Here is a 54,861-nt window from a genome sequence, read left to right as displayed (position 1 = left end):
CAAACGGCTGTCTGGTTCTCTCGTCTACCGGCATCGTTGCCACAACTTCGCCTTTTTCAATTGAAATGATTTCAATTCCTAATGCTTCTAATAGTGTTCCCTTTTCATTGTGATCCATTGGCTTCCTCTCCCCCTACTCTTTGTCTCTTTCATCTTGCCCAGTAAAATAAGAAAAATCAAGAACAAAACAAAAAACCCCGGCGCATAGTTCGCGCTCAGGGTCACAATATAATTGAAAGTCTACTACCGGTAGTAAGGATTATATGGTCCCGGTCCATAGCCTCCAGGCGGATATCCCGGTTGAAAACCAGGTTGATAAAATGGAGGCGGATATGGAGGATAATAAAGTGGGCGAGGGCGTACAAGTGCACCGCCAAGGGCCCCGCCAAGCAAGCCTCCTAAAAATGGAGCCACAAAAAATGGTGCTCCAATAAAACGGCTGCCCCCATAACCTGAACGATTATAGTTGTAAATAGGATAATTCGGCATTCTTCTCCCTCCTTCTTCTTCCTTATATAAATATGTGCAAAAAGAAAGAAGAGGCTGGGCAAACGCTTGAATTGAGGAATCTGCCTATCCTATAGGACCAGTGCTGCGATCCAGCCAAAAATAATGAGTGGTATATTATAATGAATAAAAGTTGGGACACATGTATCCCAGATATGGTTATGCTGACCATCAGCATTCAATCCTGCCGTTGGGCCAAGCGTGCTATCCGAAGCAGGTGAACCCGCGTCGCCCAGTGCACCCGCTGTCCCGATTAATACAATCGTAGCAAGCGGGCTAAATCCAAGCTGCACCGCTAAAGGTACGAATATTACCGCGATAATAGGAATCGTTGCAAAAGACGATCCAATTCCCATTGTCACCACAAGTCCGATCAACAGCATTAAAATCGCTGCGAGCGAACGGCTGTCTCCAATAATATCGGAAGCACCATTTACGAGAGTTTCAACATCACCTGTCTCTGTTAAAATGGCAGCAAATCCATTTGAGGCAATCATGACAAAACCAATAAAGGCCATCATTTTCATGCCATCGGTCATCAAACGATCCTGATCCTTCATCTTTACGGTTCCGAAAATAAACAAAACCGCCAGCCCCACAACTGCTGCAAACACCATCGATTCAATAATGGTCTGTACAGCCAGTGCAGCTACAATCGCAAGAACCGTTACTGTCAGGTCCTTTGTGCTGATTGCTGTTTCACCCACATGGTCAGTTGAGCTAATAACCTTTTCTTCATATTGCCTCGGTTTTCGGTAAGTCACAAAAACGGCAATCACTAATCCGATCACCATTCCTAGGGTCGGAATAAGCATCGCTTGGGGGATGGTTGAAGCATCAATTGCAAGTCCGCTTAGTTCCATATTTTCTGCAATCGTGTTATGAAAAATTTGTCCAAATCCGTACGGCAGCAAAATATAAGGAGCCGTTAAGCCGAAAGTAATCACCGTTGCAATGAGTCTTCGATCCAATTCAAGTTCATTCATCACCAATAAAAGCGGCGGAATTAAAAGAGGGATAAAGGCAATATGGACTGGAACTGCATTTTGAGATAAACAAGATATAAATAAAATGGCAAGGACAATCAGGACCTTCGGAAGCGCCTGTCTTCTCGAATCTTCTTTCCTGCTGACTGCTTTTACAATTTTATCAACCATGAGCTTTGGCAGTCCCGTATACGAAATCGCCACTGCAAAGCCGCCCAGCAAAGCATAACTTAAAGCAATATTTGCACCGGCACCCGCACCTTCAGAAAATACCTTGACAAGCTCGTCAATCGTAAGACCCCCGATCAAACCACCTGCTGCGCCTCCAATAACCAGCGCAATCACGACATTAATTCTGAGCAGACTCAAAACAAGCATAATTAAAACAGCAATAATAACAGCATTCAAAACAATCAGCCTCTCGATCTATAAATTAACTCTTTAGTATACTAAACAAGTAACGTGTTAAACCCTCCCATACATTATCAAACCCCTTCCCCTGTGTCAACGAAAGGGCAAAAAGTCGGAATGTTTCTTCACATTACCGCACAAAAGGGGCCAGGCCCCTTTTGTGCGGTAATGTGAAAAAGGCTCCACATCGGGAGCCTTTTTCATTCAAAATTTTATTTATGCTTAAGAGAAAATTGCTCGATTAGAAGAGCCAGTGTACGCGTCATGGCTCCCGTTGCGCCGGCTGGTCCAAGGTGATGAGCAGATTTTGTCGTTGCCGTACCTGCAATATCAAGGTGAACCCACGGTGTACTCTCTGCAAATTCTCCAATAAATGCCCCGGCAAAAAGAGCGTGGCCGTCTCTGCCCGGCGAGTTATTAAGATCTGCTACAGGTGATTTGCGAACACGATTTTTATCGCCTTCCGTATACGGCAGCTGCCAGATAAATTCGCCTGCTTCAGCTGATGCTTCAAGCACCTGCTCAAACAATTCTTCATTGTTCGTAAGTGCGCCCGTCTTATCCAGTCCGAGTGCTACGATGACACCGCCTGTCAGTGTAGCAACGTCTACAATATAGTTTGCGCCGTGCTGCTTTGCGTAGGTTACTCCATCTGCAAGAGCAAGACGTCCTTCAGCGTCTGTATTTAAAATTTCAATGGTTTTACCGCTTAAAGAAGTAATAACGTCATCAGGTTTAAAGGCCTTTGAACTGACCATATTGTCTGTAGCCGGAATCACTGCAACGACATTTTGCTCTGGCTGAAGACGTCCAATGACTTCCATTGCGCCAAGAACAGCTGCTGCTCCTCCCATATCTGCCTTCATCCCGACAATGCCATCTTTCGGCTTAATGGAATAGCCTCCCGTATCAAATGTAATGCCTTTTCCGACAAGGCCCAAAACATCTGTCCATTCGTCTCTTCCTTTATGCTTCAGCACGATCATTCTAGGCGGTTCGGCAGATCCCTGGTTTACTGCAAGCAAAGCGCCCATACCCATTGATTCCATTTCTTCTTTGCCAAGAATCTCACTTTCAAAGCCATACTTCTCAGCTAATTCAACTGCATAGTCTGCCATTTTGGAAGCCGTCAGCATATTCGCAGGCATATTAACCAATGTGCGGGCTGAGTTCGTTCCTTCCGCCAGTACAAACCCTACTTCCAGGGCTGCCGTCATTTCCTGTTCGTCTGTCTCAGTCCAGACAGAGAGAGTTTCCAGCGTTACATCCGGCAAGTTCGGTTTTTTCCGGTACCCTTCAAATTCATAGCTGGACAATGTAATGCCCTCTGTTAAAGCCTGTCCTGCATCAGATGGTTCGATTACTTCAGACAGAAAGCTGTCAATGGCAACAGATACGCTTGAGACCCTGCTGTTTTTCAACACTTTTCCCAGCGCACCGAAGCTCTCACGCAAATCGTCAATCGTCAGCTCTTTCTGCTTTCCAAGCCCTACAAAAATAATGCGTTTTGCACTGCTTTTTCCGAGCGTCGGCAATTTTGTAATCGTTTTGGCTTTTGTTGAAAGATCTCCTTCCTTAACCAGCGCGGTTAATTCTCCATTTAGCTCCTGGTTCAGCTCTTCAAGAATACCTTCAAATTGTGACGATTTGTTCCATAACCCTACCACTAAATAATCGTGTGAAGACTGAAGCGGGTTTTCATTATGTACGGACCATTTCATTTCAAAACACCTCCACTTTTTATTATACCTAAAAATGCATACGATTTCGATTTACGGATGGCGCATGCACGAACCTCCATTTAAAATATGTTATAATAGCCCAAACAGATTGAGTATTTGCAGTAGAGAGGGTGCAGTCATTTCATGGAACTATTTACGAATTTTCCGCTTTGGGCATCACTGTTTGCCATATTATTTGCTCAGGTTGTAAAAGTACCGATTCAATTCATTGCCACTAGAAAAGTGGACTGGTCCCTCGTAACCTCAACTGGCGGCATGCCCAGCTCTCACTCAGCTGCAGTAACCGCTCTCGCAACAGCTATAGCACTTGAATCCGGACTTTCATCTCCGGTATTTGCATTGGCAACGGTTTTTGCGATCATCACTATGTTTGATGCTACAGGTGTGCGTTTTCAGGCAGGCGAACAGGCCGCAGTCATTAACCAGCTTCTGAAAGACTTTAACAAATTTGTTTCCGAGGCAAAAGGGTGGACGGAAAAGGATGAAGAAGAAAAAAGAAAAGAGCTTAAAGAGCTTTTAGGTCACAAGCCGGTGGAAGTTTTTTTTGGAGGATTAACCGGGATCCTTCTTACATTGCTGATCCACTATTTATTGACTCTATAACGTTTATGAAATGGCAGGTGAATCAGATATGAGAATTGCATCACTATGTCCCAGCAATACTGAACTTTTGCATTATCTTGGGTTAGCATCATCATTGATTGGTGTGGATGACTTTTCTGACTGGCCCGATAGTATCGAACACTTGCCAAGACTTGGACCTGATTTATCAATAGACATAGACCGCTTGGAAGGTTTGGAACCTGATCTAATTGTTGCTTCACTAAGTGTGCCCGGTATGGAAAAAAACATTGAGGAGCTGGAAAAAAGAAAGCTGTCTTATATCGTTTTAAACCCTCAAAGTCTGGAAGAGATCGGGCAGGATCTGCTGACATTGGGAAAAGCCGCTCAGTGCGAAGAAAGGGCGGAAATGGTGCATGCACAATATTTTGCCCTACTGAACGAATTTAGAAATGCATCCGATTCTGTTAAACATAGACCTTCTTTATACTGGGAATGGTGGCCTAAACCGGTCTTTACACCAGGCGCTGTGAATTGGCTGACAGAAGTTAGTGTATTAGCCGGCGGAGTAAATGTGTTTAAAGATATAGAGCTTGCCAGCGTTCAAACCGACTGGCAGGATGTGTTTGATCGAAAGCCTGATCATATTTGTCTGGCATGGGTCGGTGTTAGAAAAGAAAAAATAAAACCGGAGCTCATTCTAAAAAGGCCTCAATGGAAAGAGCTGGAAGCAGTTAAAGAAAACAGGATACATATTCTAGAGGAAGACCTTTACTGCCGGCCTTCTCCCCGTTTAATTGAAGGAATCTGGAAGCTTGGACGCCTGCTTCATCCTCACCAGTATAGATCCATATCACTGCCTGAAATTTTCACTTCTTAATAAAAACGAAGCACAGCCTGCGCTGTGCTTCGTTTTTATTTTGGTTCGTTTAAAGCAAGAAGTTCTTCTTCAGTGAAAGTGCCTTCGCCTTCCTTAATTACATAAACCTTCACTTGCTGTTTGCCCCATTCATTAAATACTTCATCTACAGTATCGTAGTACAAATCAATAATGTTTCCTTTAATTGCGCTGCCCGTATCAGCCACTACTCCGTATCCATAGCCCGGTATAAATAAAATTGAACCGATTGGAAAAATGTCTGGATCTGCAGCAATAGTAGAATACGTGTCTCTTACTACCTCAACACCGGAAAACGTAATTCCATATAGGTCATCGCCCGGATTTTTTCCAGTCGACTCCTCTCCTGCTGTGTAACCTGTAGCGGTAACCGCCTTTGTAGGATAACTTTTAATATGATCAGGCACGGCTGAAGGATCACTTGAAAGTAATCGCGCGGCTATATAATTATGTGTATATTCATTTTCAGCCATCGTTTTAGCTTGAAGCATAAGATCCCGGTCCTCAAGCAGCAAGGTCGTCAGAACGTCTACACTTTGCATCTTTTCATCAGGATGCTCGATAGTATACGACTCTGTCATCTCAGCTTTCGTACTGGAAGGAACAAAGAGGACAATCATAGCTACAGCAAAAATAGCTGCCAAGTGCGAGGCAAAATGATTAGATTTCGTCAATCTGCTATCACTCCTTTCAAACTAGTATTTACCCAAATAGATGGTTAGTAATCCTCTTTTCATGAAGATTGTCCCATATGTATTAGATTTATAGGTAAATAATAGAGGAGAAGTGTAAAATATTGTTGATTTTAAGCAAATAAAAAACTCCGCCATTTGGGGGAGCTTTAAAACATTCGATAACCGTTAGCACGAAGCCACCGCATTACCAATCCTGCGATAATGGCACCTGCCATACCTGCAGACAATATTAATATATCGGCTAAGGCTAAGGAAGAAAATCGGCTTCCCAATGCTGTAAATGATTCACCAGGAGCACGGAAATATTGAATAAAGCGAACTTCATCTACAATTAAAATGGTAATAACCGGATACATTACAGCCATGATCCAGGTCATGCGAAGCAGCATATTTAATAAAAAACCGATGCCAAAAAAAAGCACCAGAAACAGAAGCATCGAAATTAATAATTGCGCGATTCCAAATGTCCCCAAACGACACACCTCCACATTCACTTCAACAGTCTACCTTATTTAACGGGCAGGTGCAATAAATCCTGTGGATAATTCATTCAGTTGTCACAAAACGCCAGCAGCCCGCCTGTGGAAGTAAATGGGGTTAAATGAGTAGATTTTCAACATTGTATAGTTTAAACTTTTGCAAATAAAAACCCGGAACCTAATTAGGTCCGGGGATAGGTGTATAGTTGAGAATGACGCTCTATTTTTTTCCATTCCCTCCACACGACGGGCATGTTTCCGATCCGCCTAATCTTAACTGGAAGTAGCCTTGTCCTGAACAATATTCACATGATTTATTTGAATTTCGTTTTATTTTATTCATAAGGAGCATCCCCTCTCTGATGTGGTTGAGAGTAACTATAGCACGCCCCTTAAGAAAGTGAAAAGCGCCAAAAAAGGCAAAAATAGTTCATGTAAGCGAATACATATGGGGGTTATCTCTGTTTTCCTTTAATTATCAGAAAATTTAGAACTGTGAGGATATTTCAATAATTGTTCACATTTAGTGATCCCCTCATCCTAAAAAGAGGTTGTATGAGGTATAGTTGAACTGGTCTCCTGGATTTACCTGGGGGCTTCTTTTTAAGCCCTGGGAGCGCAGATGCTGAATCATCGCAGGAATCATTTTAGAGACTTGAGGGTCTCTCTCAAGCTGATCCGGCGATATCCATTGAACTTCAGTGATTTCCTCTTCCTGAGCTTGAAGCTGGTGGATCTTCTTGCTGCAAAAAAGAGAAAAGATGATCATATTATCACTGATTTCTGCCCCGATTACTCCACTTCTTAATCCTATCACTTCCCCCACTTCTGCAGTCACACCAGTTTCTTCTAAAACTTCCCGTTGAACTGCCTGATCAACGGTTTCTCCAGCCTCTACAAATCCTGCAGGCAGCGACCAGACTCCTTTCAGGCCGCCGTACTTCTTTTTAACAACCAGCCATTCACCCTGTTCATTCATAACCAGCCCTGCAACAGCCAGCCAGACATTTTCCCTTTTTTTCTTCATATAATTATAATCTCCACCCATCTAAGTTATAGATTGATTCATCCGGTCCAGCTTATGAAATGCATCATACCTTAAACGCGCCGGCACCACACACTTTCTATTTTCTATAATAAAAAAGAGCTGCGAAAGCAGCTCTCACTATTATAAAATATTTAATTTTCCTTTTTTAAATACAAGTCCTGGTCCGCCAAGAATTAGGAGGGCACGGTTGTCGATCACTTTTTTCATAATCGCTGCACGTTTGCCGGTAATCTTTCTGCCAAAGACTTCGCCAATTGCTTCGTTACCGCCTAAAGAACAAACTGTTCCTTTTAGGTCAGGAGCGAATGGCTCAAGCTCTTCTCCTTTAAGCAGGGCAGTGATGTTATGAGCGATATGTGCTCCCTGCTGCATAGCAATTTGAGCTGTAGGAGGGAATGGACGGTCATTTTCAGGGTTGATCATCAGTGCACAGTCCCCAACGATAAACACATTATTGTGGCCAGGCGCACGAAGGTCAGGATCTACTTTAATACGTGCTCTCATATTTTCAAATCCGGCCTTTTCAATGATTGGATTTCCTCTTACGCCGGCAGCCCATACGACTGTATTCGATTTAATTTCTTCAAACTGGTCTTCATCTTTTTTGATTTTTACGCCTTCAGGAGTTGCTTCCACCACAGGTGTTCCAATCGAAAACTCAATGCCTTTGCTTTCAAGATGAGAAACAGCATAATCAACAAGCTCTTTATCAAATCCAGGCAATACCATTGGTGCTGCTTCTACACATAAAATTCGAACGGCTTGCGGATCAATATCGTATTCAGCACATAGTTCAGGAACACGTTCACCAAGCTCGCCAAGGAACTCAATTCCTGTAAATCCGGCACCGCCGACGACAATTGTTAAACGCGATGGATCCTTCACTTCTTCCATGCTGTAAGTCGCAAATTGATATTCAATATGCTCGCGAATTTGACGTGCTGCTTTAATATTGGCAATCGAAAATGCATGCTCTTTTAAACCTGGAATGCCAAACGTTTCGCCTTCAAATCCTAATCCTACTACTAAATAATCATAGGCAATTTCAGATTTGTCGGTAATGACTTTTTGTGCAGCAGTATCAATGTTTTCAACGCTTGCTTTAATAAAGTTTACTTTACCCTTATCCAATACACCGCCAATATCATATCTTACTTTATCGTGGTGCATCGTTCCTGCTGATGCTTCGTGCAGCCAGGTTGTTTCATAATGGTAATCATTTTTATTAATTAAAATAATATCTGCATTGTCTGCACTGACCATTTTTTGAAGCTTAGTAATAACGGATAATCCTCCGTATCCTGCACCCAGGACAACTACTGTAGGTCTCTTCACTCGGATCACTTCACCTTTACATTGTATTGCGATGATGGTTAAGGCGCCATCGCGAAGCCCATATTTAAATAGTTTGTGATAACATTCACGAAAGAAAATAGCAAACGTCTCTCGTGTTCCTATGATCTGCATAGTATCTTACCCAATCATAGCCCTTTTTTGTCAAGTTTTCAAGGTTTATGATGGAAATCAGAATACTTAGATAGTCTTGCTTCCACAATCGTATTGATTTGTTTAAAGTTCAGCAGTAAAGTGGGCTTTAAAAAAAGAGTATGATAAAATACGTAAGGTGTAATAGTTTATTATAGGCAAGAAATCGCCTTGTAAAAGGGCTGGTTTCATTTATATGGAGGGATTAAGAATGAAAGAAGATACAAAGATCTACGACATTACCGTGATTGGCGGAGGTCCAGTCGGACTTTTCACCGCTTTTTATGGCGGAATGCGCCAGGCCAGCGTGAAAATAATCGAAAGCCTGCCTCAGTTGGGCGGACAGCTGTCCACTTTATATCCGGATAAATATATTTACGATGTTGCAGGGTTTCCAAAAGTACGTGCACAAGAGCTCGTCGATAATCTTGAAGAGCAAATGTCCCGCTTCGAAACAACCGTCTGCTTAAATCAGGAAGTCGTAAATGTAGAAAAGTTGGAAGATGGTACATTTACTTTAACAACAAACGATGAAATTCATCATACCCGTACAATTATCATTACAGCAGGAAATGGTGCATTCCAGCCAAGAAAACTCGATCTGGATGGATTAACGGAGTTTGAAGGCAAGAACCTTCATTATTTTGTTCCGAATCTGGAAGAATTCACAGGTCGCAACGTAGTGCTTTGCGGCGGCGGCGATTCAGCAGTAGATTGGGCTCTTATGCTTGAACCGATTGCAGCCTCTGTCACGCTTGTCCACAGAAGAGACAAATTCCGTGCACACGAACACAGCGTTGAACAGCTGATGAATTCCAGCGTGAATATTATGACTCCATACACCCCTGTGGGCTTTGAAACGCTTGAAAATCAAATTAAATCTCTCACGCTGCAAAAAGGGCGCGAAGAAGAAACCATTACAGTAGATCTGGATGATCTTTTAGTGAATTACGGTTTTATTTCTTCACTAGGTCCTATCAAAAACTGGAGCCTTGAAATTGAGAAGAATTCCATTGTGGTTAACTCACGGATGGAAACAAATGTACCGGGGATTTACGCAGCCGGTGATATTTGCACCTACGACGGCAAAGTAAAATTGATTGCCTCCGGCTTTGGAGAGGCGCCTACGGCCGTAAATAACGCAAAAGCATCCATTGATCCAAAAGCCCGCGTGCAGCCAATGCACAGTACATCGATGTTTGAATAATCCTGCGTTTAGGTCATCACCTGACGGGTAAATATAAACTAAATATAGTTAATTTGAAAGGTGATGTCCTATGCACGTATTAGTAATCGGAGCAAACGGAACTACGGGTTCGATGGTAGTGGAAAAGCTTGCGAAGAGTGAGCAGCATTTAGTAAAAGCCATGATCCGCAAAACAGAACAGGCGCCTAAAATGGAAGAGCTAGGTGCGAGACCAATTATCGCTGATCTTGAAAGTGAATTTGACTATGCTCTTGAAGACGTCAACGCCGTGATTTTTGCTGCAGGTTCTGGTCCTGATACTGGAGCCGATAAAACCACCGCAGTCGATGAAGAAGGAGCCAAAAAAGCGGTCGATTATGCAAAAGAAAAAGGCATCGAACGCTTCATTATGCTAAGCTCTGTGGGAGCCGATGACCCATCTGTTGCATCAGAAAACGAAACATTTCATCACTACCTTCAGGCCAAGCACAACGCAGATGAGCACTTAAAGCAGAGCGGGCTGGATTATACCATCATCCGCCCTGTTGGACTCGAAGACGAACCTGCTAAAGGAAAAATAACAGCAAGCAAAAGTCTTGCTAACAAAAAAGGCACAATCACACGCGAAGATGTCGCCACTGTCCTGGTAGAATCTCTTTTGATAAACGGATTAAAAAATATGTCAATCGAAATTGAAAACAGTGATGAAAGTGATATTGTTCCTGCACTAGAAAAATTGTAATTTCCTAAATAAAAACCAGAGCTGAATTATTTTCAGCTCTGGTTTTTTATATTCTTCTTAAAGGCATGCTCAAGCACCCGCCTTCCGCTTAGGAAAGCGTCAAACGACCGCCTGAAACGATGCCAACCAAAAAAAGCCTGGGACACTTTAGTCCCAGACTCCATATTCACAATTATTTTCTATTATACTTTTTATTAAACCGTTCCACTCTTCCGCCTTTATCCGCAAACTTCTGCTTGCCTGTATAAAAAGGATGCGTATCTGAACTTACCTCCACCTTTAAAAGTGGATACGTATTTCCGTCCTTCCACTCGATTGTCTCTTGTGAACTCTTTGTAGAACCGGTTAAAAATGAAAATCCACTGTTTGTATCTAGAAACACGACTTTTTTATAATCAGGATGCTGATTTTTCTTCATAGCTAATTCCTCCTTTATTTTAATCGTAATGATTACGATTTGTTTATTTTCTTATTAAAACATACTTCATTTTTTTTCGCAACCCGGGAACAATTCATGATCAGTTTTTACCTGTTGGTGCCTATGAGGACAACTCGTCAGGACCCTCGATGTTTATAAGGAAATCCTGACAGGTTTGTGAATCAATTTTGCATGTTTATTTTTCTCTTATAAAGAAAAACCATACCAGAGCCTACGATCAACGTGAGAATGATAATGCCGATTATAAAAACACTGGCATTGCTATTGATTTCATCCGAAAAATATCGAAACGAAACAGCCTGCAGACCGATAAAAGCAGGAACAAAGATCGTGATCCATGTTTTCGTATAGATGGCGGATGCGATAAACAAGGCAAGGCAAATTGCAATAATGATCGTATTTTGGAACGGGGTTGCAACAAAGAAAGGCTGGGCTGAGTGACTTTTCATCCATAATAACAGCACCACGAATATGCCGGTCACAAAAATATTTGCACCGAAAATCAACATCATGCCCCAAAAAGACTTATATAATGAAGGCAGAACTCTGAAAATTACTAATCCGTAGACAAGAACGCCAATAGCAGCTCCGCCTAAAGCAAACCACAGGATAGTAGGGGATAGAGCAAACGTCCCTTCAATGGCAGGACCAAAGCTGAAGTAAGCTGCAATCAGCAGAATCATCATTGGAATCAGTAAGGCCATCTGTTTTCGATCTGTTTTCATTTCGCTTGAAAGACTTTTCATGTACTTTCTAGGGCTTTTGCCGACTATGTGAACGATATCCTTTCCCTGCTCCTCTGCTCTCATCAAATGAATTTCAAGTTCTTCTGTGATTTCGTCAATCTCCTGATCCTTCTTGCCTTTTGAAATTAAATACATTCGGAGCTCTAAAATAAATTTTTCTGATTGTTTTGACAGCATTCCCACTCACATCTCCCCTTTTTTTAAAACATTGTTTACTGTTTTGCTTAACTGATTCCACCTCTCTTGAAATAGCACAAGCTCTTGCTCCCCTTTCTCAGTTAATGAGTAATATTTCCTCTTTGGACCAGCAGTGGATTTCCTTAGTGTGGCAGCAACAAGCTTTTCTTTTTGCATTCGGAGCAATAATGGATAAATCGTTCCTTCACTGAATGAAGTAAATCCATATGATTCAAGCTTAGCAGCCAGTTCATATCCGTATATTTCTCCTTCTTTTATGATAGCTAAGAGACAGCCATCTAAAATCCCTTTCAGCATTTGTGTCTGATCAGCCATTCATTCAGCTCCCTTTACCTTGTTATACAAGAGTTATCATCATTATATACCTTGTAATGCAAGATATATAAATAGTATAGCTTTTAGTATCTTGTTTTACAAGGTATATATTTTAAAAAAATCCTTCAACAAATTAAATTCGTCAAAGGATTTTCGAATATATCAGCAATTTTCAGGTGTTCCTTTTTTTGTAGCGGTTGTAAACGACGATCCACATCCGCAGGAAGCGATGGCGTTTGGATTTTCAATCGTAAATCCGCCGCCCATTAAAGATTGTTTATAGTCAATTTCAGTTCCTCTTAGAATATCTGCATCTTCTGTTTTCACCAGCACACGAATGCCATGATGCAGCTCTTCTTGATCTTCCGCATCCACTTCATGCTCAAAGCCCATGCCATAGGAAAGACCACTGCAGCCTCCGCCTTTAACCGCTACTCGAAGAAAGGCATTTTCTTCTTCGGCTTCTTTCATCATATCCTTCACCTGAAGCGCTGCAGCTTCGGACATTTTGATTACTTGTTCCATCGTAGCACCTCCGTAAATTCCTTCGTATACGTAGTATAGCTTTTTTATCCATTTGTCTCAACCATTTGGTTTTTTTCTTCCTGCTTGTTTTTTAAAATTTTTTATAAACAACATACCTTTAGACCCATTAAGTGATAAAATAACAAGTATATAGTACTACTTAATGAAGGCGGTGTAAAAATGGAAATATCTCCAATCTATACGAAATCATTCACATGTCCCCTGTGTAATCACCCATTCTCATCTTCTAAAATCCGGTCCCGATTTTTAAAAACAGAAGGGCATCAAAGCGATCTGCGTCCGATTTACCAAAATCCAGAACTGGATCCAAACCTGTACCACGTCCACGTCTGCTTTGACTGCGGCTTCTCCTTTACAGAAGATTTCTCTCCTTATTTCCCTTCAAATGCTAAACAAAGAATTCAGCAAGCCCTCAACAGCAATTGGAAGCCGCAGGACTTTTCGGGTGTCCGGCAGCATAGTCAGGCGATTGGAGCTTATAAGCTTGCCATTTTTTGCGCACTGTTAAAAAAAGAAAAGCAGGTCATACTCGCAGGTCTGTATTTGCGGCTCTCGTGGCTTTATTCAACCATTCAAAGCAATGACCAGCAAAAAAGATTTCAGCGCCTCGCACTCCATTCCTATAAGGAATCCTATTCAATTGGGGATTATACAGGCACGAGAATGTCTAGTGAACGTCTCCTTTACCTGGCTGCTGATCTTTCTCTTCAATTAAATGAAGAGCAGGAAGCGACCACGCTATTCTCTAAATTGATTGAACAGCAGAACTCAGCCACTGAACCAAGAATCGTCAAGCTTGCTAAAGAGCGCTGGCAGGCGTATCGGGCAGAAAAAAACAGTAAAAGTGTTTCTCCTTTTACCTCATGAAAAAAAGAGCCTGGGACACAGGTGTCTCAAGCTCTACGACCGGTTCACTTCGCTTCAGGCGGACGCTTTCCGCAGGGACGGCGCTGAGCCCTCCTCAGGCTTTGCCTTGCGAGGTCTCATCTTGCTGTCATGTCCTGCAGGAGTCGCCACCTTCCGCTCCGCTCACCTACTATTACAAATAAATATATCCTCATTTTTTAAACTTTTTTGATTTTTGTCCCAGCCCCTTTTAACATCAGGACGCATATTTATTAAAACATAGGATTTTCTTCTAAATACACATAAATTTCTTCAACAAGCGCTTTTGGTGTATCCGCTTCAACAACGTCTCCATTTACCAGGGCAAAATGGGATGCTGCACATTTTCCGCAGTAACCGAGACAGCCGTATTCTATAACATCCAGGTTTGGATCCCGTTCTAATTCTTCTAGGGCCTCCTGTGAGCCGCTTGCTAAGTTGCTTATGCAAAATTCTATAATTGGTTTCATTGTCTCACCTCACACTACCTATTCATGCTACCTTTTTTCAATTAAACCGTCAATCATTTGAATTGCAGCCCCGAGGAATACTCTTTACAAAGTTTGTGAAGGAATTCTCTTATTATTATTGTACAATCGACCTTATTCCGCTATACTTTTTTTATAAATACAAACGTTATGTACATGTTAATTAAGCGAATAAGCATCATATTGAAAGTGCTTACGCTGACAAATGCTGAATGCAAAGAGAGGGTTACTATGAAACAGTTAGTTTTGCTTGGCGGCGGATATGGCAATATGAGAGTACTGCTGCGTTTACTGCCTAACCAATTACCCAATGATGTGGAAATCACCTTAATTGATCGTACGCCTTATCACTGTTTAAAAACTGAATATTATGCCTTGGCCTCCGGAACGATTTCCGATCAGGAAGTCCGTGTATCTTTTCCTGAACATGAAAGGCTCAATATAAAATACGGCAATGTAACGAAAATAGATACAAAAAAAAGGCATGTTCTATTAGAAGATGGTTCTTTTGTGAAATACGATGATTTAGTCATCGGGCTAGGATGCGAGGATAAATACCATAACGTACCTGGAGCAGACGAATATACTCACAGTATACAATCGATTTCCAAGGCAAGGGCCACCTATGAAAAGCTGTCGAATCTTCCTTCCGGTTCAGTAGTGGGAGTAGTCGGCGCAGGACTAAGCGGAATCGAACTTGCAAGTGAATTAAGAGAAAGCAGAAGCGATCTCTCTATTAAGCTTTTTGATCGGGGCGAACGCATTCTCCCTGCTTTCCCTGTTCGATTAAGCAATTATGTTCAAAAATGGTTTGATGCCAATAATGTAGAAATTGTCAGCAACTCCAATATAACAAAAGTGGAACCAAATAAGCTTTTTAATCACGAAGAAACCATCCCTGTTGATGTTTGTGTATGGACAGCGGGTATTCAGCCTGTCGAAGTTGTTCGCAGCATTCCGACTGAAAAAGATGCTTCCAACAGAATAGTACTGACTCAATATCATAATCTCCCTGAGGATAAAAATGTTTATGTAGTTGGCGATTGTGCAAGCCTTCCTTTCGCACCAAGCGCACAGCTTGCTGAGGAGCAGGCAGAGCAGATTGTCAAAGTCCTGCTCATGCGATGGAAAGGGGAACAGCTTCCTGCTCAAATGCCAAAAATCAGTTTAAAAGGGTTTATGGGCTCTCTTGGCAAAAAACATGGCTTCGCCTACCTTGGCGACCGCACAATCACCGGAAGAATTGCCCGACTTATGAAATCAGGCGTTCTGTGGATGTATAAATACCATAATGGCTAATGTTATCACGCTCATTTAATTGAGCGTGTTTTTTATTTTTAAAAATGCTCTATAAATAAGAGCCTGGGCCAAAAATGTCTCAGGCTCGCTGACTGGTTCACTTCGCTTAAGGTGGACGTTTTCCGCAGGGACGGGGGATTGAGAATTTTCAGGGTGTAGTCGTTTAAAGTCTTAGCTTGCCTTCATATCCTGCTGGAGCCGCTGCCTTCCGTTCCGCTTACCTCTTACTACTTATAAGTACTGCCTCGTTTTTCAAGAGTTTTGTCCCCACTACCATGAATATTATTGTCTGGACCATTTCTCTGAAAATTGATTGTTGAAAATCGAGATAATAATACTTTAAAAAAATCACACCACTCTCTCCCTCGTGTCGTGCAGAGGAACTGAAGAGAGAATATTTCTGTACGAAAACGTCCGGCGGGTTTTTCTCAGGTAGCAATAAGCGACCATAGAGTACTCATTCAGTTGGAGAATTTTTATTTTTCTATGACTGATCTCATTACGGTCTGAAAGATAAATCATTTCAACAACAAGATTTTGCTCCATTGCCCGTAAAAAATGATGCTTTTTCATATTGTTCCCCCCTTTACTCTATTATAGAACAAACGTTCCCTTTTTATAACTAAAAATATATTCCTTTTTATTTTCCGTATTTTAGTAAAATTTTTTTGTGAAAATAGACAAAAAAAGAACAATCATGATTAAGGATTGTTCTTCTGGTCTCATCATTCTTTTGAAATGTAATGAACAAATTGAGTAAGCAGTTCCGCCTCTCCTGTAACAATAATAACTGGCAGCAGGATTAAAGTGGCGACGACGGCAAGATTGGATAGAATAAAGATTTTGCACGTTTTTTTAAACACATTCATTTGAGTCATCACCTTTTCCTATTGAAAAATAGACGATCTCAACATAATATGCGGCGTATGTTTAAACATTCTTTAAAAAGTTTTACGTGCCAGGATTTTTTATGATCACGCTTCTGCTTTATAGCCGTACTTTTCAAATTCTTCAAAGACAGCTTTCAGCCTTGGATTGCCTTCTCCTACAATATGGTCCTCGATCAGTACCACAGGATAAAATAAATCCTCTTCTTCCATTCGTTCAATAAACGCTGTTTTTTTCTCGTCCTCATGCTTTTGATTTATATCCACATACTCCATTGTGAAGGACTGATTGGGAAATTTACGTCCGAGTGCGGCCTCAAGCCATTCGTATGTTTCTTTCGATGATGGAGCACCGACGCAGCTTGGGCAAATTGTTTCGGCACCATACACCGTTACGGTCACAGGTTTAACTAACATGCAGACACTTCCTTTCAATTTTAAACAAATGAATCAATCTGGATGGATTTTTTTCTTCATCCTTATTATAATAGAAGGTAGGAAAGGAGTCGATTCGAATGACAGAAGTTGAAATGAAAGATTCGGTTCAGGAAGTTCTTGATAAGCTTCGTCCATTCCTTCTTCGCGATGGCGGAGACTGTGAATTGGTAGACGTAGAAGACGGCATTGTGAAACTCAGACTTCTTGGTGCTTGCGGCACTTGCCCAAGTTCGACAATTACTCTTAAAGCAGGGATTGAACGCGCACTGCTTGAAGAAGTTCCAGGCGTCGTTGAGGTAGAGCAGGTATTTTAATTTGAACTGAATATAATGCAAGTGGCACTTATTCCACTTCTTATACACTTAAAGCCCCTCGCGCTGATGCGGGGGGCTTTAAGTCGGCTTGCATAGCATCTTTACCGCTTTATTGCACTTTTGTTAAAGGAGCTTTCCCTGTCAGGACATGGATGATATTTTCTGCACATAGCTCCATCATGATTTTTCTTGTTTCAAAGGAAGAGCTGCCAATATGCGGGACAGCGATTACGTTTTTCATGGATAAAAGAGGATGGGAGGAATCGATCGGTTCCTTTTCAAATACATCCAATCCTGCTCCTGCAATTTCTTTATTCTGAAGTGCTTGTATTAATGCTTTTTCATCTGCAACAGGTCCTCTGCCAGCATTAATAAAATAAGCTGTCTCCTTCATAAGAGCAAATTGCTCTGCGCCCATCATCCCTTTTGTTTCTTCGGTTAGAGGCGCGAGACAAACAACAAAGTCAGACTCCTCTAGCAGCTCATCCAGCGTCCGGTAAACTGCCTGAAGATTTTCTTCTGCTTCATGGTTTCTCGAGCGGTTATGGTACAAAATGGTCATATCAAAGCCTTTGGCTCTTTTTGCCACTGCTTCCCCAATTTTGCCCATGCCAATGATTCCGATTGTCTTATGGTGAATGTCGCTGCCTGCCAGTAAATAAGGCGACCAGGACTGCCAGCTGCCCTGCTTTATGTAATCCGCTGATTCAACGATTCTTCGCGCTGAAGCCATTAGGAGGGAAAAAGCAAGATCAGCAGTCGTGTCCGTGAGCACATCTGGTGTATTTGTGATTGTGATTCCTTTTTCAGCTGCTGCCTTAACATCTATATTATCATAGCCCACTGCGAGATTCGCCACGATTTCAAGCTGTGGAGCGTGTTCAAGCAGCTCTTTATCCACCTGGTCTGACAGCATGGTTAACAGAGCATGGCTGTCTGCGGCCTGCTTCATTAATTCTTCCCGCGGGCAGGCATGATCCTCGGAGTGCCAAACCTCCACTTGAAAGTGAGAGGACAGTGTCTGAATCACTTCTTCATCAATCTTTCGAGTAATAAATACTTTTTTCACCATGATCCCCCTATTTTTATAAAATATCCCACTCTGATAAGGAAGTGATTGAAAAAGTAGGCTGTCTTTCCATCGTCATCAGGATATCCTTAGTGGTTACTCCCGTATGCACAATAATGGTGTCCATCCCTACGTTTAACCCCGCAGTAATGTCCGTATCGTAATTATCTCCAATCATCGCTACTTCTTCTTTAGGAAGACCGAGTACTTGTAATGCCTGTTCCATTATGATCGCTTCAGGCTTGCCGATAAAAACAGGCTCTGTTTGTGTGGATACCGTAATAACTGAAGTAAGCGAACCATTGCCAGGCAGCAAGCCCCGCTCTGTTGGTATAGCGATATCTCCATTAGTGGAAATGAATTTTGCCCCGCCGCGCACAGCCAGGCAGCCAAGAGCTAATTTTTCGTACGTAATATCCCGGTCAAGTCCTACCACTACATAGTCAGGGGATTCGGTCACAAGCTCCATCCCTTTTTCCTGGAGAGCCTGACGGATCCCTTCGCCGCCAATAACATAGACAGACGCATCCATCTTTTCCTGGGAAATAAATGCCGCGGTTGCCATAGAAGTCGTAAATACCTGATCATTTGACACCGGAACATCGAATTTTGTCAAATGCTCCGCCACCTGATCTGGCGTTTTAGAAGAATTATTTGTGACAAATAAATAAGGAATTCCACGCTCATGCAGTTTTTTAACAAAAGCGACTGCTTCCTTTATCGGTTCTGTCCCTCTATACATTGTTCCATCTAAATCGATTAAATATCCTTTATATGCTTTCAAGTTCAAACATCCTTTCTAACGTAAAGCCATAAAATTTCACATCATGCAACTTATTTTTTAAAAGCAGACACCGGTCCCAATTCCGTTTCTAAATACTTTCTGACACTGCCTGGGAATTGGGTGATCGCAGGCATGGATTCTTCCAGTGATCGGGCAATTTCAGCGTGATCTACTGTCAGATAATCCTGTACCAGCTGCTTTCTTAGCTGGATTAAGTCTTTAAGCAGCGGGGTCATCTCTTCCGTTATTACTTTTTCATCATCGAGTATATCAATAATATCATCGTAGCTGCCGGGATCCCGCATGATGAATCCGTCAATCATGCTGTTTCCAACATCCAGGATGCTTTCAATGATCATATGTGCGGTCCGCTCAAGTGCAAACTTTTCAGTATCCGATTCAAAGGAAAGCTGCTGTTTAAAGTATGAAGTCTTTTCTTCCATATAAACAAGCATCTGTTCAATTTTTTCACGGTCAACAAAATACATTGGTCTTCACTCCCATGTACGATTTATCCTTCATTAGTTTACCACAAGATTGTGGATTTTCTTCTTGAAGACATTAGTGAAACCATCTTTTTCGGGACAAACTATAAAAAAGGAGGCTGCGAAACGTGGCAAAAAACGAAGAATACAGTGACTTTTCCAACGTAGAAGTAGGGCGGGAATATCTCATACCTGAAACTCTACCCGAAGGTCCCTACGGATCCCCACGAGGAAAATATACATTGGTGCGCAATAAGTCGGGACCATGGCGAGAAGGTCAGCGCTATTACAGTGCGTTTAATTATGAAAATAAAGGACTGCACGAAGATATACCGAGAGCTGCGCCCGGCTCGCATATTCCTTAATCTGTTTAGCAAAAATCAAAAAATGACCTGGCATCAGGTCATTTTTTTGTCTCTACCTTCTTAATAACAAAGTATGGACAGCCAAAATTACAGTATTCAAACAAGTAGTCCTTTACGGTTGATATTTTAGTGTCAAACGATGATTTTTGATTCTGATCGTCAAAAAATCCCTTTAAGCGCAGCTGTCCATACCCCCAGTCCCCTACAATAAAATCGTATTTGTGGAGGATTTCGCTGTATCGTCCTTCAAACGCTTCCTGGTCGAATGCATCGCGATATTCATCAACTATTTCATATGTTTGATTTTGAATGGAAATCATTATTCACACCGTCCTTACTCTTCAAACTGATACGTTCATTATACCGCAAAAACCATCATTTACTATGATAAAATATCGCTTCCTCTGGAGAACCTATACGTAAGGAGGCGATGTGGATGAAAAAGCATGCTGCATTTTTATTGGCGGGGGCATTAACACTTGGTGCTTGTTCATTGCCAGATACCCCAACAGTGGATACAGACATTGAACAGTCTGCCGCAGCGGATACTCTTGAGGATACAGATACAACCGAAAATCATTTCGGCTTTTCAACGAAAGTGGCAAACCCCAATGATGGGGAAGGAGAAAATGATAATATTGCTTATAAAATGAATCTTCAAGTCGCAGCAGATGCGATCAGCCGGTTCAGTGCATCGTTGCCAGGGATTGAAAATGTTTCTACCGTGGTAACAGATGAAGAAGTTCTCATTTCTTATCAGGTAGCCCAGGATTATGATCATGAGATGGATCCAAATGAAATGGCCGATCAGGTAAAGAAAAATGCCTTATCTGTTATTCCGAGATGGTATCATGTGTATGTTACAGATGACCCTAATCTTCGTGTGAATGTTGAAAGCATTGCACAAACTCATTTAAATGATGGTGATATGGAAGATGCCATTGCATCCACCATAAAGCTAATGAGAGAATCTTCTCCGCAAGGCTACCCAATTGATGAAGGTGAAAACGCTAATGGTGAAACAAAGGATGAAGAAAATGATATGGCGGAAGAAGACATCGATCTTGCACCAGCCGCAATGGATATTCCGGCAGCAAAATCACTGGACGCCTAATTCGGGTTTTTTGTTCTTATCTATTTAAAATCAAAGCAAAAGCAGCAGAATTATCTGCTGCTTTTCATTATTTAGCCTGCTCTACTTTTTCTCCTTGTGCCTGGCGCTCACGTGAAGCTGCATTGACCTGCTCGTCCGCATGATAAGAGGAGCGAACAAGTGGGCCTGCTTCACAATGCTTGAAGCCTTTCCCCATAGCAATTTTTCTCAGTTCTCCAAATTCAAGCGGCGTATAATATTTGATTACAGGAAGATGTTTTTTGGTAGGCTGCAAATACTGGCCAATCGTCATAATATCTACATCGTGTGCACGAAGATCATCCATCGTTTGAATGATTTCCTCTTTTGTTTCCCCAAGTCCAATCATCAGACTTGATTTTGTTGGAATATCAGGCTGAAGCTCTTTTGAACGCTGCAGCAATTCCAGTGAACGTGCGTATTTTGCTCTTGCACGAACTCTTGGCGTTAACCGCTCAACCGTTTCAATATTATGATTTAAGATATCAGGGCGTGCATCCATCAAGGTTTTTATGTTTTCATAAACACCGCCCATATCAGACGGAAGAACTTCTACAGTAGTGAAAGGATTTTTTCTTTTAATGGCACGGACCGTTTCAGCAAAGACTTCTGCTCCCCCGTCCTTTAAATCATCCCGGGCGACGGCAGTGATAACCGCGTGCTTCAAATTCATCATAGCAACCGAATCAGCCACTCTTTCAGGCTCAGCTAAGTCGAGTTCTGTAGGCAGACCGGTTTTTATAGCGCAAAAGCGGCAGGCGCGCGTACAGACATCTCCTAAAATCATAAAGGTTGCTGTTCTTCTGATCCCCCAACATTCATGAATATTCGGACATTTTGCTTCTTCACAAACTGTATGAAGATTATTTTCTCTCATCATTTTCTTAAGACCCGTATAATTTTCATTCGTATTAAGCTTAATTTTCAGCCACTCAGGCTTTCTTAAGTAGCCGTCTTTTGTTTTTGTGCTCATTTTATTCTCTCCCATCTAATTAGTTCAGGGGTTCTAACCCGTTCGAGTTATCGACAAAAAAATGAAAATATGTAAAGCCTTCTGACAATGTCACTTTATCACACTAACTGGTTGAAAACAAGGGAGCTTAAGGGGTTTAAGCCATTCACCCCTCGCTCTTAGAACGATGTGTGACATGGCTGTTATGTGCAGATTCAGTATGTGATATTGATTTTTTTGCACACTTATACCCTTGCAAATTATCTATACAAAAAGAGGCTGGGACACAAAAGTGTCTCAACCTCTTTGACCGGTTCGCTGCACTTCAGGCGGACGCTTTCCGCAGGGACGCCGCTGAGCCTTTTTTAGGGCTTCGCCCCTTTAAAGTCTCAGCTTGCCGTCATATCCTGCAGGAGTCGTCACCTTCCGCTCCGCTCACCTCTTACTATTACTAATTACTGTCTCTTTTTTAACTTATTTAAGTTTAGTCCCAACCACTTACTTATGAATAAGTTATGAATCGGCATTAAACTAAATTAAGCTGTTTTTTTAGATTTTTTTACTGCGTTCAGAATGCTTGCCGCAAGGCCTCCCCATAAGAGAACAATTCCTATGATCATCATGACGATGGCACTGGCTGTCATCATTGATACCCCCTCTATTCTTTTTCACCTGCTATCGAATGATGCTTGCTCCATTTACCGATTGAAAGTACTATCCCGATTAGAAGCGCTGCAACTGCTACAGAGACGCCTCCGTAAAGCGTAAATGCAGTGGTATAGCCTTCATAATTTCCCGTGTCGGTGTCAAATTCCTGAAGAATATTTTGTTGCAGCAAACCAAACATCATGAAACCAAGAACAAGTGGTGTGATGACGCCAAGACAGACCTTCCACCAGCCACCCAATTGGATATCCGAAGTTAGATTTGCATGAGACTGCAAGGTATTCGTTTTTCGAAGAATCCAGACTACCATAATTACTTCAACGAGTCCCACAGCTGCTACACCGAATTGATTAATAAAGTAATCCGCCATATCAAGGAAGTACAGACCTCCCTGAGTTGCAAAAAGGATCGAAATAGTGGCTGCCAGTCCGCCGCCCAGAACAACTGCTTTGTTCCGGCTCACTCCAAATTTCTCTGTTACACCCGCTACATATGTTTCTGTGATTGACATTAAGGATGTTAATCCTGCAAGTGTTAAAGAAAGGAAGAACAATACGCCGAAGAAACCGTTAAAGCCAGGGAATTGGTTGATGATTTGTGGAAAAACGACAAACGCTAGTCCTACTCCTGCATCGGCTACTTCATCAACAGGAACCGACAGCTGCGTTGCCATAAAGCCTAACGCTGCAAATACCCCAATACCTGCAAGAAGCTCAAAGCCTGAATTTGCAAAGCCTGTAATAAATGCATTGTTCGTAATATCAGACTTCTTAGGCAAATAACTTGAGTACGTGATCATAATGGCAAATGCAATGGATAAGCTGAAGAATATATGACCGTATGCTGCAACCCAGACACCAGGGTTCATGATTTGATCAAAATCAGGCTCAAAAAATGCATTTAAACCTGCAGCAGCACCTTCAAGTGTGACGGCACGCACCACAATAATCAGAAATAAGATCACCAGAGTCGGAATGAAAATACGGTTGGCAATCTCAATACCTTTCTTAACTCCTTTTAGAAGAATACCAAGTGTAATCACCCAGACAAGAATCAATGGTATGAGAACTCCCCATACAATTCCTCCTGTTTCACCCGGTGCGACCTCAAGAACCTGAAGAAACTCTCCCTGAAGGAACGTTCCCGTGTCTTCCCCCCATGCCTGATCAAGAGAAAAGATGGTATACCGCATTGCCCATGCGATAATCACTGCATAATAGGTGGAAATGACAAAGGCTACGACTACGCCCCACCAGCCAAGCCATTCTGCTTTTTTCCCTCCTGCCCGGAAAAATGACAGCGGTGCAGATCCACGGTACTTATGACCGATTGTAAATTCCATGATTAGAATAGGAATACCAGCTGTTAAAAGTGCAAATAAATATGGAATTAAAAAAGCTCCGCCACCGTTATCGTAAGCTACATATGGAAAACGCCAAATATTTCCCAGACCAACTGCAGATCCAACTGCGGCTAAAATAAATCCTGCGCGTGTCCCCCATTGTTGACGACTCATTTTCTTCCCTCCCATTAAACTTCCATTAAAAGTAAGAAGTTTTTATATATTCAGATTATTTATTCTAATCTAAAAATAGTATAGCACTTCATGCCTAAATGTAAAAGCACTATTTGCGTTCGATTAATTATTATATTGGTATATGTAGACTTCAATTAAAAACCAGGCATTACAGGAAGCATAGTTGATAAAAAGTATTCAAATAATACCTTATACACTGGATGAATATATCTAGATTTGATTCTAAAGTACTATTCTCATGTATTTCATACACTTTATCCAAAAGAGTTTAATTACTTACCTTTTAGCACCTGAAATAAATGGAATGGGACCCTATTTACAAATTAATGTAAAAAAAGAGCTTGAGACAAAAGTGTCTCAAGCTCTTTGACGGGTTCACTGCGCTTCAGACGGACGCTTTCCGCAGGGACGGGGGCTTGAGCCTCTCCAGGCCCTTGGCCTGTAAATTCTCAAGCAACCGTCAAATCCTGCAGGAGTCGCCACCTTCCGCTATGCTCTCCTCTTACTATTGATAAATACTTCTTCATTCTGTAGATTCTTCTGAGTTTTGTCTCAGCCTCTCTTTGACAGGCTTACTTAGCATCAGTCATACGCCTTCCAGGGAGGAGAACGAGGCTCAGTACCTTGTTCAACCCCCGTCATATCCTGCAGGAAGCCGCCGCTTTTCGCTCCACTCACCTCATACGAATGATCTTCACTTCTTTATTTTTTCGTTTTCCGTTATGTCGCCGTTTCGTTTTACTTCGTAACGGTTTCCTGAGCTGAAACCACTCTTTCTTTATCAGGGTTTCTTCCCATGATCAGGGCAAAGGCAGCCAGCAGAAGGATAACCAGTCCAAGCGCCAGCCAGGTACTGCCGGTGAAACCAAGCAGAATATAGCCGGCAGCAGCAATAACAGCCCCTGTTACTGCATAAGGAACCTGCGTAATCACGTGATCGATGTGATTACTTCCTGCTCCGGTTGATGACAGTATCGTCGTATCTGAAATAGGAGAACAGTGGTCTCCAAAAACAGAACCGGCAAGGACGGCAGCAAGAGCAGGGAGAAGAAGTGAACTATCTGTGCTCATTGCAATTGTACCTGCGATCGGAAGAAGAATCCCGAACGATCCCCATGATGTTCCTGTAGAAAATGCCATGATACCTGCTATCAGGAATAATAACACAGGAAGCCAGGCAATATTTAAATTAGATTCGGTTACAGCTTTTGCGAGAAATTCACCTGTTTCCAGTTCTCCAATGAGTCCTACAATCATCCAGGCAAATACCAGAATATAAATGGCGGGCAGCATGGATTTGATTCCCTCTTTTAACGCAAGGAAAAATTCAGCACCTCCAATTTTATTCGAACGCTTCACTTGACGCATAAAGAATCCAATCGAAACGATAAGACCAACTGAAGCTCCCCACACGAGGGATTTTGGTACATCGGTGAATTCAAACATTTGCAGAATGGAAGCCGAGCCGCCATTTTCTTCGGTATACAACTGACTGCCTGTCCACATCATAGAGGCTACTGTTCCAATCACTAATGCGATGATTGGCCAGATCAGGTCACCTACTGTCCCGTGGCTGCTTGTAGGAAGATCATTTTTTAATTCCCCGGGAATATCTTTTGTTTCGTCGTATACTTTGCCTGTTTCGATCGCACGATTTTCATGCTTTCTCATTTGGCCAAAATCAACTCCGCGGAATGCCACAATAAAGACAATTCCAAGAGCGGCCCAGACATAAAGGTTCATCGGGATCATTTGCATAAAAGCAGAGAATGGTGTGTATTCGGTAATGGCATGCTCTGTAAAGATTCCACCGATGACAGCTATGATGTACGCGCCCCAGCTTGAAACAGGGGATACTACACATACCGGTGCGGCAGTTGAATCAATTAAGTAAGCAAGCTTCGCGCGGGATACACGGTGCCGGTCTGTAAGCGGACGTGCTACCTGCCCTACTGCAAGTGAGTTAAAGTAGTCATCGATAAAAATGATCACTCCCAGGCAGGCAGTCAGAACCTGTGCACCTGCACGCGTTTTGACACGCTTCATGGCCCACTCTCCAAACGCTCTTGCTCCTCCAGAAATATTAATAAATGCAGTAATAACACCTAAAATAAGTAAGAATAGAATGATGAAAATGTTCCAAAGATTTAATGCTCCGTCTGACCAAAACACACCGCTGAATGACGCCCACAGTTTTTCAAACGTACTTAAAATAGAAAAATCTACGAGCAGCAGTGCCGCTGCAATAATCCCCGCTCCCAGTGAGAGCAGAACTCTTCTTGTTAGTACCACCATTGCAATCGCAATAATCGGCGGCAGTAATGACAACCATGTTCCTTCCATAATGTCCTCCTTGTTCTTGACAGGGTATCTTGAGGGCAATCGTTCCAAAAACGCAAAAAAGAGCAATGATAGAGGTCTCTACCATTACTCTTATAGGTTCAGTAATGTATGCTCCATCACGATCTGTAGCTCCTCATAACGTAAAATCAAGTTTACGCAATGAGAGTGTTATCCTTGTTTAAGATAACCCCAATAGTGATGCCTTTGACATACATTCACTATTTCGGCAGCTTTTCCTTTCCACTGTGGTCGTTGTTGTCATCCTCGCACAGCGTACTATTAAAAACTGCTCCTCTACCCCATCGGATTATGATGTGGTGATATTCTTTTTACTTTTCTATACTACCAGTCCTGCAACCCTTTTTCAACCTTTTATGGAGAAGGAAGCGGAACCTCCATTGATGGCGCCATGCCTTCTCCAACATTGTAAATTTCAGGAACTTTCCCTCTGATCAGCCCCATTGCGACGGGAATATCCTGTTCAATGGTTGTGACTTTTGTAGCAAAAGGCACAATGATCTGAACGTTTACGATTAAATGAATATTCACTTCCACGAACGCATTATTAATCCCAAACTCTTTTATATTTGAGGTGATGTTGGAAGTAACGTCGCCAACTGCATGAAAACGGATCGGAACTTCGGGCCCCAGATTTCCCAAAAGGACATTATTTGTAGCTTGTCCTAAAGGAACCGTATAGACAATCCCCTCCATATCTCCCGAATCCTCCACTTCAAGATCAAGATCGGTGAGAGATCGCAATACGCTGGTGTCGCCGCGTTCAATTGCCCGAAGATGCTCCTGCACCAGCTGCGTCGTTTCGGTTTGCACCCGATTTATAATTTCTGTGTTAAATTGAGTCGTCACCATTTCCGCTGAATCCGTTGGAACATTTTCAATGATTTCATTTATGTCCATAATCGTGGCAATCTCTCTGTTGACAGCTTTACTGATAACAAGAGCACCAATTTTTTTAGTCTGTGATTCGGCATAATTCATTAACGTCGGTTTAATTCCTACATTAATTGTCCATAGTCCCAGAATTGTAAACCCAATAAAGAGAACGGTGGAAATAAACCATACATAGCGAAGCGGCATGGGGCCAGATGGCCGCGATGATTTAAATTTCACGTAAAACGCCCTCCTTCGCTTCATTGTATGCGAAGAAATGGACGAGTTGCCTATAATCTGAACTTCTCTTCATTGTGTTTACGGAAGTTACACGGCACTCAAATTTTTAAGTTTATATTTTAAAATATCCCGCAGAAATTCAGGCATAAAATATTCTTTCGGTGCTCTTTGCATTTCAGGAAAAAAGTAGCCAAATGTAAACATATCTACTGTCGCCACCCGGTACACTTTATCCGCTTTGATTACTTCCCCGCCTATTTTAAAGGTATAGGATTCCGGTGTGATATTTTTATAAACAAACGTTCCAAGAATGCTTCCCCTAAAACCAAGACCCTTTACTACGGTGGTCGGCCATTCCTGATTTTGGGACTGCCTCAGCACTTCTTTCAGTTCACTTCCATGAAGCTCTACAATGCATGGATTAATAGGATGAGGCAGAATCCGATGTAAATCAAATGCGGTGACAGGACCCGCAGACAGCGAGTCCAGGAGCAAACCTCCCGTCAGGATTGCACAGTCTGCTTTACACCATTCAAACAAAGCGTCTGCAAGAAGGGAGGATAATACAGAATCCGGATCGAGCGGGTGGTGCGGGAGCGGCTCCCTGAGTGAAGCTTCTACAGTAGAAAGAAGTTCTTTTCCACGATCCAGCCACATTTGGATCTCCTGCTTTTCATGCGGTGACTCTTTAAGTCGGCTTGTCTCGATAAGTGAAGCGGTTTTTCGAGTGACTGATCGGGTTACCTGATCATAGTCAATTTCCACTTTTCCTGTGTATGCGCCATGCTTTCCTGCAGCAGCCAGCAATGATTGGTTTTGAAGCTTTCCTTCTTCAAAGGTATGATGCGTGTGTCCTCCCATGATGACATCAATCTCCGGACACTCTTCCGCTACCCATTCATCTTCCCTGATGCCGAGATGAGAAAGAAAGACGACGATGTCCACTTTCTGCTTCAGGACCCGAACCTGAGCTTTTAATTCATCTTTTGCAGGAGTTACAAGCCAGCCGAGTCTCTCATAAAATGCGGGATATTCTGCTGTAACCGCAACAATGCCAATTTTTGTTCCCTTTTCAGTCGAAGTAATATACGTTGGATAGACCCAATGCGGACGCTCCCCTTCGCTTGTAAAAAGGTTAGCCAGAACAACCGGGAATTGAGCTTCATCGTAAAGATGATGCAAATCCTCATGAGCAAATGTAATTCCTTCGTTATTTCCAATGGTCACGGCATCATAACCCGCTTCATTTAACAGCTGTATATTTTCTTTTCCTTTAGAACCTTCTGTTAAAGGGTGCCAGCGGTCTGCATGATCTCCTATGTCAAATAAAAAAACAGCTTCTCCCCTGTCCTGGTGAAACTTCTTTCTCTCTTTCAGCAGATCACGGATTCTCGGCCAGTTTTCAAAATGACTATGCAGATCATTTGTATGATAAAAATGAATGGTCTCTTTCATGGGAGAATTCCTCCTTTTTTGCTATCCCAACAGCCCTTCCATAATGGAACGGATTCCGATTAAAACCAGAATGAAACGAAGGACCAGCACCAGCTTGTCCGAGCGCAGCCGATGATTCAGCCAAGCACCCAGCTTCGCACCGAACCAGGCACCCGGAGCCAGTGCGAGAACATAAAGCCAATTTACATTACCTAGAATTATATGAGAAGCAGATCCTGTAATCGAGGATAAAAACACCATCAGCATAGAGGTGCCTACTGCAACATGAGGCGGAAATAAGAAAGCAATAATCATCACCGGCACCATGACCGATCCGCCGCCAATTCCAAATAACCCAGAGCCAAATCCCACTGTGAACGCTGCCAGCACTCCAATGAGAGGAGGAAATCCATATTGAAACTCCATACCCTGTGGATCTGTAAAGTGACGCTGATAAGAAGCAGTTTTGAACCGCTTAATCGGCTTTATTCTATTTCGTACCATAAGAATTAAAGATAAGAAGATCATAAAAAATCCAAACGATAAATGAAACGAATCCAGTGTCAGCCTCTGATTTACCCAGGACCCAACAATCGTACCCGGTCCGCTGCCGATAAAAAAGAGCAGGCCGCTTTTTATATCGACTGTGTTCTTTTTTAAATAAGACAGTGTAGAAGAAAGCCCTGTAAAGATCATCACTACAAGAGAAATCCCAACGGCTGTTTGAGGTGTAATACCGGCAATCCAGCCTAAAGAAGATCCAAAAAATAAAAGCGCAGGCACCACAATTACCCCTCCGCCTAGCCCAATAAGGGAACCAAGAGAACCTGCTGTCAATCCTATTAAAAGTAACAAAACCCATTCCATTCTATTTCATCTCCAGCCTATTTATCCCGCGATTAATTCTATCCCGGCGCTTCTATCTCTATGTTTGTAAATGAAATCACAAATTGAAGTCACGCTTAATGAACGGCTTAAAATAAGTCCAGCTGTCTCGGTGCTAAATTTGTGTATTCAATATTCATTAATTTCATAAACTGCTTTGCATTTTTTGCAGCATGACCTCCGGAATTATTATTAAAGAGAACATACACATCATCCACTTTTTTATGCAGCAATTGTATTCGGGTCACCCACTCTTGAAGCTCCTCTATATTATAATCATATAAATAGCGTACCTCACGCCAATTGTTTTCATTTCCTTTTTGGGTCCAGCCATGAACATTGCGTCCATGAAAGCGGACGAGTACAGCTTTATCATGAATCACGACCGGTACAATCGGTATCGAGCCTTCTCCAGCCTGCGGTTCATCACAAATACTATGAATCCAGTCCTCTTCCTTTAAAAAGGATATGGTTCTGTCCATAAATTCAGATTCATACCAGGTCTGGTTGCGAAACTCAATTGCCAGAGGAAGGTCAGAAAGCTGTTTTTTGCAATAGCGGATGTAATCAACATTGTCCTTGCGGCAGTCAAACCAGGGCGGAAACTGCAGAAGCACCATGGCAAGCTTATTGGCGTCATGAAGGGGCCATACAGATTGCCTGAATGCCTCAAACATTGCCTTTTTTGACTCAAAAGGAATATCACCGCGCTGATGACCTGTCATTCCCTGATAGGCCTTCACCACAAATTGAAATTGGTCCGGTGTCTCTTTGATCCATTTTTCCACATTGCGTTCCGGTTGAATGGCATAAAAAGAGGCGTCCAGCTCTACAATAGGAAAATGACCCGAATAATCCTTTAATTTTTCTTTAGCAGCGGAGCTTTCCTGATACAGATCAGGATGATCTCCCCACCCCGTTAATCCAATGTAAATCATGTTATCACCTACTAGTATGTATGCTTACATTCATTGTACCATAACAAAAAACGGAATCCTTTAACGCCCATTCTGTGCCCATACGTATAGCCCCTTAATAACACGAACCTTTTCCAAAGAGAGAAAAAATGTAAAAACACACACCCTGTAAAAGGATGTGTGCAATTCTTAAGTTATCCAATTGAACCTTCCATCTCGAACTTAATCAGACGGTTCATTTCAACTGCATATTCCATCGGTAGTTCTTTCGTAAACGGCTCGATGAAGCCCATTACGATCATTTCTGTTGCTTCTTCTTCAGAAATTCCGCGGCTCATAAGATAGAACAGCTGCTCTTCAGATACTTTCGATACTTTTGCTTCATGCTCCAATGAAATATTATCGTTTAAGATTTCATTGTAAGGAATTGTATCGGAAGTGGACTGATTATCCATGATCAGTGTATCGCACTCGATATTTGAACGCGCGCCGTGAGCTTTGCGTCCAAAATGAACGATTCCGCGATAGGTAACTTTACCGCCTTGCTTTGAAATGGATTTCGAAACAATCGTAGAAGAGGTATTAGGTGCCAGGTGATGCATTTTTGCTCCTGCATCCTGGTGCTGCCCTTTACCTGCTAATGCGATGGACAGCGTCATGCCCCGTGCGCCTTCTCCACGAAGAATAACCGCCGGATATTTCATCGTCAGCTTCGAACCGATGTTGCCATCCACCCATTCCATTGTGGCATTTGCATCACACACCGCACGCTTCGTTACAAGGTTGAACACATTGTTCGCCCAGTTTTGAATCGTGGTATAGCGGCAGTAAGCATCTTTCTTGATGATGATTTCCACCACTGCACTATGAAGTGAGTTTGTCGTATAAACGGGAGCGGTACAGCCTTCTACGTAGTGAACGCTTGAGCCTTCATCCGCAATAATCAGGGTACGCTCAAACTGCCCCATGTTTTCTGAGTTAATCCGGAAATAAGCCTGAAGCGGAGTATCAACTTTTACGCCCTTTGGCACATAGATGAAAGATCCGCCGGACCATACAGCCGAGTTAAGAGCAGAAAACTTGTTGTCACGAGATGGGATAACAGTTCCCCAATGCTCTTTAAACAGTTCTTCATTTTCACGAAGAGCAGAATCTGTATCTTTAAAGACGATTCCCATGTCTTCTAGCTCTTCTTTCATGTTGTGGTATACAACCTCTGATTCATACTGTGCAGATACACCTGCAAGGTATTTTTGCTCCGCTTCAGGAATACCTAATTTGTCAAACGTACGCTTGATCTCTTCAGGCACCTCGTCCCAGCTGCGTTCACTTTTCTCAGAAGGCTTAACATAGTAGGTAATTTCATCGAAATTCAACCCGCTCATGTCGCCCCCCCATTGAGGCATTGGCATGCTGTAAAACTGTTCAAGCGCTTTAAGACGGTAGTCAAGCATCCATTGAGGCTCGCTTTTCATGCGTGAGATTTCTTCAACAATTTCTTTTGTCAATCCACGCTTGGAGCGAAAAATGGAAACATCTTCGTCATGAAAGCCATATTTATAATCGCCCACATCCGGCATTTTCTTAGCCATGGTGATTCCTCCTTTTTTACTTATCTGCTTTAAATTGAGCTGCTTTCAGCTCATTTTTGACGCTTTAATGCGTAAAGCAGATATTATGAATCGTTTTGGTCAATTCCTTTTTCCATCGCTTTCCAGGCAAGTGTGGCACATTTGATTCGTGCCGGAAACTTTGCCACTCCCTGCAATGCTTCGATGTCGCCAAGATCGATTGAATCATCGTACTCCTTACCGAGCATCATATCGGAAAAAATTCCTGACATTTTCAGTGCTGTATCTACTTCCTGACCTTTGACTGCCTGCGTCATCATAGAAGCGGATGCCATTGAAATCGAGCATCCTTCACCATCAAATTTCGCTTGCTTTACGATCCCGTTTTCAACGTCAAGCGACAGATGAATACGGTCTCCGCAAGTAGGATTGTTCATATCTATTGTAACACTTCCATCTTCAATTGCACCCTTGTTGCGCGGGTTTTTATAATGATCCATGATCACTTGCCGATAAAGTGTATCCAAGTTATTAAAAGACATCGCTAAAATACTCCTTTGTTTTCACAAGTCCGGCGACAAGCTTATCAATGTCCTCTTCTGTATTATACAAATAAAAGCTTGCACGTGCCGTGGATGAAACATTCAGCCACTTCATCAGCGGCTGGGCACAGTGATGGCCTGCCCGAATGGCGATTCCCTCTGCATCCAGCACTGTTGCCAGATCGTGAGGATGTAAATCCGCCAAATTAAAGGTAACCAGACCTGCCCGTTCCTGAGGATCTGCAGGCCCGTAAATGGTCATATCGTCAATTTGTGACATCTTATCCATCGCATAAGCAGCTAAATGGTGTTCATGCTTTTCAATTTCTTCAAGCCCTACTTCTTCAAGGAAATCGATGGCAGCACCTAATCCGATGGCTCCTGCAATTATAGGTGTACCACCTTCAAATTTCCAAGGAAGCTCCTTCCATGTCGACTCCTGCAGACCGACAAAGTCGATCATTTCACCGCCAAATTCAATCGGCTCCATTTTATTCAGGATATCTTTTTTGCCGTAAAGAACACCGATACCGGTTGGTCCGCCCATTTTGTGACCCGAAAAAGCGAAGAAATCACAGTCAAGATCCTGAACGTCCACCTTCATGTGAGGAGCCGCCTGGGCGCCGTCCACTACCATAATCGCCCCATTTTCATGAGCGATCTGGGTGATCTCTTTAATCGGGTTCATCGTGCCAAGAACGTTTGACACCATCATAATGGAAACAATTTTCGTATTTTTTGTTACAGTTTCACGTACGTCTTCAAGAGATAATGTTCCATCTTCCTGAAGTGGCACGTACTTTAGAGTAGCACCTGTTGCTTTAGCAAGCTGCTGCCAAGGGATAATATTGCTGTGGTGTTCCATGTGGGTGATAACAATCTCATCGCCCTCACTCACTTTTTCGCGGCCATACCCTTGAGCAACCGTATTAATGGCAGTAGTAGTCCCGCGCATAAAAATAACTTCCTGAGTGGAAGGGGCATTAATGAAGTTTTTCACCTTTTCACGAGCGCCTTCATACCGGTCAGTTGCTCTGGTTCCTAATGTATGAACACCACGATGAACATTTGAATTGTACCCTCTATAGTATTCATCTAATGTTTGGATCACAGACAGCGGCTTTTGAGAAGTCGCTGCGCTATCCAAATAAACAAGTGGATGACCATTAACTTCCTGATCAAGTATAGGGAACTGTCTGCGGATCTCATTTACATTCATTATTGAACTTTCCTTTCGATAACCTCGCTCAGCTGTCGTTTAACTCCCTCAATTGGAAGCTTCGTCACAACAGGTGCAAGGAAGCCATGTATAACCAGACGCTCCGCTTCATGCTTGGATATTCCGCGGCTCATTAAATAGAAGAGCTGCATTGGATCTACACGTCCAACAGAAGCTGCGTGTCCGGCTGTAACATCATCTTCGTCGATCAACAGAATCGGGTTGGCATCTCCGCGCGCTTTCTCACTCAGCATAAGCACACGTGACTCCTGTTCAGCATTGGCTTTTGTAGCACCATGCTCAATTTTTCCGATGCCATTGAAGATGGAAGATGCTGCATCCTTCATTACACCGTGTTTTAAGATATATCCTTCTGAGTTTTTGCCCCAGTGGGTAATATTCGTTGTGAAATTCTGCTTTTGATTTCCACGGCCCACAACCACCATTTTAGTATCTCCAAATGAATTATCGCCAATTAATTTGGTGATATTCTCTGAAACCGTATCTCCATCATTCATCATCCCGAGCGCCCACTCGATGCGGGAATCACGGCCTGCAACACCTCGGCGGTTTACATACGTTGTGGTGCCTGCTGATAAATTATCAACCGCTCCGTAAACAACGCGTGCATTTTGCTTGGCAATGACTTCAGAAACGATATTAACGACCGATTCTTTTACATCATCAGTAGCAAGATAAGATTCTACATACGTAACAGAGCTATTGTCATCTGCCACTACAAGCACATGGTTAAATAATGCAGCACCAGGATGATCATGGACATAAACAGCCTGGATCGGCTCAGCGATTTCTACATTTTTAGGTACATATAAAAATGCTCCGCCGTTTACTAATGCTGCATGCAGTGCTGTAAGCTTGTGTTCATCCACTTTTACAGCATCTGTCATAAAGTATTTTTCAACTAGTTCCGGGTGTTCTTTTGCTGCTGTTAAAATATCAGTAAAAATAACTCCCTGTGCTTTCAGCTCTTCAGAAAGAGTCAAAAGCGCCGGTGTATTATTGCGCTGTATATATAAATTTTCCTGTTTTTCAACATCGATTAATGTTTTGATGCTTTCCGGCAGCTCTTCTACTGAGCCATATACTTCACTGTCAATTGTGTGATTTGCAAACTGAGTAAAGTTCCAATTTACAATTTTCGTTTTGTCCGGCTTCGGTAATGGAAGATCATCTGCTTTCGCAAGTGCGTCCAATCGAAGGGACGACAGCCAGTTTGGCTCACCGTTACGCTGTGAAAAAGCCTCTACCGTTTGCTGATCAACCGGTAAGTTTGTTTGTGTCGTCATCTTTATCCTCCTAACGATTACGCTTCTTGACCTACAGTTTCGTCTTCAATTCCCAGTTCCTGCTTAATCCAGTCATAGCCTTCTGATTCCAGACGGTGTGCAAGCTCAGGACCGCCGGATTTTACTACGCGTCCCTGCATCATGACATGAACATGATCCGGTGTAATGTAATTCAGCAGACGCTGATAATGGGTGATAATCAGGCAGCCGAAATCTTCACCGCGCATTTGATTGATTCCTTTGGAAACCACTTTTAGCGCATCGATATCAAGTCCTGAATCAATTTCATCAAGAATACCGAATTCAGGTTTGATCATCATTAACTGAAGAATTTCGTTGCGTTTCTTTTCTCCGCCTGAGAAGCCTTCATTTAAATAACGCTGAGCCATGTTCTGGTCCATTTCAAGGAAGTCCATGTTTTTATCAAGTTCTTTAATAAATTTCATGAGCGAAATTTCCTGTCCTTCTTCACGACGGGAATTGATTGCTGAACGAAGAAAATCTGCGTTTGTAACGCCTGTGATTTCACTTGGGTACTGCATAGCAAGGAAGAGGCCTGCCTGTGCACGCTCATCCACTTCCATTTCAAGGACATTTTCTCCATTAAGAAGAACTTCACCTTTAGTTATATCAAATTTAGGGTGTCCCATAATAGCAGATGCAAGAGTTGACTTGCCCGTACCATTTGGTCCCATGATAACGTGTATTTTACCGCTGTCGAGTTCAAGGTTTACACCTTTAAGTATCTCCTTGCCTTCAATTTCAACATGAAGATCTTTAATAATTAATGTTGAAGCCATAGCTGTATTACCTCCGTTTGAGCAATTTTATGGACAATCCATTCTCACTTTATTCTCATTCTAATCTTATAACAAATTAAAATAAGAATCAAATCCTACAGATTATGGAGGAAAATGAAAGTTCCTTAACCAGAAAAAAGCCAGTGTAGTAAACACTGACTCTTTTCTCATTCCTTATTATAGATGATTGTGAAGTTTACTATCAAGGTCTGCAATCAATTGCTGCTCTTTTTTGTAATCTTCTTCTCTTTTCATTTCAACTTCCATGCGAACATCATGCTGTCTCATATATGTTTCATAACCTACTCCATGAGAACTTTGCATCGCTTTTTCCATTTCACCTGTGTACTCCATATTAATCTTATGGATAATGAATCATTCCTTTTCGGTTTTTTCCGTGGCTTATGTTCATGTACACAGGTTATATACCCAGCAAATAAATGGATAAACCATTTTTCTGGATTTTTTATTGCTTCATCTGTCCTTCTTCATACAAATTCAATGTCCACTCCACTTCTGTAGCTCCCTGCGCCATGACAGCACCTGCCTGAACCGCTGCGCTCACAGCCGATACTTCCCGGATCTGAGAAGGTGAAATACCGTGATCAATACAGCCAGTGACATGATAATGAACACAGTATTCATCCTGTGTCGCAAGACTTACTCCAAGTGCGATCAATTGTTTTTCTTTTTGAGTAAGCTCTCCTTCTTTAAAGCATTCCTCCGTAAAGGAGTGATAGGTTTTCATAATGGCAGGCATTTTACTGCTTAATTCGCCTATTGCTTCTTTAAGTGTAAACACATCTTCATCCTGGATATGATGATCCATATTGCCACCTCTTTTAATTAGAATAAACTTAATATGTGCAGGATTGGGTTGATCATTCGTTCTTTTAATAAATGCCTCATTCGTGTTCATTTAGCAATGGGGACCCGGGCATTTCCGTTTCAGGCGTACGCTTTCCGCGGGGCGGGAGGTGAGTCCCTTTAATGCTTCTGCATTTTCATGGTCTCACCCTTCCCGCTGCTTCCCGCTGGAGTCGACGCCTTCCATTTCAATGCCCCTATTCTCTTTAACTGTGTCATTTAAAAACAGAAGATGAATTAACGCATAAAAAAAGTGCATTTCCCTTTACTTCTGTGATACAAAAGTCAATTGAAAAGCAGGTGGATCCTTTTTTAACAAGAGGATCGGGGCAGTTCCGTTTCAGGCGCACGCTTTCCGCGGGGCGGGAGGTGAGCCCCTTTAATGCTTCCGCATTTTCACGATCTCACCCTTCCCGCTTCATCCCGCTGGAGTCGACACCTTCCACTGCAATGCCCCTATTCTTTTTAACTGGGTCATTTGAAAACAGGAAATGAATTTACGCATACAGGAAGTCATAATCCTTTACTTCTGTAAAACAAGTGTAAATTGAAAAGCAGGTGGATCCTTTTTTAACAAGAGGACCGGGGCAGTTCCGTTTGAGGCACACGCTTTCCGCGGGGCGGGAGGTGAGCCCCTTTAATGCTGCCGCATTTTCTTGGTCTCACCCTTCCCGCTTTATCCCGCTGGAGTCGACACCTTCCACTGCAATGCCCCTTTCTTTCTATCGTAAAGGAGTTATTTGGCAAGCTTAAAGCGCAGTGAACTGTAAAAAGAGCAGCCTGAGAAGTATTTGTCCCAGGCTGCTCTTTATATTTAATTTAAGCTATTTAGTTTAAGCCTATTTTGTTCTTATTCTCCGCTTACTGGAACAACAGAACCTTCCCATTCTTCAAGAATAAAGTCCTGGATTTCTTCAGAAGTTAAAACTTCCACAAGCTTTTGAACTGCTTCATTTTCTTCATCTCCGCTGTTTACTGCAATTACATTAACATATGGAGAATCTTCATCTTCGCGTGCAATGGAATCTTCAATCGGGTTAAGTCCTGCATCAATCGCATAATTAGAGTTGATAAGAACAGCGTCGCCTTCTTCATTTTCATAAAGCTGAACAAGAAGAGATGCTTCTACATCTGCTACAAACTCAAGGTTTTTTGGATTTTCTTGAACGTCTGAGATTTCAGCAACTGTTTTATCTACTTCCGGATCCAATTTGATCAGACCTTCAGCTTCAAGCATCGTTAAAATCCGGCCATGGTCTGCCACTGAGTTGCTCATGATAATTTCAGCACCGTCCGGTAATTCATCAAGTGTATCGTATTTTTTTGAATAGACGCCGATTGGCTCGATATGAATCCCGCCTGCATTCGCTAAATCATAGCCAAGCTCTTCATCTGCATTTTGCGATTCAAGATAAGGTACATGCTGAAAATAATTCGCATGAATTTCGCCTGCATCTAAATCCTGATTCGGAAGAACATAGTCCTGGTAAGTCTCAATCACCAGGTCCACTCCTTCTTCTTCAAGCAGCGGCTGTGCCTGCTCTAAAATTTCAGCGTGAGGTACATTGGATGCTCCGACAATCAGCTCAACCGGCTCGCCATCTTCACTTTCTTCTATCTCACCTGCTGAGTTGTCTGATCCACATGCTGTTAAAGCAAAAATACTCGCTGCTGCAAAAGTTCCTGTTACCCATTTTTTCATTTAAACTCTCTCCCTTTTTTTAAACTTATCTTTTATCCAGTTTCCGTGTGAAGAAATCACCAAGAAATTGAATGATAAATACAATGATCAAAATAATAATAGTGGCTGCAAGTGTCACGTCGTCCCTGCTCCGCTGAAAACCTTCTAAGAAAGCAAGATTCCCGAGGCCGCCAGCCCCAATAACACCTGCCATTGCGGTATATCCAACAAGCGCAATCGCTGTTACTGTGATGCCGGACACAAGAGCCGGAAGCGATTCTCTGATGAGAACTTTACTTATAATAGTAGAAACCTTCGCTCCCATGGACCTTGCTGCTTCAATGACGCCTTTATCAATTTCACGAAGCGCAATTTCAACCATCCTTGCGTAGAATGGAGCAGCTCCGATTATTAAAGCTGGCAATGCTGCATCCGCTCCCCTGATCGTTCCGAGCATAGCGCGGGTGAACGGAATAAGCAGGACAATTAAAATAATGAATGGTATAGACCTGAAAACATTGACGATGATGCTGGTGACCGTATAGACTGCCCGATTTTCCCAAATATTATTCTTAGATGTCAGAAAAAGCAGCAAGCCGAGAAGAAGCCCTGCAATAAATGTAAAAGCGACTGAAATCACGGTCATATAAATGGTTTCGTAGGTTGCCTCCCACATGGTCGGCCATTCTACATTTGGAAACAGCTGTTCAATCATATGAGATCACCTCCACTCCTACTTTTGCGGAATGCAGAAAATCTACCGCTTTCTTTACTTCATTGACTGGACCATTTACGTGTATAAACAACGACCCGTAGGCTCCGTTTTGTGTCTGTGATATTTTCCCCTGAAGAATATTGACCTGCAAATCAAATGAGCGAATAAGATTAGTGATCACAGGCTGCTCTGCAGATTCACCGACAAATGTCAGTTTAATCACCTTGCCATCCTTAAACTCTTTTACCAGCTGTTCGATGGTTTCCTTCGTTTCTTCAGGTTCTGTCACCTGCTGGACGAAGCGCTTCGTGATGGCTTCTTTCGGCTGTTTGAATACGTCAAGAACATCACCTAATTCAACCACACGGCCATCTTCCATCACGGCTACCCGATGGCAGATTTTTCGTATAACATGCATCTCATGAGTGATCAGTACGATGGTCAATCCCATCCGTTTATTGATATCCACCAGTAATTCCAGTATGGCATCGGTAGTCTGGGGATCTAATGCGGAAGTTGCCTCATCGCATAACAGAACTTCCGGTTCGTTTGCAAGTGCGCGGGCAATTCCCACTCTCTGCTTTTGACCGCCGCTTAGCTGAGCAGGATAGGCGTCTCCGCGTCCACTAAGTCCGACCAGCTCGATTAATTCATCGACCCGCTGATCCCTCTCTTTTTTTCCTACACCCGCAATTTCAAGGGGAAACGAAATATTTTCCCGGACTGTTCTGGACCATAATAAATTAAAGTGCTGAAAGATCATGCTGATTTTCTGGCGCGCCTTTCGCAGCTCACCGCCTTTAATATTGGAAACCAGTTTGCCGTTCACATCCACTGTTCCTGACGTTGGGGACTCGAGTCCGTTCAGCATGCGGATCAAGGTGCTTTTCCCTGCTCCACTGTAGCCGATCACACCAAAGATCTCTCCCTCTTTAATAGTAAGATTTACATCATTCACAGCCGTTAACGACCCGCTTTTTGTTTTAAACAGCTTCTTTACATTTGAGATGGTAATCACGCCATCACCTTCTTTCTTTTCTTTAATCACTTTCATCTTGCAGTGTGCCCATTTTAGTAGGTCAGGATAAAACAAAAGCGCCTTTCTGCAAATAGGAGCAGAAAGGCGCAAAAATATATTGTCCCTTCTCTCATATCCCAGGTTTAACCTGTGTGAATTGGCACCTTTCCAGTCAAGAATGACTGCTGGTTGCCGGGTTTCATCGGGCACATCCCTCCACCGCTCTATATAAGAGTATTCGTGTTATTCAGTTCGCTGCACCTGATGTCGAATCATGGCGCTTTCAGTACGAGAATCATATTATCACGATTTCAAAATAAGTGTCAACAAAAAGATTTCTTTAATAGCACACTCACTTTCAGTCAAATAAAAAAGAGTGAAAATCGTTTATGGCGCGACATCAAAATAAAAAGCCACCCGGTTTACAGATGGCTTTGCAATCGCTCAAATAGATTTGGCACCGATTCGAATTTGTAAAGCTTTTCTTCAAACTCACCGTTTTTCCAAATAAGCAGGCACGGGACACTTTCAATTTGATACGTTTCAGCAAGTGATTCTACATAATTCAAATCCGCTTTTCCAATGCTGTAGCCCGGAAGCGTTGAAGCGGTAATTTCAAGCATGCGCCCTGCAAGCTTGCAGGTTCCGCACATGGGAGTATAAAGATAAAGAGCAGTGTGGGCATTGCGGTCAAGCTCGGCCTTCAGCTGCTCAAAATTCCATTCCTGTATCATTTATATATTCATCCTTTTTTCCAAATACTCAGTATTAATATCAATATTTGCACTCAGCAGCAGAGAAGCTAAAAAATTCGATGGCGTAGTAGCCACTTCTCTGTAAGCACGGTCAATATAAAGATGTTCCGCATCGGGGAATTCACGTTTAAACTGTTTTCGGAGTTTTTCACCCGCTTCATCTGCGTCCACTAAAATATACACATCCCGATTTGTAAGCTGGTCAATTAATTCATCCATTCTTGAAAAACTGATGGTGCCGTTCGTGCAAATAATGTCTACCGGTTCACGAATAATCGGCAGCACCTTTCTTTTATCAGACGTACCTTCGACAATGATGACCTTCTCATACCCATCATCCATCCTGCCTCACACCCTATCATCCATAATGGCCAGTTCACAACACAATGAATTGATTAAAGTAGTATATGATACTTCTTTTATTTTCGCTTGTTTCTTTGTGAAATGCAAACACCAGCAATTGAAAAAAGGCGTCTGACCATGCGCTTTTCATTCCTGTTAAAGCCGATGTAGACGGTTTAATGGCACAGCAGTTTAAAGGTAAAAAGGATAAATAAAGCCGCTGTCCGTTAACGTGCACGTCCAGCGGCCTGACTATGTATTGCTCAGTCTTCATTCGTCATTTCATCGTATTTTTCAGCAGTCATCAGCTCATCTACTTCACTTGGGTTGTCCAGTTCCACAACCACCATCCAGGCTTTTTCAAATGGAGATTCGTTGACAAATTCAGGGCTGTCGCTTAATTCTTCGTTGACTTCTACAACCTTGCCGCTGACTGGTGCATAAAGCTCGGAAACGGTTTTAACCGATTCAACACTGCCAAAAGGCTCGTCAGATTTCAGCACGTCGCCTACTTCAGGAAGCTCAACAAATACAATATCGCCAAGTTCAGACTGTGCAAAAGAAGTGATGCCAATGCGTGCTTTGTTGTCCTCTACTTTTACCCACTCATGTTCTTCTGAATAACGTAATTCTTTTGGTGAACTCATATTATTCCCTCCACTTTCAATCTGCGTTCTTTACAGTTTAATTTTTGCATATTCAACGCCTTAACACAAGAAATGTTTATCCCGGATTGTTACTTCCAGTATTGCTCAAATTCAGCTTCTTTGAAGCCAACCGTTACATGCTGACCATCTGTTGTAAGCGGACGTTTAATCAGCATGCCGTCTGATGCGAGGAGCTCAAGTTTTTCATCGTCGCTCATGTCGCCAAGACGATCTTTAAGTCCCAGCTCCCTGTACTTCATGCCGCTTGTATTAAAAAACTTTTTAAGATCCAATCCACTTTTATTGTAAAGCTCTTTCAGTTCTTCTTTGGAAGGAGGGGCCTCGATCAAATGAACTTCCTCAAATGAAGTTCCAGATTCTTCAAGCCATTTTTTAGCTTTTCTGCATGTTCCGCATTTTGGATACGAATAAAAAGTAATGGACAATACATTCACCTCATCTTTTATTTTAATCACTGGAGAAAACTAATAGCATCTGTCCTCCACAGTAATGATTAATTGCTTCAACTGATCTATTGCGTCTTCAAAAGCCAATGAATAATAACGCTGCGTCCCTTGCTGCTCCATCTTCAGTATCCCTTGTTCCCGCAGTATTTTCAAATGGTGTGAAACGGCAGGACGAGATAATGTAAGCTCAGATGTAATTTCATTTACTGTTAACGTATCATTTTTCGTCAGCAGCAGGATGATGTCCTGACGGCAGGTATCACTCAATGCTTGAAATAAAGGAATACATGCACGCAGTTTCTCCAGGGCCTGTTCTCCCATGGCACCTCACCTCAATTCTTCTGACCTTATTATACTCTTTCCTGTGTTTTCCTTACAATCGCAGCAGCGGTTTTACTTGAAACCATAGAACCAAAACGTGTTTGAATACGGTTCATCGCACCAGGAATAATTTCTTCCTTACCCTTATGAAACTGTTCAAACGCTTCATTTGCCACTTCTTCTGCAGACATAATCTTCTTTTGAAACAGCTTGGATTCGTCCAGCTCAGCAGCATCCTTAAAGCCTGTGCTTGTGGCTCCGGGGCAAAGAACCGACACTTGAACGCCCAGATCTTTCCATTCATTGGATAAAGCGAGGCTAAAGGATTTCACATAGGCTTTTGAAGCGTAATAAACAGCCATTAGTGGTCCGGGAAAATAGGCCGCAACCGAAGCTACATTTAAAATCCTGCCTTTTCCGCTTTGAATCATGTCTTTACCGAACAGTTTTGTAAGCGCCGTTAAAGAAGTAATATTCAGTTGGATCATTGCTTCTTCCTTCGCCAGCTCTGTTATATGAAATTCACCGAACAGACCCACCCCTGCATTATTTATCAACGTATGAATTTTTAAGCCGTTATCGCTAATTTGCTTATAAAGCTTCTGAGCAGACCCCTCAAGGGATAGATCGCTCTCAAACACCGCAATTTGGACTCCATATTTTTGAGAAAGTTCAGCTTTTTGTTGATGTAAACGCTCGATGCTTCTTGCAGCGAGTACAAGATCTTCTCCTGCCTCGGCATATTTGATTGCGAGAGATTCTCCGATTCCACTTGACGCTCCTGTAATGAGTACAGTCATGATTCCATTCCTCTTTTCCATTGTTTTTAGTCAGTTTAATAATTTTCAGTTTAAATGTTTAAACGTTTGAACATATAGTACAGCAATCGACTTTGATCTGTCAATTTACATGCTTTTTATCAAATGATTTTTACTTATTATTAAGATGAAAAAACCCTGCAAAATCCGTTAGATGCGGATCTTTACAGGGTGTTTGAACGATTAATTATACTACAAATTTTTCAACATCAATCAGTTTTGCTGCTGCTTCACGCTTCACCGGAATTAAATTCACTGGTGTGTAGCGTGTAAACTTGCGAAGAGCTGACAGCATCATGCGCAGTGTGTCTCCGCTCTCAACTGCAATAACGGTTTCTTTGGCATGCCCTTCAATTTCATTGAACGCTTCCTGACAGAAAATCTGAGTGTAAAGGATTTTTTGCTTATTTTTTTCAAGCCCGGTTTTTTCAACGGCTTTTTGCGTACGCAGTAATGCAGATTCCATCGCATAGGCGAGAGACACGATATCCGCAATATTTACAAGGACTTCCTGCTCTGCTTCGAGCGCCTTGCCATATTTTTGTGCTGCCAGTCCGGCAGCCAGCAGACCGATCTTTTTCGCATTTTTCACAAGATAAACTTCTTGCGCTAACGGCTCATCACTGATTTCTTCCGGCATCATCGTCATCAATTCTTCCTGAAGGGCCTGCGCTTTTTGGAAAAGAGGCAGCTCGCCTTTCATCGCTTTTCGCAAATACGTGCCTGGAACAAGAAGACGGTTGATTTCGTTCGTGCCTTCGAATATCCGGTTAATGCGTGAATCACGATAAATGCGCTCAACTTCGTACTCCTGCATGAAACCGTAACCACCATGCAGTTGAACCGCTTCATCCGCGATGTAATCGAGTGTTTCTGTTCCAAACACTTTATTTAACGAACATTCAATCGCATATTCAGCGATTGATTTAGCTACTTCCGTGCCGTTTTTAATCTCTTCATCAGAGAGCTGGCTCATGCGGTCTTCAAATAGTCCAACAGTCCGGTAGACTGAGCTTTCAGTTGCATATAGTTTTGCACCCATCGTCGCCAATTTTTCTTTTGTTAAGTTAAATGATGAAATAGGCGTTTTAAATTGCTGGCGCTCGTTGGTATATTTAACTGCCAGCTCAAGTGCGCGTTTTGAAGCGCCAACTGTACCAACTCCCAGCTTGTAGCGGCCGATATTCAGGATATTAAACGCAATGACATGCCCTTTTCCAGCATCCCCAAGAAGGTTTTCAACCGGCACCTCTGCATCAGATAAAATCAATGTGCGCGTTGAAGAGCTTTTGATCCCCATTTTCTTTTCTTCTGCTCCAACTGAAACGCCAGGGAAATCTCGTTCTATGATAAAGGTGGAAAAATGCTCTCCGTCTATTTTAGCGTAGACGACAAACACATCAGCAAAGCCTGCATTGGTAATCCATTGTTTCTCACCATTCAGGACATAATGGGTACCTGCCTCATTAAGCTTTGCCACCGTTTTTGCACCAAGTGCATCTGACCCGGAACCAGGCTCTGTCAGAGCATAGGCAGCAATTTTTTCTCCAGTGGCAAGTGCCGGAAGATACTTCTGCTTCTGGTCTTCATTTCCGAAAAGAACGATTGGAAGTGAACCGATACCTACATGTGCACCGTGCGTAATTGAAAAGCCTCCTGCCCGTGACATTCTTTCAGCAATCAATGCAGAGCTTACTTTATCAAGTCCCAGCCCGCCGTATTCCTCCGGCACATCTGCTCCTAACAGACCAAGATCTCCTGCTGACTTCAAAAGTTTAACAGAGCGGTCAAACTCATGATTTTCAATATGCTCCACCTGCGGCACCACTTCGTTCAGCACATAATCCTCTGTCGTTTTGGCAATCATCTTCTGTTCATCTGTGTAGTCCTCAGGTGTAAACATGCGGATTGCCTCTATATCCTCAATTAAAAAACTACCGCCTTTAATAACGGATGTTGTTTCGTTTGTCATCACTGGTTCCTCCCTTTTCCCTTTTCGTTCGTCTTTATTGAATCATTTCAAATACGCCTGCTGCTCCCATTCCTCCGCCGATGCACATTGTCACCACACCAAATTGCTGATTTCTGCGCTTTAATTCATGCAGAAGGGATAATGTCAGCTTTGCTCCTGTACAGCCGAGCGGGTGCCCGAGAGCAATTCCTCCGCCGTTAACGTTTACGATTTCCTCATTTAAACCGAGCTGTCTGATCACCTGAATGGCTTGTGAAGCAAAGGCTTCATTTAATTCGAACAGGTCTATGTCTGATAGTGACAGGCCTGCAAGCTTAAGCGCTTTAGGAACAGCTTCTACAGGACCGATTCCCATAATTTCAGGCGGAACTCCTCCGACAGCAAAGGACCTGAACTTCGCGATGGGCTTTAAGCCTAAGGATTCTGCTTTTTCACGATCCATCACCATCACAGCTGCTGCCCCGTCACTTGTCTGGGATGCATTTCCTGCTGTTACAGTTCCGGTGCGGGAAAATGCGGGACGCAATTTGCTCAGAGATTCTACGGTCGAATCAGGCCGCACGCCTTCATCCTGGGAAAATGAAAATGTTCTTTCGTTGAGCTGATGTTTTCCATCAACATTTCGCAATGTCACATCAACCGGCACAATCTCATCCTTATACTTGCCTTCTGCCAACGCTTTTGCAGCTTTCTGGTGGCTCCATACAGCGAAGGCGTCCTGCTCCTCACGGGTGATCCCGTATTTTTTGGCAACCTCTTCAGCTGTATGCCCCATGCTCATATAATATTCGGGCATTTCTTCTGCAAGACGGATATTCGGCCGCACGGTGTGTCCCATCATCGGTACAAGACTCATAGATTCAGCGCCGCCTGCGATGACTGTATCTGAATGGCCCAGCATAATTCTTTCCGCCCCGTAAGCAATGGTCTGAAGTCCGGATGAGCAATATCGATTGACCGTAATCGCAGGTACAGTGTGGGAAAGACCCGCCAATGCCCCAATATTTCTTGCCATGTTCATCCCTTGTTCAGCTTCAGGCATCGCACAGCCGATGATCAGATCATCAATATTCCCATCATAATTTCCTGCCCGCTTAAGCGTTTCTCTTACCGCGAGTGCACCTAAATCGTCCGGACGCACAGTAGCTAAAGATCCTTTTTTCGCTTTACCAACTGGTGTTCTTGCACCAGCTACAATTACTGCTTCACGCATTGTGCTCCCCCTTTACATTTAACTCTGTTCCTCCTGCTGTTGAAAAAATGGATCATTTGCTGCCTTAAGTCAACAGGCACCGATAATTAATCTTCTTCAACAGCGGACTGGCGTCAGAGAGAATATAGATATCAGTTGCGCAGAGGCTTGCCTTTAACAAGCATATGCTGCATTCTCATTTGAGACTTCGGCTCCTGAACCAAACTTAGAAAAGCTTCCCGTTCAAGCTTAAGCAAATACTCTTCGTCGACTTCCGTTCCAAAAGGCACTTTCCCTCCAGCAATCACGTAAGCAAGCTTTCTCGCAATCTTCAAATCATGCTCGGAAATAAAGCCGGAATGGTACATCGTTTGAGCACCGAGCAGCAGCGTGGCATACCCGGTTTCCCCGACTACAGGCACTTTCCGTTTGATCGGAGCAGCATAATTTTGCGCCAAATGAAGAACTGCCTGTTTTGCGTCATAAAGCAGATGGTCTCCGTTTGAGCTGATTGCATCGGCTGACGTCAGAAAATGATTGTCTCTTGCTTCAGCGCCGGATGTGGATACCTTGGCCATTGCGATCATTTCAAATACAGTATTGGCTACCTTCTGGAGATCAAACTCAACCCCTTTAGGCAGACTGTTAAGATAGTTTAAGTAAAGCTCCTTGTTTCCTCCGCCTCCTGGAATGAGTCCGACACCGACTTCTACCAGTCCCATATACGTTTCCGGAGAGGCCTGAATATGGTCAGCCGGGAGACAAACCTCTGCCCCTCCGCCAAGCGTCATGCCAAATGGGGCTGCAACCACCGGGAATGGGCTATATTTTAACCGCATCATTGCCTGCTGGAATTGTTTCACGACCATTTCGATTTCAAATACGTTATCGTCCTGAGCCTCCATTAAAATCATTCCGAGGTTTGCGCCTACGCAGAAATTTTTGCCCTGATTCCCAATCACCAGACCTTTATAATTCTTTGAAACTTCATCTACTGCAAAATTAATCATTTGAATAATGTCCATCCCGATTGCATTGCTTGGCGAATGGAATTCAAGCAGCGCTGCACCATCACCAAGATCGATCAAGCTGGCTCCGGTATTTTTCTTAATTACACCATTTTTCTTTTTCCAGCGTTTCAGATTGATTGCTTTTTCATTCTCTTCCACAAGCTTGTAACTGCCATTATGGTAGTAGAACAAATCGCCTTCTTCTTTATAAAAAGCAGTGTGACCCTGGGCAAGCATTTCTTCTATCCACTCAGGAACCGCATGGCCCTCTTCTTTCATACGGGAGACAGACCGTTCGATGCCGATCGCATCCCATGTTTCAAACGGACCTTTTTCCCAGCCGAATCCCCATTTCATTGCACGGTCGATAGAGACGATATCATCTGCAATTTCACCGTGAAGCCTGGCTGAATAGAGAAGCACAGGGGATAAGATGGACCACAGCAGTTCTCCTGCACGGTCTTGTGCATATACAAGCGCTTTCATTTTATTGTTTAATCCTTTTTCCTGCTTCGCAATCTCTAGTGATGGCGCCCGCAGCTTGCCGCGTTCCTGATATTCCATAGAGGATGGGTTCAGTTCGAGGATCGTTTTGCCTTCTTTTCGGAAAAAGCCCTGGCCTGATTTGCTTCCGAGCCAGCCTTTATCACGCATTTGCAGCATAAAGTCCGGAACATCAAACACGTTCTTTTCTTCACCCTCCACCTGATCATACACATTTTTTGCTACATGAATAAAAGTATCCAGTCCGACAACATCTAGAGTTCGGAAGGTTGCACTTTTTGGACGACCGATCAGAGGTCCGGTAACAGAGTCCACTTCACCCACTGAGTAGCTGCCCTTCAGCATTTCCTGCACAGTGACAAGAAGACCGTACGTTCCGATCCGGTTAGCGATAAAGTTTGGCGTATCCTTTGCCAGTACGACGCCTTTTCCCAGTGTATCTTCCCCGAATTCCTTCATGAAATTGACAATCTTCTCATCGGTATGGGATGTCGGAATTACCTCCAGGAGCTTCAAGTAGCGGGGAGGGTTGAAAAAATGAGTTCCAAGAAAATTCTTTTTAAACTCTTCAGAGCGCCCTTCCACCATGGCTTCAATTGAAATTCCGGATGTATTGGAGCTGACAATGCTGCCCTCTTTTCTGTACTGCTCGACTTGCTCAAAAACCTTCTTTTTCACATCCAGGTTTTCAACTACCACTTCTATAATCCAGTCAGCCTCATTTAATCGGGAAAGATCGTCCTCCAGATTTCCCGATTCAATCAGGGCTGCATTTTCTTTTGTTGATAGGGGTGCCGGTTTTTGCTTAAACAGTTTTTGAATTGCTGATGCACTGAGACGGTTGCGCACCGCTTTATCTTCTAATGAGAGCCCCTTTGCCTTCTCCTGCTCTGACAGCTCCTTTGGAACAATATCGAGCAAAATTGAGGGAATTCCAATATTCGCTAAGTGAGCTGCAATTCCCGATCCCATGACGCCGGAACCAATGACTGCCGCTTTCTGAATTTGTCTGACCAAATCAGTTTCCTCCTTTTGAAGACTTTTTGAATGAATCCTCATTCATTTTTTGGATAAAAAAAAGATGAAATTGTTTACTCTTCTATGATAATAGATTTACCAGCATTTCGCAATAAGAGAACTTGAAATTTTCAAAAAATTATCGGCTGATCAAATCAGCCGACTTCTTTTATTTATTAAATATCCCTCGGGCCACAAAAGCTACATTCGCCGGCCGTTCTGCCAGCCGCCTCATAAAGTAGCCGTACCAGTCTGTACCAAACGGCATGTACACACGCATTTTAAAGCCCTCGTTGTGAAGGTCTCTCTGACGGTCCTCACAAATTCCATACAGCATTTGAAATTCAAACTGTTCATGCGGAATTTGATGTTCCTTCACCAGATTTTTTGTATAGTCAATGATTTGGTCGTCATGAGTCGCAATTGCGGTGTAATTTCCGTTAAGCAAATGCGCTTTAATGATTTTCTTAAAGTTGTCATCTACATCTTTCTTTTCCGGAAATGCTACTTCAGGAGATTCCTTGTAAGCTCCCTTTACAAGGCGTAAATTTGGGGAGAAACTGTTTAAATCGGCAATATCCCCTTCAGTACGGTATAAGTAAGCTTGAATTACTGTCCCAATATTTTCGTACTCGCCCTTCAGCTGCTTAAATAAATTCAATGTTTTTTGACAGCGCTCGTAATCCTCCATGTCAATCGTTACAAACACATTGTTTTCAACAGCTGCATCCATAATTCTCCGCATATTTTCGAGGGCTACTTCTTCAGATAAATCAAGTCCCATTGAAGTCAGCTTTAAGGAAAGCTGTGAATCCAGCTTGTGAGCACCAATTGCCTGAACGGCTTCTATGCATAGCTCTGTCATTTCGCCTGCTTCTTTTTCATTGTCCACGAATTCCCCGAGACAATCCAGCGTGACGCAAAGCCCTTCTTTATTAAGTGTTTGAATGGATTCCACCGCTTGTTCCACCGTTTCTCCGGCGACAAATCTTGCGGCGCCAAAACGAAGGCCGTATTGCTTTGCAACCTTGGTCATTGGCCTGTTCTTTGACAGGAACAAAAAGAAATCGCGCATCACTCGTTCCATGATAGACAAACCTCCTGATAGCAAAAATCATCCTGCAAGCGCTCTCTGTATTCAGAAAATAAGAAATCGTTACACGAATCATTCTTATTCTATCATTACTAATAAGATTTGAATATAACATCGTGCGTATAAATTCACATATATAGGAGAACGTAAGAGAGATCACTAAAGGAGGTTTTTATATTTATGCAAAATCAGTCTCTTTCTACTAAAGACGCATTGTACGTGGAAGACCTTTTAGCTTGGAATCTGCTGGCGGCTAAGAAAACACATTATGCAGCATCCCAGTGCCAGACACCGCAAGTAAAAGCGGAGCTCGAGGCTGCCTGCCAAATGCATTCAAAGCATTTTCAAACCATTACGAATTTCTTAACATCCAACACGCAGGCCTCTGGCCAAGTGCAATAAGGGAGGACTTTATTTATGCAGCAAACAACTACGCAAACAGGCGGAGGCATGCAAACGCCAGCCAATATGACTGAGCAGGATTGGGCGACGGATGTTCTTATTTTAGAAAAGCATTTAAGTGTTGCCTATAGTACAGCTTTGAATGAAGCAAGCACGCAGCCTTTGTTTGATCTGATCTCAACCATTTGCCGTGAAACTCAAGCCCAGCAGCATAAGTTGTATGACATGATGAAGCAGCAGGGCTGGTATAACCCTACACCGGAGACGCCGCAAGCGCTTCAAAAAACTGCTCAAATAGCTTCAGCCGATCTGACCAAGCTGCCCGTCCATTAATGAGTAAGTAAGCCTTTTAAAAAGAGCTTGGGACAAAAGTGGCCCAAGCTCTTTAACCGGTCGCTGCGCTTCAGGCGCACGCTTTCCGCAGGGACGGCACTGAGCCATCCAGGGCCTTGCCCTGTATAGTCTCAGCTTGCCGTCAAATCCTGCTGGAGTCACCACCTTCCGCTCTACTCACCTATTACTAAGAATTTATGCCATTTCAGTAAAATTCCAGCTGAAATTCTCAGCTATTTTCTTCATTAGACTCAGCTTCTTTTGCTTTCAGCTCTTTATTTTTCTTTTGAATGTCCAACACTACTTTTTTCATTTCCTCTTTTCCTTCAGGATAAAGGGAATTCCAGTGCTTGGCGAGCGCAGGCATTTGCTTTGCAATATGGTTGTACATAATCCACTGCTGTACTTTTTCAACCGATTCCTTTGAATTTTCTCCAGTTAGCAGCTCAGTATATTTGTCGATCATCGCTTGCAGCTGCTCACTTAATTCCTTTGTTTCCACGGTCATCTCCCCTTCATTTCTCATTTATTTTTACAAATAAATTAAAAATAAAAACCGTCCATGAAGAGACGGTTTGTGTTTATACTTACTGGCCCACGGCTTCAACAGCAGCCACTTTTGCCTGCTGGACAATGCAGCGTCCTTTGCCGTGAGGAATGCACAGCGGTGTTCCAAACAATGGATCAGTTGTCACCTGGCAATGCATTTGAAAAACATGCTTAACCATATCACAGCTGATGACTTCCTCCGGTTTTCCCTGTTTGAAGACAGTCCGGTCTTTTACAGCAATTAGATTGTGTGCATAGCGACAGGCAAGATTCAAATCATGCAGCACCATGACGATCGTACGGTTTTCATTTTCATTTAATTCAAACAGCAAATCCAGAATTTCAATTTGATGGGTCATATCTAAATAAGTAGTCGGTTCATCAAGCAGAATAATATCTGTATCCTGGGCAAGCGTCATCGCAATCCATGCACGCTGGCGCTGTCCTCCCGATAGTTCATCGACAAACCGGTCCTGAAATTCTTCCATACGAGTTGCTTGAAGTGCACGCTGAACGCTGTCTTCGTCATCTTTGGACCATTGCTGAAGAAAGCCCTGATATGGATATCTTCCTTGTTTAACAAGCTGCAATACGGTTAGACCTTCTGGTGCTGTCGGGGATTGAGGCAAAATGGCCATCTCCTGTGCAACCTTGCGGGTTGAGTAACGGTTAATTTCTTTGCCGTTTAACATAACCTCTCCGTTTTGCGGCTTCAGCAATCGAGCCATTGAACGAAGCAATGTGGATTTCCCGCATCCATTTCCGCCGATTAAAACAGAAATTTCACCCTTGGGAATCGTTAAATCTAACTCTTCTATAATAATGGAATCTCCATATCCTAACGTTAACGTTTGAGTCTTAAGCATACTCTGATATCTCCTTTGTCTCTCCTGTAAGTGCACATGACTCCTTCAGGAAGTTCCTTCGCAAATCGGACGACTGTATACGTTTCTCTTTTTAGTCTAGAGTACAAACGACAATTCGTCAATGACTTTGAGAATCATTATCACCAAATTATTTGCAGTTGTCACAATTTTTATGCGGTTTAATTTTCTTTAGTCATCGTATGAACAGACTGTTTTAAATATTTCACCCGCCAAAACCTGTGTTTTGATCTTTTGAGAAAAACATATTATGATCGATGGTATGGAGGGATGAATATGCAAGGAATTAAAAATACCGATACGTTTAAAAAAGTCATCGCAGGCAGCGAGCCTGTCATTGTTAAATTTACAGCAGACTGGTGTCCGGACTGCAGAAGAATGGATATGTTTATTGATGATATCGTGGAAGAATACAATCAATATTCATGGTACACATTAAACAAAGATGAGCTCCCTGAAATCGCAGAATCACACGATGTCATGGGTATCCCAAGCCTTCTGATCTTCCAGAATGGCGAAAAAACGGCTCACCTGCATTCAGCAAATGCCAAATCACCCGAGCAAGTAACAAGCTTTTTGCAGGAACAAAAATAACGGCCATTGCGCCGTTATTTTTTTATTCTTTTTTACGTTAAAGGACCAAAGGGGCCAGGCCCCTTTGGTCCTTTAACGCAACATAATAATAGAAAACCTGTCGATTTGAGTCCATAATAGGGGTATCTTGTTCAGATGGGAGTGGTTCTGAGATGAAGGAAAGGTCAATTAAGGTTAATGGGGAAGTAGTTTCTTCTTCTGTTGTTGCATTTGATAAAGATGGGACGCTGTTTCAGGCAGAGCCATTTTGGCTGGCTTTAAATAAGGAAAGAAAAAAACGTTTTATAGATATAGCAGGATCTGAGCACGCGGGGGCGTGGGACCGGATGATGGGAGTTAATGGAGATACTGTCGATCATCAGGGTCTCCTCGCGATCGCTGGAGAGCAGGAAGAACGCATTGCAATTACAGCGCTTCTTTATCAGCTGACAAAAAACCCATGGATTACGTCTATGGCACTTGCTGTCAGATTGATGGAAGAAAGCAATAAGGCGCTGGATATTTCAGCCTGTTTTATTCCTACACCGGGTGCTGTGGAGCTGCTAAACGATTTAAAGCATGCAGGCTATGTAGTGGGGATCGTAACATCTGATCTGCAAGACCGTACGAACGAGTGTCTGAAACTTCTCGGCTTTGACCGGAAAATCGATTTTGTAGTAACGCCTGCTGACGTTCAGCATGGAAAGCCTTCTCCGGATATGCTTGAAAAGGTATGCCGAAACTTCACAATCCCTCCTTCTGAACTGCTTATGATCGGGGACAGTGTTGTGGATTCCATGATGGCACGATCTGCCGGGTGTAAAAGTGTCTCGGTTCATGAGCAGGAAAGTTTACGGGAAACGCTTGCTGCCACATCAGATCATCTTGTTTCCTCTTTATCTCATATTCAGGTGGAGTGGAAGTAATCATTTTTCACCGCACAAACACGTTATTACAACGAGGCTGGGACATAACTAGCTAAAATTCATAACTCAAAAGGCACCGCACATCATTTTTGATGTGCGATGCCTTTTTCTTCTGTTTTTTTGTTTTGCTGCTAGGTCATTTTGCGCTTATGGCGGCGAATTTTCTTAAATTCACCGCCATAAGCGCAAACCCCAACTCGTTTTTCACCCGATCTTCCACGGACAGATAATCGGGTGAAACCTAAATTAGCCTTCAGAAATCCAAAAACTGGTTCTACGTCAATCTTCCGTCTTCCGTAGATTTTCCCTGTTTTTTCTTCTGAAAGCAATGTTCTGATTTG

Annotated in this window: 64 protein-coding genes, 1 pseudogene and 2 riboswitches (1 of these 67 only partly in view); of the genes and pseudogenes, 13 read left to right on the top strand and 52 right to left on the bottom strand. The window is 42.7% G+C overall.

Features of this window, described 5'->3' with window-relative positions; translation table 11 throughout:
- The 4 genes from ACQCT8_RS17285 to ACQCT8_RS17270 form a co-directional block, all read right to left on the bottom strand.
- On the bottom strand, positions 1 to 118 hold the 5' portion of the coding sequence (locus tag ACQCT8_RS17285) for a hotdog fold thioesterase (RefSeq protein WP_426873200.1). Its footprint begins 272 nt before the window's first position; only the first 118 of its 390 coding nucleotides appear in the window; it begins with the start codon at positions 116 to 118; its stop codon lies beyond the left edge, outside the window.
- 125 nt (positions 119 to 243) lie between these two features.
- Entirely contained in the window at positions 244 to 489 is a 246-nt protein-coding gene (locus ACQCT8_RS17280) for a hypothetical protein (RefSeq protein WP_426873198.1), read from the bottom strand.
- Positions 490 to 578: 89 nt separating this feature from the next.
- On the bottom strand, positions 579 to 1,901 hold the full coding sequence (locus tag ACQCT8_RS17275) for a Na+/H+ antiporter family protein (RefSeq protein WP_426873196.1): 1,323 nt from the start codon (positions 1,899 to 1,901) through the stop codon (positions 579 to 581).
- Between the two features lie 215 nt (positions 1,902 to 2,116).
- Positions 2,117 to 3,625, bottom strand: coding sequence for a leucyl aminopeptidase (locus ACQCT8_RS17270; protein ID WP_426873194.1), 1,509 nt, complete (start codon positions 3,623 to 3,625; stop codon positions 2,117 to 2,119).
- 144 nt (positions 3,626 to 3,769) lie between these two features.
- Between ACQCT8_RS17270 and ACQCT8_RS17265 the strand changes: the two genes are divergently transcribed.
- Both ACQCT8_RS17265 and ACQCT8_RS17260 read left to right on the top strand, forming a co-directional pair.
- Positions 3,770 to 4,249, top strand: coding sequence for a divergent PAP2 family protein (locus ACQCT8_RS17265; protein WP_278240467.1), 480 nt, complete (start codon positions 3,770 to 3,772; stop codon positions 4,247 to 4,249).
- Between the two features lie 28 nt (positions 4,250 to 4,277).
- Positions 4,278 to 5,087: a cobalamin-binding protein gene (locus ACQCT8_RS17260; protein ID WP_426873192.1), complete on the top strand. Its 810-nt coding sequence runs from the start codon at positions 4,278 to 4,280 to the stop codon at positions 5,085 to 5,087.
- A 35-nt stretch (positions 5,088 to 5,122) separates the two neighbouring features.
- On the opposite strand, the gene ACQCT8_RS17255 is transcribed toward ACQCT8_RS17260, so the two are convergent.
- The 5 genes from ACQCT8_RS17255 to ACQCT8_RS17235 all read right to left on the bottom strand — a co-directional run bounded on the left by ACQCT8_RS17255 (position 5,123) and on the right by ACQCT8_RS17235 (position 8,662).
- Complete coding sequence (locus ACQCT8_RS17255; protein ID WP_426873190.1) at positions 5,123 to 5,779, bottom strand: 3D domain-containing protein; 657 nt, start codon at positions 5,777 to 5,779, stop codon at positions 5,123 to 5,125.
- A gap of 167 nt (positions 5,780 to 5,946) precedes the next feature.
- The gene (locus ACQCT8_RS17250) at positions 5,947 to 6,273 is read right to left on the bottom strand and encodes a YuiB family protein (protein ID WP_426873188.1); all 327 of its coding nucleotides are present in this window, start codon (positions 6,271 to 6,273) and stop codon (positions 5,947 to 5,949) included.
- 226 nt (positions 6,274 to 6,499) lie between these two features.
- Positions 6,500 to 6,622: a YuiA family protein gene (locus tag ACQCT8_RS17245; protein ID WP_278240463.1), complete on the bottom strand. Its 123-nt coding sequence runs from the start codon at positions 6,620 to 6,622 to the stop codon at positions 6,500 to 6,502.
- Positions 6,623 to 6,814: 192 nt separating this feature from the next.
- The gene (locus ACQCT8_RS17240) at positions 6,815 to 7,306 is read right to left on the bottom strand and encodes an NUDIX domain-containing protein (protein ID WP_426873186.1); all 492 of its coding nucleotides are present in this window, start codon (positions 7,304 to 7,306) and stop codon (positions 6,815 to 6,817) included.
- A gap of 141 nt (positions 7,307 to 7,447) precedes the next feature.
- Positions 7,448 to 8,662 (bottom strand): NAD(P)/FAD-dependent oxidoreductase, encoded by a 1,215-nt coding sequence (locus ACQCT8_RS17235; protein ID WP_426873254.1) that lies wholly within the window; start codon positions 8,660 to 8,662, stop codon positions 7,448 to 7,450.
- A gap of 361 nt (positions 8,663 to 9,023) precedes the next feature.
- Between ACQCT8_RS17235 and ACQCT8_RS17230 the strand changes: the two genes are divergently transcribed.
- Both ACQCT8_RS17230 and ACQCT8_RS17225 read left to right on the top strand, forming a co-directional pair.
- Complete coding sequence (locus ACQCT8_RS17230) at positions 9,024 to 10,019, top strand: NAD(P)/FAD-dependent oxidoreductase (protein ID WP_426873184.1); 996 nt, start codon at positions 9,024 to 9,026, stop codon at positions 10,017 to 10,019.
- Between the two features lie 70 nt (positions 10,020 to 10,089).
- A complete protein-coding gene (locus tag ACQCT8_RS17225) occupies positions 10,090 to 10,740 on the top strand; it encodes an SDR family oxidoreductase (RefSeq protein ID WP_426873182.1) in 651 nt (216 codons plus the stop codon).
- A gap of 172 nt (positions 10,741 to 10,912) precedes the next feature.
- Here the strand turns inward: ACQCT8_RS17225 and ACQCT8_RS17220 are convergent, their stop codons facing one another.
- The 4 genes from ACQCT8_RS17220 to ACQCT8_RS17205 all read right to left on the bottom strand — a co-directional run bounded on the left by ACQCT8_RS17220 (position 10,913) and on the right by ACQCT8_RS17205 (position 12,963).
- Entirely contained in the window at positions 10,913 to 11,158 is a 246-nt protein-coding gene (locus ACQCT8_RS17220; protein WP_426873180.1) for a type B 50S ribosomal protein L31, read from the bottom strand.
- 182 nt (positions 11,159 to 11,340) lie between these two features.
- On the bottom strand, positions 11,341 to 12,108 hold the full coding sequence (locus ACQCT8_RS17215; protein ID WP_426873178.1) for a hypothetical protein: 768 nt from the start codon (positions 12,106 to 12,108) through the stop codon (positions 11,341 to 11,343).
- Positions 12,109 to 12,438: a PadR family transcriptional regulator gene (locus tag ACQCT8_RS17210; protein WP_426873176.1), complete on the bottom strand. Its 330-nt coding sequence runs from the start codon at positions 12,436 to 12,438 to the stop codon at positions 12,109 to 12,111.
- Between the two features lie 162 nt (positions 12,439 to 12,600).
- Positions 12,601 to 12,963, bottom strand: a complete 363-nt coding sequence (locus ACQCT8_RS17205; protein ID WP_426873174.1) for a HesB/IscA family protein — start codon at positions 12,961 to 12,963, stop codon at positions 12,601 to 12,603.
- Between the two features lie 180 nt (positions 12,964 to 13,143).
- Here ACQCT8_RS17205 and ACQCT8_RS17200 point away from each other — a divergent pair, with 180 nt between their 5' ends.
- Entirely contained in the window at positions 13,144 to 13,851 is a 708-nt protein-coding gene (locus ACQCT8_RS17200) for a DUF2225 domain-containing protein (RefSeq protein ID WP_426873172.1), read from the top strand.
- Between the two features lie 251 nt (positions 13,852 to 14,102).
- On the opposite strand, the gene ACQCT8_RS17195 is transcribed toward ACQCT8_RS17200, so the two are convergent.
- Positions 14,103 to 14,339, bottom strand: a complete 237-nt coding sequence (locus ACQCT8_RS17195; protein ID WP_278240454.1) for a YuzB family protein — start codon at positions 14,337 to 14,339, stop codon at positions 14,103 to 14,105.
- A 249-nt stretch (positions 14,340 to 14,588) separates the two neighbouring features.
- Between ACQCT8_RS17195 and ACQCT8_RS17190 the strand changes: the two genes are divergently transcribed.
- Positions 14,589 to 15,656, top strand: coding sequence for an NAD(P)/FAD-dependent oxidoreductase (locus tag ACQCT8_RS17190; protein WP_426873170.1), 1,068 nt, complete (start codon positions 14,589 to 14,591; stop codon positions 15,654 to 15,656).
- Positions 15,657 to 16,004: 348 nt separating this feature from the next.
- Here ACQCT8_RS17190 and ACQCT8_RS17185 read toward each other — a convergent pair whose 3' ends face one another.
- The 3 genes from ACQCT8_RS17185 to ACQCT8_RS17175 all read right to left on the bottom strand — a co-directional run bounded on the left by ACQCT8_RS17185 (position 16,005) and on the right by ACQCT8_RS17175 (position 16,960).
- Entirely contained in the window at positions 16,005 to 16,229 is a 225-nt protein-coding gene (locus tag ACQCT8_RS17185; RefSeq protein WP_426873168.1) for a transcriptional regulator, read from the bottom strand.
- Positions 16,230 to 16,381: 152 nt separating this feature from the next.
- The gene (locus tag ACQCT8_RS17180; protein WP_426873167.1) at positions 16,382 to 16,525 is read right to left on the bottom strand and encodes a hypothetical protein; all 144 of its coding nucleotides are present in this window, start codon (positions 16,523 to 16,525) and stop codon (positions 16,382 to 16,384) included.
- A gap of 105 nt (positions 16,526 to 16,630) precedes the next feature.
- Positions 16,631 to 16,960 carry a YuzD family protein gene (locus ACQCT8_RS17175; protein ID WP_426873165.1) on the bottom strand — a complete coding sequence of 110 codons (330 nt, stop codon included), beginning with the start codon at positions 16,958 to 16,960 and terminating at the stop codon, positions 16,631 to 16,633.
- A 98-nt stretch (positions 16,961 to 17,058) separates the two neighbouring features.
- On the opposite strand from ACQCT8_RS17175, the gene ACQCT8_RS17170 reads away from it, so the two are divergent.
- Positions 17,059 to 17,295, top strand: coding sequence for a NifU family protein (locus ACQCT8_RS17170; protein ID WP_039810717.1), 237 nt, complete (start codon positions 17,059 to 17,061; stop codon positions 17,293 to 17,295).
- A gap of 109 nt (positions 17,296 to 17,404) precedes the next feature.
- Here the strand turns inward: ACQCT8_RS17170 and ACQCT8_RS17165 are convergent, their stop codons facing one another.
- From ACQCT8_RS17165 to ACQCT8_RS17155, 3 genes are read right to left on the bottom strand one after another with little or no spacing between them, the layout of a single operon-like run.
- The gene (locus tag ACQCT8_RS17165; protein ID WP_426873162.1) at positions 17,405 to 18,367 is read right to left on the bottom strand and encodes a 2-hydroxyacid dehydrogenase; all 963 of its coding nucleotides are present in this window, start codon (positions 18,365 to 18,367) and stop codon (positions 17,405 to 17,407) included.
- Positions 18,368 to 18,380: 13 nt separating this feature from the next.
- Entirely contained in the window at positions 18,381 to 19,148 is a 768-nt protein-coding gene (locus tag ACQCT8_RS17160; protein ID WP_426873160.1) for a TIGR01457 family HAD-type hydrolase, read from the bottom strand.
- 50 nt (positions 19,149 to 19,198) lie between these two features.
- The gene (locus ACQCT8_RS17155) at positions 19,199 to 19,636 is read right to left on the bottom strand and encodes a DUF86 domain-containing protein (protein ID WP_426873158.1); all 438 of its coding nucleotides are present in this window, start codon (positions 19,634 to 19,636) and stop codon (positions 19,199 to 19,201) included.
- Between the two features lie 116 nt (positions 19,637 to 19,752).
- On the opposite strand from ACQCT8_RS17155, the gene ACQCT8_RS17150 reads away from it, so the two are divergent.
- Positions 19,753 to 19,998, top strand: coding sequence for a cytosolic protein (locus ACQCT8_RS17150; protein WP_426873252.1), 246 nt, complete (start codon positions 19,753 to 19,755; stop codon positions 19,996 to 19,998).
- Positions 19,999 to 20,036: 38 nt separating this feature from the next.
- Here the strand turns inward: ACQCT8_RS17150 and ACQCT8_RS17145 are convergent, their stop codons facing one another.
- Positions 20,037 to 20,318 (bottom strand): YutD family protein, encoded by a 282-nt coding sequence (locus ACQCT8_RS17145; protein ID WP_426873156.1) that lies wholly within the window; start codon positions 20,316 to 20,318, stop codon positions 20,037 to 20,039.
- 116 nt (positions 20,319 to 20,434) lie between these two features.
- Here ACQCT8_RS17145 and ACQCT8_RS17140 point away from each other — a divergent pair, with 116 nt between their 5' ends.
- Positions 20,435 to 21,112: a YhcN/YlaJ family sporulation lipoprotein gene (locus tag ACQCT8_RS17140; protein ID WP_426873154.1), complete on the top strand. Its 678-nt coding sequence runs from the start codon at positions 20,435 to 20,437 to the stop codon at positions 21,110 to 21,112.
- Positions 21,113 to 21,179: 67 nt separating this feature from the next.
- Here ACQCT8_RS17140 and lipA read toward each other — a convergent pair whose 3' ends face one another.
- From lipA to ACQCT8_RS17000, 28 genes are all read right to left on the bottom strand, one after another.
- On the bottom strand, positions 21,180 to 22,103 hold the full coding sequence (gene lipA, locus ACQCT8_RS17135; RefSeq protein WP_426873152.1) for a lipoyl synthase: 924 nt from the start codon (positions 22,101 to 22,103) through the stop codon (positions 21,180 to 21,182).
- A gap of 515 nt (positions 22,104 to 22,618) precedes the next feature.
- Positions 22,619 to 22,729, bottom strand: coding sequence for a methionine/alanine import family NSS transporter small subunit (locus ACQCT8_RS17130; RefSeq protein ID WP_426873150.1), 111 nt, complete (start codon positions 22,727 to 22,729; stop codon positions 22,619 to 22,621).
- Between the two features lie 11 nt (positions 22,730 to 22,740).
- The gene (locus tag ACQCT8_RS17125) at positions 22,741 to 24,264 is read right to left on the bottom strand and encodes a sodium-dependent transporter (RefSeq protein ID WP_426873148.1); all 1,524 of its coding nucleotides are present in this window, start codon (positions 24,262 to 24,264) and stop codon (positions 22,741 to 22,743) included.
- 759 nt (positions 24,265 to 25,023) lie between these two features.
- Positions 25,024 to 26,628 carry a Na+/H+ antiporter NhaC family protein gene (locus tag ACQCT8_RS17120; RefSeq protein WP_426873146.1) on the bottom strand — a complete coding sequence of 535 codons (1,605 nt, stop codon included), beginning with the start codon at positions 26,626 to 26,628 and terminating at the stop codon, positions 25,024 to 25,026.
- A 118-nt stretch (positions 26,629 to 26,746) separates the two neighbouring features.
- Positions 26,747 to 26,933, bottom strand: a riboswitch (Lysine riboswitch).
- Between the two features lie 67 nt (positions 26,934 to 27,000).
- On the bottom strand, positions 27,001 to 27,759 hold the full coding sequence (yunB, locus tag ACQCT8_RS17115; RefSeq protein ID WP_426873144.1) for a sporulation protein YunB: 759 nt from the start codon (positions 27,757 to 27,759) through the stop codon (positions 27,001 to 27,003).
- Positions 27,760 to 27,846: 87 nt separating this feature from the next.
- Positions 27,847 to 29,214: a bifunctional metallophosphatase/5'-nucleotidase gene (locus ACQCT8_RS17110; protein ID WP_426873142.1), complete on the bottom strand. Its 1,368-nt coding sequence runs from the start codon at positions 29,212 to 29,214 to the stop codon at positions 27,847 to 27,849.
- A gap of 21 nt (positions 29,215 to 29,235) precedes the next feature.
- Positions 29,236 to 30,060 (bottom strand): sulfite exporter TauE/SafE family protein, encoded by an 825-nt coding sequence (locus ACQCT8_RS17105; protein WP_426873140.1) that lies wholly within the window; start codon positions 30,058 to 30,060, stop codon positions 29,236 to 29,238.
- A gap of 107 nt (positions 30,061 to 30,167) precedes the next feature.
- Complete coding sequence (locus tag ACQCT8_RS17100) at positions 30,168 to 31,016, bottom strand: DUF72 domain-containing protein (RefSeq protein WP_426873139.1); 849 nt, start codon at positions 31,014 to 31,016, stop codon at positions 30,168 to 30,170.
- A 173-nt stretch (positions 31,017 to 31,189) separates the two neighbouring features.
- The gene (sufB, locus tag ACQCT8_RS17095) at positions 31,190 to 32,587 is read right to left on the bottom strand and encodes a Fe-S cluster assembly protein SufB (RefSeq protein ID WP_278240431.1); all 1,398 of its coding nucleotides are present in this window, start codon (positions 32,585 to 32,587) and stop codon (positions 31,190 to 31,192) included.
- An 83-nt stretch (positions 32,588 to 32,670) separates the two neighbouring features.
- On the bottom strand, positions 32,671 to 33,108 hold the full coding sequence (sufU, locus tag ACQCT8_RS17090; RefSeq protein WP_278240430.1) for a Fe-S cluster assembly sulfur transfer protein SufU: 438 nt from the start codon (positions 33,106 to 33,108) through the stop codon (positions 32,671 to 32,673).
- Entirely contained in the window at positions 33,098 to 34,327 is a 1,230-nt protein-coding gene (locus ACQCT8_RS17085) for a cysteine desulfurase (protein WP_426873137.1), read from the bottom strand. The genes sufU and ACQCT8_RS17085 overlap by 11 nt, the downstream gene beginning before the upstream one ends.
- Positions 34,327 to 35,634: a Fe-S cluster assembly protein SufD gene (gene sufD / locus ACQCT8_RS17080; protein WP_426873135.1), complete on the bottom strand. Its 1,308-nt coding sequence runs from the start codon at positions 35,632 to 35,634 to the stop codon at positions 34,327 to 34,329. Before sufD ends, ACQCT8_RS17085 begins: the two co-directional genes overlap by 1 nt.
- A 17-nt stretch (positions 35,635 to 35,651) precedes the next feature.
- Positions 35,652 to 36,434, bottom strand: a complete 783-nt coding sequence (gene sufC, locus ACQCT8_RS17075) for a Fe-S cluster assembly ATPase SufC (protein ID WP_278240427.1) — start codon at positions 36,432 to 36,434, stop codon at positions 35,652 to 35,654.
- 177 nt (positions 36,435 to 36,611) lie between these two features.
- On the bottom strand, positions 36,612 to 36,770 hold the full coding sequence (locus tag ACQCT8_RS17070; protein WP_278240426.1) for a hypothetical protein: 159 nt from the start codon (positions 36,768 to 36,770) through the stop codon (positions 36,612 to 36,614).
- A 130-nt stretch (positions 36,771 to 36,900) separates the two neighbouring features.
- Positions 36,901 to 37,263 carry a carboxymuconolactone decarboxylase family protein gene (locus ACQCT8_RS17065; RefSeq protein ID WP_426873133.1) on the bottom strand — a complete coding sequence of 121 codons (363 nt, stop codon included), beginning with the start codon at positions 37,261 to 37,263 and terminating at the stop codon, positions 36,901 to 36,903.
- An 888-nt stretch (positions 37,264 to 38,151) separates the two neighbouring features.
- Positions 38,152 to 39,003 carry a MetQ/NlpA family ABC transporter substrate-binding protein gene (locus tag ACQCT8_RS17060; protein WP_426873131.1) on the bottom strand — a complete coding sequence of 284 codons (852 nt, stop codon included), beginning with the start codon at positions 39,001 to 39,003 and terminating at the stop codon, positions 38,152 to 38,154.
- A gap of 25 nt (positions 39,004 to 39,028) precedes the next feature.
- Complete coding sequence (locus ACQCT8_RS17055; protein ID WP_426873129.1) at positions 39,029 to 39,697, bottom strand: methionine ABC transporter permease; 669 nt, start codon at positions 39,695 to 39,697, stop codon at positions 39,029 to 39,031.
- Positions 39,690 to 40,715, bottom strand: coding sequence for a methionine ABC transporter ATP-binding protein (locus ACQCT8_RS17050; protein WP_426873250.1), 1,026 nt, complete (start codon positions 40,713 to 40,715; stop codon positions 39,690 to 39,692). Before ACQCT8_RS17050 ends, ACQCT8_RS17055 begins: the two co-directional genes overlap by 8 nt.
- 127 nt (positions 40,716 to 40,842) lie before the next feature.
- A riboswitch (SAM riboswitch) is annotated at positions 40,843 to 40,950 on the bottom strand.
- Positions 40,951 to 41,137: 187 nt separating this feature from the next.
- Positions 41,138 to 41,449, bottom strand: coding sequence for a thioredoxin family protein (locus tag ACQCT8_RS17045; RefSeq protein ID WP_426873127.1), 312 nt, complete (start codon positions 41,447 to 41,449; stop codon positions 41,138 to 41,140).
- Positions 41,450 to 41,812 carry a toprim domain-containing protein gene (locus ACQCT8_RS17040; RefSeq protein WP_278240421.1) on the bottom strand — a complete coding sequence of 121 codons (363 nt, stop codon included), beginning with the start codon at positions 41,810 to 41,812 and terminating at the stop codon, positions 41,450 to 41,452.
- 263 nt (positions 41,813 to 42,075) lie between these two features.
- The gene (gene gcvH, locus ACQCT8_RS17035) at positions 42,076 to 42,459 is read right to left on the bottom strand and encodes a glycine cleavage system protein GcvH (RefSeq protein ID WP_426873124.1); all 384 of its coding nucleotides are present in this window, start codon (positions 42,457 to 42,459) and stop codon (positions 42,076 to 42,078) included.
- Positions 42,460 to 42,548: 89 nt separating this feature from the next.
- Positions 42,549 to 42,905, bottom strand: coding sequence for an arsenate reductase family protein (locus ACQCT8_RS17030; protein ID WP_426873122.1), 357 nt, complete (start codon positions 42,903 to 42,905; stop codon positions 42,549 to 42,551).
- A 39-nt stretch (positions 42,906 to 42,944) separates the two neighbouring features.
- A complete protein-coding gene (locus tag ACQCT8_RS17025) occupies positions 42,945 to 43,247 on the bottom strand; it encodes an ArsR/SmtB family transcription factor (protein ID WP_426873120.1) in 303 nt (100 codons plus the stop codon).
- Between the two features lie 29 nt (positions 43,248 to 43,276).
- Positions 43,277 to 44,047 carry an SDR family NAD(P)-dependent oxidoreductase gene (locus tag ACQCT8_RS17020; protein ID WP_426873118.1) on the bottom strand — a complete coding sequence of 257 codons (771 nt, stop codon included), beginning with the start codon at positions 44,045 to 44,047 and terminating at the stop codon, positions 43,277 to 43,279.
- A gap of 205 nt (positions 44,048 to 44,252) precedes the next feature.
- Positions 44,253 to 46,037, bottom strand: a complete 1,785-nt coding sequence (locus tag ACQCT8_RS17015; protein ID WP_426873116.1) for an acyl-CoA dehydrogenase family protein — start codon at positions 46,035 to 46,037, stop codon at positions 44,253 to 44,255.
- 34 nt (positions 46,038 to 46,071) lie between these two features.
- On the bottom strand, positions 46,072 to 47,250 hold the full coding sequence (locus tag ACQCT8_RS17010; RefSeq protein WP_426873114.1) for an acetyl-CoA C-acetyltransferase: 1,179 nt from the start codon (positions 47,248 to 47,250) through the stop codon (positions 46,072 to 46,074).
- Positions 47,251 to 47,381: 131 nt separating this feature from the next.
- On the bottom strand, positions 47,382 to 49,802 hold the full coding sequence (locus ACQCT8_RS17005) for a 3-hydroxyacyl-CoA dehydrogenase NAD-binding domain-containing protein (RefSeq protein WP_426873112.1): 2,421 nt from the start codon (positions 49,800 to 49,802) through the stop codon (positions 47,382 to 47,384).
- Positions 49,803 to 49,929: 127 nt separating this feature from the next.
- Positions 49,930 to 50,847 (bottom strand): proline dehydrogenase family protein, encoded by a 918-nt coding sequence (locus tag ACQCT8_RS17000; RefSeq protein WP_426873110.1) that lies wholly within the window; start codon positions 50,845 to 50,847, stop codon positions 49,930 to 49,932.
- A 186-nt stretch (positions 50,848 to 51,033) separates the two neighbouring features.
- On the opposite strand from ACQCT8_RS17000, the gene ACQCT8_RS16995 reads away from it, so the two are divergent.
- Positions 51,034 to 51,255 (top strand): hypothetical protein, encoded by a 222-nt coding sequence (locus ACQCT8_RS16995; RefSeq protein ID WP_426873108.1) that lies wholly within the window; start codon positions 51,034 to 51,036, stop codon positions 51,253 to 51,255.
- Between the two features lie 15 nt (positions 51,256 to 51,270).
- Positions 51,271 to 51,588, top strand: coding sequence for a spore coat protein (locus ACQCT8_RS16990; RefSeq protein WP_426873106.1), 318 nt, complete (start codon positions 51,271 to 51,273; stop codon positions 51,586 to 51,588).
- A gap of 229 nt (positions 51,589 to 51,817) precedes the next feature.
- Here ACQCT8_RS16990 and ACQCT8_RS16985 read toward each other — a convergent pair whose 3' ends face one another.
- A complete protein-coding gene (locus ACQCT8_RS16985; RefSeq protein WP_426873104.1) occupies positions 51,818 to 52,090 on the bottom strand; it encodes a DUF2573 family protein in 273 nt (90 codons plus the stop codon).
- A gap of 85 nt (positions 52,091 to 52,175) precedes the next feature.
- Positions 52,176 to 53,003: an ABC transporter ATP-binding protein gene (locus tag ACQCT8_RS16980; RefSeq protein ID WP_278240410.1), complete on the bottom strand. Its 828-nt coding sequence runs from the start codon at positions 53,001 to 53,003 to the stop codon at positions 52,176 to 52,178.
- 294 nt (positions 53,004 to 53,297) lie between these two features.
- Between ACQCT8_RS16980 and ACQCT8_RS16975 the strand changes: the two genes are divergently transcribed.
- Both ACQCT8_RS16975 and ACQCT8_RS16970 read left to right on the top strand, forming a co-directional pair.
- On the top strand, positions 53,298 to 53,615 hold the full coding sequence (locus ACQCT8_RS16975) for a thioredoxin family protein (protein ID WP_426873101.1): 318 nt from the start codon (positions 53,298 to 53,300) through the stop codon (positions 53,613 to 53,615).
- A 152-nt stretch (positions 53,616 to 53,767) separates the two neighbouring features.
- Positions 53,768 to 54,520 (top strand): HAD family hydrolase, encoded by a 753-nt coding sequence (locus ACQCT8_RS16970; protein ID WP_426873099.1) that lies wholly within the window; start codon positions 53,768 to 53,770, stop codon positions 54,518 to 54,520.
- A 136-nt stretch (positions 54,521 to 54,656) separates the two neighbouring features.
- On the opposite strand, the pseudogene ACQCT8_RS16965 reads toward ACQCT8_RS16970, so the two are convergent.
- Positions 54,657 to 54,861: pseudogene (locus ACQCT8_RS16965) on the bottom strand (transposase); the annotation flags it as partial.

Origin of the sequence: Jeotgalibacillus proteolyticus (assembly GCF_050107735.1) — a bacterium.
Classification (GTDB): Bacteria; Bacillota; Bacilli; order Bacillales; family Jeotgalibacillaceae; genus Jeotgalibacillus; species Jeotgalibacillus proteolyticus_A.
The sequence above is the reverse complement of the archived record's forward strand: the minus strand, read 5'-3'. Positions and strand labels throughout refer to the sequence as shown.

Bases quoted from the DNA above. Each gene is read 5' to 3' on its own strand.
- ACQCT8_RS17140 (WP_426873154.1), top strand. From the start codon at position 20,435: ATGAAAAAGCATGCTGCATTTTTATTGGCGGGGGCATTAACACTTGGT.
- ACQCT8_RS17065 (WP_426873133.1), bottom strand. From the start codon at position 37,263: ATGGATCATCATATCCAGGATGAAGATGTGTTTACACTTAAAGAAGCA.
- ACQCT8_RS17125 (WP_426873148.1), bottom strand. From the start codon at position 24,264: ATGAGTCGTCAACAATGGGGGACACGCGCAGGATTTATTTTAGCCGCA.
- ACQCT8_RS17280 (WP_426873198.1), bottom strand. From the start codon at position 489: ATGCCGAATTATCCTATTTACAACTATAATCGTTCAGGTTATGGGGGC.
- sufB (WP_278240431.1), bottom strand. From the start codon at position 32,587: ATGGCTAAGAAAATGCCGGATGTGGGCGATTATAAATATGGCTTTCAT.
- ACQCT8_RS17245 (WP_278240463.1), bottom strand. From the start codon at position 6,622: ATGAATAAAATAAAACGAAATTCAAATAAATCATGTGAATATTGTTCA.
- ACQCT8_RS17110 (WP_426873142.1), bottom strand. From the start codon at position 29,214: ATGAAAGAGACCATTCATTTTTATCATACAAATGATCTGCATAGTCAT.
- ACQCT8_RS17225 (WP_426873182.1), top strand. From the start codon at position 10,090: ATGCACGTATTAGTAATCGGAGCAAACGGAACTACGGGTTCGATGGTA.
- ACQCT8_RS17195 (WP_278240454.1), bottom strand. From the start codon at position 14,339: ATGAAACCAATTATAGAATTTTGCATAAGCAACTTAGCAAGCGGCTCA.
- ACQCT8_RS17185 (WP_426873168.1), bottom strand. From the start codon at position 16,229: ATGAAAAAGCATCATTTTTTACGGGCAATGGAGCAAAATCTTGTTGTT.
- ACQCT8_RS17260 (WP_426873192.1), top strand. From the start codon at position 4,278: ATGAGAATTGCATCACTATGTCCCAGCAATACTGAACTTTTGCATTAT.
- ACQCT8_RS16980 (WP_278240410.1), bottom strand. From the start codon at position 53,003: ATGCTTAAGACTCAAACGTTAACGTTAGGATATGGAGATTCCATTATT.
- ACQCT8_RS16995 (WP_426873108.1), top strand. From the start codon at position 51,034: ATGCAAAATCAGTCTCTTTCTACTAAAGACGCATTGTACGTGGAAGAC.
- ACQCT8_RS17265 (WP_278240467.1), top strand. From the start codon at position 3,770: ATGGAACTATTTACGAATTTTCCGCTTTGGGCATCACTGTTTGCCATA.
- ACQCT8_RS17170 (WP_039810717.1), top strand. From the start codon at position 17,059: ATGACAGAAGTTGAAATGAAAGATTCGGTTCAGGAAGTTCTTGATAAG.
- ACQCT8_RS17145 (WP_426873156.1), bottom strand. From the start codon at position 20,318: ATGATTTCCATTCAAAATCAAACATATGAAATAGTTGATGAATATCGC.
- ACQCT8_RS17020 (WP_426873118.1), bottom strand. From the start codon at position 44,047: ATGACTGTACTCATTACAGGAGCGTCAAGTGGAATCGGAGAATCTCTC.
- ACQCT8_RS17005 (WP_426873112.1), bottom strand. From the start codon at position 49,802: ATGAGGATTCATTCAAAAAGTCTTCAAAAGGAGGAAACTGATTTGGTC.
- ACQCT8_RS17120 (WP_426873146.1), bottom strand. From the start codon at position 26,628: ATGGAAGGAACATGGTTGTCATTACTGCCGCCGATTATTGCGATTGCA.
- ACQCT8_RS17210 (WP_426873176.1), bottom strand. From the start codon at position 12,438: ATGGCTGATCAGACACAAATGCTGAAAGGGATTTTAGATGGCTGTCTC.
- ACQCT8_RS17175 (WP_426873165.1), bottom strand. From the start codon at position 16,960: ATGTTAGTTAAACCTGTGACCGTAACGGTGTATGGTGCCGAAACAATT.
- ACQCT8_RS17000 (WP_426873110.1), bottom strand. From the start codon at position 50,847: ATGGAACGAGTGATGCGCGATTTCTTTTTGTTCCTGTCAAAGAACAGG.
- ACQCT8_RS17230 (WP_426873184.1), top strand. From the start codon at position 9,024: ATGAAAGAAGATACAAAGATCTACGACATTACCGTGATTGGCGGAGGT.
- ACQCT8_RS17060 (WP_426873131.1), bottom strand. From the start codon at position 39,003: ATGAAAAAATGGGTAACAGGAACTTTTGCAGCAGCGAGTATTTTTGCT.
- ACQCT8_RS16990 (WP_426873106.1), top strand. From the start codon at position 51,271: ATGCAGCAAACAACTACGCAAACAGGCGGAGGCATGCAAACGCCAGCC.
- ACQCT8_RS17270 (WP_426873194.1), bottom strand. From the start codon at position 3,625: ATGAAATGGTCCGTACATAATGAAAACCCGCTTCAGTCTTCACACGAT.
- ACQCT8_RS17015 (WP_426873116.1), bottom strand. From the start codon at position 46,037: ATGACAAACGAAACAACATCCGTTATTAAAGGCGGTAGTTTTTTAATT.
- ACQCT8_RS17180 (WP_426873167.1), bottom strand. From the start codon at position 16,525: ATGAATGTGTTTAAAAAAACGTGCAAAATCTTTATTCTATCCAATCTT.
- gcvH (WP_426873124.1), bottom strand. From the start codon at position 42,459: ATGAGTTCACCAAAAGAATTACGTTATTCAGAAGAACATGAGTGGGTA.
- sufC (WP_278240427.1), bottom strand. From the start codon at position 36,434: ATGGCTTCAACATTAATTATTAAAGATCTTCATGTTGAAATTGAAGGC.
- ACQCT8_RS16970 (WP_426873099.1), top strand. From the start codon at position 53,768: ATGAAGGAAAGGTCAATTAAGGTTAATGGGGAAGTAGTTTCTTCTTCT.
- sufD (WP_426873135.1), bottom strand. From the start codon at position 35,634: ATGACGACACAAACAAACTTACCGGTTGATCAGCAAACGGTAGAGGCT.
- ACQCT8_RS17085 (WP_426873137.1), bottom strand. From the start codon at position 34,327: ATGAATGTAAATGAGATCCGCAGACAGTTCCCTATACTTGATCAGGAA.
- ACQCT8_RS17220 (WP_426873180.1), bottom strand. From the start codon at position 11,158: ATGAAGAAAAATCAGCATCCTGATTATAAAAAAGTCGTGTTTCTAGAT.
- ACQCT8_RS17045 (WP_426873127.1), bottom strand. From the start codon at position 41,449: ATGATACAGGAATGGAATTTTGAGCAGCTGAAGGCCGAGCTTGACCGC.
- ACQCT8_RS17070 (WP_278240426.1), bottom strand. From the start codon at position 36,770: ATGGAAAAAGCGATGCAAAGTTCTCATGGAGTAGGTTATGAAACATAT.
- ACQCT8_RS17100 (WP_426873139.1), bottom strand. From the start codon at position 31,016: ATGATTTACATTGGATTAACGGGGTGGGGAGATCATCCTGATCTGTAT.
- ACQCT8_RS17105 (WP_426873140.1), bottom strand. From the start codon at position 30,060: ATGGAATGGGTTTTGTTACTTTTAATAGGATTGACAGCAGGTTCTCTT.
- ACQCT8_RS17240 (WP_426873186.1), bottom strand. From the start codon at position 7,306: ATGAAGAAAAAAAGGGAAAATGTCTGGCTGGCTGTTGCAGGGCTGGTT.
- ACQCT8_RS17025 (WP_426873120.1), bottom strand. From the start codon at position 43,247: ATGGGAGAACAGGCCCTGGAGAAACTGCGTGCATGTATTCCTTTATTT.
- sufU (WP_278240430.1), bottom strand. From the start codon at position 33,108: ATGTCTTTTAATAACTTGGATACACTTTATCGGCAAGTGATCATGGAT.
- ACQCT8_RS17055 (WP_426873129.1), bottom strand. From the start codon at position 39,697: ATGATTGAACAGCTGTTTCCAAATGTAGAATGGCCGACCATGTGGGAG.
- ACQCT8_RS17130 (WP_426873150.1), bottom strand. From the start codon at position 22,729: ATGATGACAGCCAGTGCCATCGTCATGATGATCATAGGAATTGTTCTC.
- ACQCT8_RS17040 (WP_278240421.1), bottom strand. From the start codon at position 41,812: ATGGATGATGGGTATGAGAAGGTCATCATTGTCGAAGGTACGTCTGAT.
- ACQCT8_RS16975 (WP_426873101.1), top strand. From the start codon at position 53,298: ATGCAAGGAATTAAAAATACCGATACGTTTAAAAAAGTCATCGCAGGC.
- ACQCT8_RS17200 (WP_426873172.1), top strand. From the start codon at position 13,144: ATGGAAATATCTCCAATCTATACGAAATCATTCACATGTCCCCTGTGT.
- ACQCT8_RS17165 (WP_426873162.1), bottom strand. From the start codon at position 18,367: ATGGTGAAAAAAGTATTTATTACTCGAAAGATTGATGAAGAAGTGATT.
- lipA (WP_426873152.1), bottom strand. From the start codon at position 22,103: ATGAGCACAAAAACAAAAGACGGCTACTTAAGAAAGCCTGAGTGGCTG.
- ACQCT8_RS17155 (WP_426873158.1), bottom strand. From the start codon at position 19,636: ATGTATTTTGTTGACCGTGAAAAAATTGAACAGATGCTTGTTTATATG.
- ACQCT8_RS17190 (WP_426873170.1), top strand. From the start codon at position 14,589: ATGAAACAGTTAGTTTTGCTTGGCGGCGGATATGGCAATATGAGAGTA.
- ACQCT8_RS17205 (WP_426873174.1), bottom strand. From the start codon at position 12,963: ATGGAACAAGTAATCAAAATGTCCGAAGCTGCAGCGCTTCAGGTGAAG.
- ACQCT8_RS17010 (WP_426873114.1), bottom strand. From the start codon at position 47,250: ATGCGTGAAGCAGTAATTGTAGCTGGTGCAAGAACACCAGTTGGTAAA.